This window comes from Burkholderia arboris (genome assembly GCF_038723655.1).
Taxonomy (GTDB): domain Bacteria; phylum Pseudomonadota; class Gammaproteobacteria; order Burkholderiales; family Burkholderiaceae; genus Burkholderia; species Burkholderia arboris.
In genome coordinates this window covers 2,450,351-2,506,366 of record NZ_CP109822.1, presented here as the reverse complement: position 1 = coordinate 2,506,366, position 56,016 = coordinate 2,450,351, and the positions used below count along the sequence as shown (strand labels likewise).

Sequence of the window (56,016 nt, the reverse complement as noted above, 5' to 3'; positions counted from 1 at the left end):
TCGCGCGGCGGCGCGGATGACGCCCGGTGACACGGAGAGCTGGTATCGCGAATGGCAACTCCTCGCGAGGGCCAGCGAGCAGCGCGCGCTCGACGCATTCGAGCGCGGCTTCCTGCGCACCGCGAGCAGCAACTGGCTGCGCGCGGCCAACTACTACCGGTCGTCGGAGTTCTACCTCGCGCATGACGACGCGCGGCGGCGCGACACGTTCGACAGCGTCGAACGCTGTTCGCATCGCTATCTCGAAGGGCTGACGCCGGCCGGCGAGATCGTGCGGATCCCGTACGAGGGTGGCGCGCATCTCGACGCGTATTTCATCCCGTGCGCGGGCGACGGCGTGCGTTCGCCGGCCGTGATTGCGTTCGGCGGGCTCGACGAGTACAAGGACGAACTGCTCCACGAGATGCCCAAGCACGCGCTCACGCGCGGCATGTCGCTGCTGCTGGTCGATCTGCCGGGGCAGGGCGGCACGCTGCGCCGGCAGGGCATCGTCAACCGGCCCGATACCGAAGTGCCGGTCGGCGCGTGCGTCGATTACCTGCTGACGCGCCGCGACGTCGATGCCGGCCGGATCGCACTGTATGGCGCAAGCGTCGGCGGCGTCTATGCGGCGCGCGCGGCGTCGTTCGAGAAGCGCATCGTCGCGGCGGTTTCGGATTCGGTGATGTTCGACATGGGGGCACTGTTCGCGAGCTGGCTCGAGACGCCGGAGCGGCTCATCTGGCGGCACCTGAAATGGGTGTTCGGCTGCGCGACGCCGCAGGGTGTGGTCGACAAGGCGCGGGATTTCCGTCTCGCCGGCGTGATCGATCGAATCTCGGTGCCGTACCTGGTGCTGCAGGGCACCGAGGACTGGCTCGGCCTGAAGACGGCAACCGATACCTACGACTATGCGAAGGCGCAGGGTGTCGACGCGACGCTGCGGCTGTTCGATCCGGATGAAACGGGCGCCGCGCACTGCCAGGTCGACAATCCGACGCTCGGGCAGGAGTTCATCTGCGACTGGCTTGCCGCGCGGCTGGGCATCGACCAGCGCGAAGTCCGGAAGCGTACGCAGTCGCTGGCCTGAGCGGCGCAGCGAGTCGAGCGCCGGGAGGCATCGCGCCAGGTTCCTGGCGACATCTTCCGGCGCGGGCCCCAGCGCCGGTTTATCCGCGACCGACGAACGGCATGGCGGTCGCCATGATCGTCATGGTGAGGATGTTCGTGTCCAGCGGCAGGTTCGCCATCTGGACGATCGCGTTCGCGACATGCGCGACGTCCATGCGTGCCTCGGGTGCCAGGCTGCCATCCGCTTGCGGGACGCCTTGCGTCATCCGGTCCGTCAGCGCCGTGGCCGCGTTGCCGATGTCGATCTGGCCGCACGCGATGTTGTAGCGGCGGCCGTCGAGCGCCAGCGATTTGGTGATCCCGGTCACCGCGTGCTTGGTGGCCGTGTACGCGATCGTATCGGGGCGCGGCGCGTGTGCCGAGATCGAGCCGTTGTTGATGATGCGGCCGCCCTGCGGCGTTTGCGCTTTCATCAGGCGCCACGCGGCCCGCGCGCACAGAAAGACGCCGGTCAGGTTCGTCGCGACGACGCTGTTCCACACGTCGAAGTCGTATTCGTCGAGCGAAACGGCGGGGGCGTTGCGCCCGGCATTGTTGAACAGGACGTCCAGCCGGCCGAACTGCTGCGCGATCTGCGCGAACGCGTGGTCGACCGATGCTTCGTCGGTCACGTCGGCGGGAAACACCTGCGCATCGCCACCGGCGGCGTGGATCGCATCCTGCGTTTCGCGCAGCGATGCCGCGTTGCGCCCGAGCAGCGCGACGGTGAAGCCCGCGGCAGCGAGCGCGATGGCCGCTGCACGACCGATGCCGGAGCCGGCGCCCGTGACGGCTGCGAATTGCTTCGAGACAGACATGGCTTGATTTCCTGCTGGTTGAGTGACGGGTGATGCGGGCGACGACCGGTGTCATCGCCACTTCGGCAATGTAGACGAAATGCGCGGCATACGGATTCAAGCGACATCGCAAGCGCCCCCGGCCGCGCGATAACCGCAGCTATTTCTTCCGGCCAGGCGAACGCTTCTTCGCGTGCGCGCCCGTTTCCGCAAACAGATCGACCACCACGTCGCGCAGCCACCGGTTCCCTTCGTCCTGATTGACCCGCGTGTGCCACAGCATATGGATCGGCGCACCGGGCAGCGTGACGGGCAACGCGCGCCAGCCGAGCGAGAACGGCGCGGCGAGTTGCAGCGCGAGGTGCTCGGGCACCGTCGCGATCAGGTCGGTGCGCTGCAGGATGTAGCCCACGCTCATGAAATGCGGCACCGTCAGCCGTACCCGGCGCTTCACGCGGCGCCGCTTCAGCCATTCGTCCACCTGCCCGTGACCGGTGCCGGCCGACACCACCACCAGATGCTCGGCGTCGCACCACGCGTCGACCGTCAGCGGCGCGTCCTCGAGCGGGTGCCCGCGCCGGAACAGGCACACATAGCGCTGATCGAACAGCCGGCGCTGATAGAACCCGCCCTTGAGCTGCGGCAGCAGGCCGATCGCGAGATCGACGCGGCCGTCGGCCATTTCGTCGCTGAGGTTGACGCTCGTGTCGCGCACGGTATTGAGCGCGATGCCCGGTGCCGCGTGCGACAGGTGTTCGAGCAGCGCGGGCAGGAACACGACTTCGCCGATGTCGGTCATGCCGATGGTCAGCGTCCGCGTGGCGCGCAACGGATCGAAACCGGTCTCGGGATTCAGCGCGGCATGCAGCGTCGCGAGCGCATGCGACACGGGTTCCGCGAGACGCAGCGCGAACGGCGTCGGCACGACACCACCCGGCCCGCGCACGAACAGTGGATCGCCGAGCCGGCGGCGCAGCTTCGCGAGCGCGTTGCTGACGCCCGGCTGGCTCATGTTCATCTGTTCGGCGACGCTCGACACGCGCCGCTCCTGCATCAGCCGCTGGAAAAGCAGCAGCAGGTTGAGGTCGATCTCGCTCAGTTCCATCGGTTTCGCATGGCCCGGTTCATTGCATTTGGTGATGAAGCAGATTCATTTCATTTTATTGCGGGATGAAAGTCCACTCCTGAAAATACCGATACGGCGCATGCATTCGACATGACCGCTGCGCAAGTCGCAGACCCCACATAGGAATATCGGAGACATCTTCATCATGCAGACGAACCTGAAGATTGCGATCGTCGGCGCCGGCATCGGCGGCCTGACCCTCGCGCTCGCATTGCGCGAGCACGGCATCGACGCCCAACTCTACGAGCAGACCCATGAATTGCGCGAAGTCGGCGCGGCCGTCGCGCTGTCGGCCAATGCGACGCGCTTCTACGAACGCATGGGGCTGCGCGCAGCCTTCGATGCGGTATGCGCGGACATCCCGGGTCTCGTCTATCGCGACGGGCGCAGCGGTGCGGTGATCGGCCATCATCGCGGCACCCCCGATTACCGCCGGCAATTCGGCGGCGCGTACTGGGGCGTGCATCGCGCGGATCTGCAGGCCGTTCTGTCGAAGGCGGTCGGTCTCGAACGCATCCATCTCGGCCATCGGCTGGTCGATCTCGCGCAGCATCCCGAGCGCGTCACGCTGTCGTTCGACAACGGCGCACGCATCGAAGCCGATCTCGTGATCGGCGCGGACGGCGCGCGTTCGATCACGCGACGCTGGATGCTCGGCTACGACGACGCGCTGTATTCGGGCTGTTCGGGTTTTCGCGGCGTGGTGCCGGCCGCGCGCATGGATTTGCTGCCCGATCCCGAGACGATCCAGTTCTGGGTCGGGCCGCACGGGCATCTGCTGCACTATCCGATCGGCGACAACGGCGACCAGAATTTCCTGCTGGTCGAGCGGCATCCGTCACCGTGGCCGTCGCGCGACTGGGTCATGCCGGCCGAGGAGGGCGAGCAACTGCGCGCGTTCGGTGGCTGGCATCCGGCCGTGGTGCAGATGATCACCGCGGTGCCGGTCAGCCAGCGCTGGGGGCTGTTCCACCGTCCGCCGCTCGGCCGCTGGAGCCGCGGGCGTGTGACGCTGATCGGCGATGCCGCGCACGCGCTGGTGCCGCACCACGGGCAGGGGGCGAACCAGTCGATCGAGGATGCGGTGGTGCTGGCGGCGCAACTCGCGAAGGCAGGGCCGGGGAATTGGCGTGAAGCGCAGGAAGCGTACGAGCAGCTGCGTCGCGGCCGCACGCGCAAGGTGCAGTACGCGTCGATTTCAGCGGCCGACGTGCTGCACCTGCCCGACGGGCCGGCTGCGCAGGCGCGCAACGCGCGTCTGGCCGAACGCGACAGCGTGCTGCATCACCTGGACTGGATTCACGACTTCGACGCGCTCAACGAGGCGCCGAGCGAGCGGCAGGGCGGGACGTGGCTTTGATGGCGGCCTGCCTGCCTGCGTGACGCGGGCAGCGTATCGGCGCGCATGCCGCTCGACGGCTACCGGCCGGTGAGCGGCCCACCAGACGAAAACGGGCGGCGCAACGCCCGCCTGCCGTCACTTCACGCACTCGAGCGCGTACTTCAACCCCTGCCCGAGCAGCCCGCGCCACACGTCCCACGTATGCCCGCCGTCGACGATGCGCAGCTCGGCCGGGTTCTGCGCGCGGCGCAGGTGCGTGTACAGCACGCTCGATTCGGCCTGGATCGTCAGGTCGTCGTCGCCGGCCGCGATGAACATCGGCACGCGCCAGCTGCGCGCGAAATAACCGCGCAGCAGCGCCGGGTAGTTGAGTTCGTGCCACACGCGCGAGTCGAACTGCCGGTCGCCGAACACGCCGACGTAGCGCGCGGCCGAATTGAGCGGCGGCTCGTTCGCATAGATCGCGGGGCTCAGCAGCATCGCGCCGCAGAACAGCCCCGGTTCGAGCAGCGAGAAGCGCAGCGCGCCGAAGCCACCCATCGACACGCCGCCGATCGCACGGCCCGCTCGCTGGTTCGACACCGCGAAGTGCGCCTCGACCTCGGGCAGCAGGTCGTTGAGGAACGCGCTCTGCATCTTCTCCTTGCGGTCGACGTACCAGTCGGTGCCACCCTGCGGCATCACGATCACGACGGGCGGAATCTCGCGGCGCTCGATCAGCGTATCGGCGGTCGCCTGCAGCCGGCCCTGCGTGACCCAGTCGTTCGCATTGCCGGCATTGCCGTGCAGCAGGTACATCACCGGGTAGCGCGCGCCTTCCGGGTTGTAGCCGGGTGGCAGGTAGACGGTATACGACCAGTCGCGCTTCAGCGAGGCCGACCGGAACGTGCGCAGCACGACGCTGCTGCCCGGATTGACCGGCGGTTCCTGGATCGACGACGGCGTCGTCGCGGTCTGCACGGCCGGCGGCGGCACGGGCGGGACCGGCGCCGCGGCCGGCGTGGCGCGGGCCGCGGCGATGGAGCCGGCGATCAGGGCGATGGCGAACGGAAGGGTGAGTCGGCGCATGGCGAAGCGTTTCAGGAGAGGCGCCGGCTATCGTAGCAGCGGCGCGTGACGGTGCGGCGCATCATCGCCGCGAACGGAACGGCAGCCGCGCGACGAGCGGCCCGTAGAGTTTGGCCACGAGGTACAGCAGGCCCATCGCGACGACGTCGGCGGTGAGGCCGAGCGGCACGTTGAGATAGCCTTCGGTCGCCTGGTAGAGCAGCGAATCGACCGCGAGCGAGATGCCGGTGCCCGCGACGAAGCACAGCAGCCCCTGCCGGCCGATCGTGCCGATCCACGGCATCGCGTGCGCGACCTTCTTCATCCAGCCGAGGTGCACGAGCTTGGCGGCGAGCCACGCGATCGCGAGGAAGTTCACGAGCCGCAGCGCGCCGAGGTTCTGCTTGATCGACGGATCGGTCGGGAACGGCTCGATGCGCAGCCGGTAGTACGCGCCGGCCGCGACGATCGCGAGCGACACGGCCGTCAGCAGCCAGCCTTGCGGCTTGGGTGCGAGTGTCTGGTAGACGGGCTGGCAGCGCGCGATCACGCCGAGCACGAACAGGAACTGCCACGCGAACGGATTGAAGTCCCACGGCGCGCCTTCGACGGTCGGCAGGAAGCGCGCGACGTGCGGCGCCGCGTACCACAGCGACCCGCTGAACGCGAGCATCAGCCACGGCTGCGTGCGTGCGAGCGGCAAGGCGAGCGGGACGAGCAGCGCGAAGAACGCGTACATCGGCAGCACCGACGCGAGATACGGCTGGCGGCGGAACAACAGGATGTCGCGCAGCGCGGCGAGCGGCTTGTGGAGCAGGCCGTCGAGATCGTTGGTCGGCATGTTCGGGCCGTCGATCGCGAACGCGTTCAGCGCGGCCGTGATCAGCAGCATCAGGCCGGCCGTCACGAGGAATGCGCGATAGATCTCGAACGCGCGCCGGATGAAGCGCTGGCGCGCGGCGGCCTCGTCGTGCCGCTCGGCGAGCGAGTTGTACGCGATGGCGGTCGCGAAGCCGCCGAGGAACACGAACACCTCGGCCGCATCGCACAGCGCATACGCGTGCAGCGTCACGCGCGACAGGATGCTGCCGCCGATGTGGTCGACGACGATGACGAGCAGCACGAGGCCGCGGAAGAAATCGAGTTCGGCGTAGCGGCCGGCCCGGGCAGGCGCGGTCATCGGATCGCGTCCCGGCGCGGGCCGCGAGCGCGGCCGGCCCATGCCGCGCATGAATCGGGGTGAAGCATGACTTCGTGAAGAAATGGCGAACGGATGCGCATTGTGCCACCGATGCGACACCGGCCGGGTTTACGCGGATGGCGGGCCGGCCCGCCGCTGCCGATAAGCCCGGTCAGGCTGTCGGCGCAACGGGGCAGTTGGACGAGCGCAACGCTTTGCGCGCGGTGATCAACCCCCGATGGACGGACGGTTTCCGACGTGACACCATTTTGTCCTCACGCGGCCGCACACCGCGTCGTCCGCCCTGCGGGCCACACATAGAACAGACCAAACATTCGCCGGGCGCTCGGCCTGCCCGGCCCTCGGCTCCGGAGATCCGTCATGAAGAAGCACGTCATTTTTGCCGCCGCGCTCGCTGCCTTCGCCGCGCCGGCCTTTGCCCAGAACAGCGTGACGCTGTACGGCCTGATCGACGAAGGCTTCAATTACACGAACAACGTCAACGTCAATGGGGTCGGAAAGACGAATTACCAGCTCGCGAGCGGTTATGCGCAGGGCAGCCGCTGGGGCCTGAAGGGCAGCGAGGATCTCGGCGGCGGGCTGAAGGCGATCTTCACGCTGGAAAACGGTTTCGACGTGAACAACGGCCGGCTCGGCCAGGGTGGCCGCATGTTCGGCCGCCAGGCGTTCGTCGGGCTGAGCCAGTCGCGCTTCGGCACGCTGACGTTCGGCCGCCAGTACGACTCCGTCGTCGACTATCTCGCGCCGCTGACCGCGAACGGCAACTGGGGCGGCACGCTGTTCTCGCACCCGTTCGACAACGACAACACGGACAACTCGTTCCGCGTCAACAACACGGTCAAGTACGCGAGCCCCGACTGGAACGGCCTGACGTTCGGCGGCACGTACAGCTTCAGCAACAGCACGGGCTTCTCGAACAACCGCCAGTACAGCATCGGCGCGCAGTATTCGCTGGCCGGGCTGCAGGTCGCCGCTGCATACCTGCAGGCGAACAACCCGGGCGTCGGCAGCGCGGGCGCGATCTCGGCCGACGACGCGAACTTCGTCGCCGATCGCCTGCGCATCTTCGGCGGCGGCGTGAACTATACGTTCGGCCCGGCGACGGTCGGCTTCGTCTACACGAAGACGGACGTGAAGAACCCGGTGTCGACCGTCTACCTGCCGGCGTCGACGTTCGCCGGCCTCGGGCTGACCGCGACCAAGTTCCAGAACTTCGAGATCAACGGCAAGTACCAGCTCACGCCCGATTTCTATCTCGGCGCGCAGTACGTGTACACGGACGGCAAGTTCGATGCCGCGGCCGGCTCGTTCAAACCGAAGTACCACACGGTCGGCCTGATGGCCGACTACAGCCTGTCGAAGCGCACCGACGTCTACCTGCAGGGCGCGTGGCAGAAGGTGGCCGGCGACAAGACGGGCACGGCGGCCGACGGCGGCTACGTCGTCGGGACGGACGGCCCGTCGGCGTCGTCGAACCAGTTCGCGGTGCGCGCCGCGATCCGCCACAAGTTCTGATCGTTTCGACCGGCCGGTGGCCGGTGGCCGGGGCCGGGGCCGGGCGCCCCGGCACCGGTCCGCGTCAGTCCGCCCGGTGCATGCCGCCGAGCGTTTCCGCGAGCCAGTCCACGAAGATCCGCACGCGCGGCGCCAGGTGCCGGCCGGTCGGGAACACCACCGATACGGGCAGCGGCCCCGCATTCCATTCCGGCAGCACCTCGACCAGCGCGCCGTCGGCGAGCAGCGGCGCGAGCCCGTCGCGCGGCGCCTGGATCAGCCCGAGGCCCGCGACGCAGCACGCGAGATACGCCTGCGAGCTGTTGACCGACACGACGCTGTGCATCTTCACCGTGTGCACGTCGCCCGAATCCATGTCCGCATATTCCCAGTCCAGCTCGCGGCCCGTGCGGCTCGAGAAATAGCCGACCGCGACGTGGTCCGGCAACTCGTCCGGCGAGCGCGGCGTGCCGTGGCGCGCCAGGTACGCGGGCGACGCGCAGTTGATCTGGGCCATCTCGCCGACGCGCCGCGCGACGAGCGACGTATCGGACAGCACGCCGACCCGCACCGCGCAGTCGATGCCGTCGGCGACGAGATCGACGAAGCGGTCGGTCGTGCTGATCACGACGCGCAGGTCGGGGTAGCGCGCATGGAAATCCGGTAGCGCCGGGATCACCTGGTTCAGCGCGAAACGCTCGGGCAGGTCGACGCGGATCACGCCGCGCGGCGACGTGCCGGCGTCCTCGAACAGCGTTTCCACATCGTCGAGATCGGCGAGCAGTCGCACGCAGCGCTCGTAGTAGGTCGCGCCTTCGGCGGTCAGCGCGACGCGCCGCGTCGTGCGTTGCAGCAGGCGGATCTTCAGGTGCCTTTCCAGATACTGGACCGCGTTGCTGACGGTCGGACGGGGGAGTTGCAGTTGCTCGGCCGCCTTCGTGAAGCTGCCGAGATGGGCGACGCGCGCGAAGATGCGCATTGCTTGCAGATGATCCATGCGGGCGAGAACCTTGGCGGTGATGGAAGACAGTCTCCATTGTTAATCAGCGTCGAATGGTTTGGTGGAACGTTTCGCGTTTATCGCGCGCGGCAAAGCGACCAGAATCCGCTCCATCCACTCACCACTCGAAGGAAACGGACATGGACACGCGTCAACTGGGCCGCACCGGCCCGCAGGTTTCGGCCATCGCACTCGGCTGCATGGGAATGTCGGACTTCTACGGGCCGGCCGACCGCGACGAAAGCATCGCGACGCTGCATGCGGCGCTCGACCACGGCATCACGATGCTCGACACCGGCGATTTCTACGGGATGGGCGACAACGAGATGCTGATCCGCGACGCGCTGCGCGGCCGGGCACGCGACCAGGTGCTGATCAGCGTGAAATTCGGCGCGCTGCGCGATCCGGCCGGCGGGTTTGCCGGCTATGACGCGCGGCCCGACGCGATCCGGAACTTCGTCGCGTATTCGCTGAAGCGGCTCGGCACCGACTACATCGACATCTACCGGCCGTCGCGCGTCGATCCGGCCGTGCCGATCGAGGACACGGTCGGCGCGATCGCCGATCTCGTGAAGGCCGGGTACGTGCGCCATGTCGGGCTGTCCGAAGCCAGCGCCGACACGATCCGCCGCGCGGCGGCCGTCGCACCGATCGCCGACTTGCAGATCGAGTATTCGCTGCTGTCGCGCGGGATCGAAGCCGACATCCTGCCGACCTGCCGCGCGCTCGGCATCGGCGTCACGGCCTACGGCGTGCTGTCGCGCGGGCTGCTCGGCGGGCGCTGGAGCGCGGCACGGCAGGGCGAGCGCGATTTCCGCGCGGCGAGCCCGCGCTTCCAGGGCGAGAACCTCGAGCACAACCTCGCGCTCGTCGATGCGCTGCGCACGATCGCCGACGAGAAGGGCAGCAATCCGGCGCAGGTCGCGATCGCGTGGGCGCTGTCGCGCGGCGCCGACATCGTGCCGCTGGTCGGCGCGCGCAAGCGCACGCAACTGCAGGATGGTTTGCTGGCGACTAAGTTGCAACTAACGGTCAATGATCTCGCCCGCATCGAAGCGGCGGTGCCCGCCGGGGCGGCTGCCGGCGAGCGCTATCCGGCCGCTCAAATGGCGCACCTCGACAGCGAGCAGGGACGGGGGTGATTCACGGGGCCGGATCGACGGGCCTGACAGGCCCGTCCGGCGGGCCCTAGCCAGCCTCAGGCAAAGCCAGATGGCGGGCAGCATGGCGGGGCGGCACCATCGGCGCCGTACTCAACCGGATGGAACCGCCTCCATGCAAATTCATACGCTGACGATCATCGTGCTGGTTTTCCTGCTGGCCGGCGCGGTCAAGGGCATGATCGGGCTCGGGCTGCCGACGATCGCGATGGGGCTGCTGACGCTCGCGATGCCGCCGTCGGCCGCGGCGAGCCTGCTGCTCGTACCGTCGTTCATCACCAACGTGTGGCAGTTGTGGCTCGGCCCGTCGTTCGGCCCGCTGCTGCGCCGGCTGTGGCCGCTGCTCGCCGGTCTCACGATCGGGACGCTGACGGGCGGGTTGCCCGCGCTCGCGGCCGGCAGTTCCTGGACGCACGCGGCGCTCGGCGTGGTGCTGATCCTGTACGGGCTGTGGGGGCTCGCTGCCGCGCGGCTGCCCGCGCCGGGGCGCCATGAAAAATGGCTGTCGGCCGTGGTCGGCTACCTGACGGGTGTCGTGACGGCCGCGACCGGCGTGTTCGTCGTGCCGGCCGTGCCGTACCTGCAGGCGCTGCGGCTGTCGAAGGACGACCTGATCCAGGCGCTCGGGCTGTCGTTCACCGCGTCGACGATCGTGCTCGGTTTGCAACTGCGCGTGACGGGCGCGCTGCAGACGGTCGATCTCGGCGTGTCGGCGCTCGCGCTCGTGCCGGCGCTGGCCGGGATGGTGGGCGGCCAGTATGCGCGGCGCGTGATGAGCGAGCAGGCGTTCAAGCGCTGCTTCTTCGTCGGGCTGATGGCGCTCGGCGCGTATATGGCGGTTTCGGGGTGGCTGTGAACGGGTATTCCGGGCGAGTGTGACGCCTGCCGGGTTGTGAAGCGCCCGAAGCCGGTTTCGGCAACCGGCTTCGGGCGCGTTCACGCGGCGTGGATCACACGGCTCAGGCCGGATCGGCGTACTTCAGCGTCCACCCGACCGTACGCGTCGCGCCCGCGCCGAGTGCGAACGGCTTCGTCGTGCACGCGAAGTTCGAATGCAGCTGGCCGATCGGCGTCGTCGACAGCGGGTTCGTCGTACCGTTCGCCGTGTCGAAGGCGGACAGTGCGCAGGTGTCGAACCCGGACGCCGCATAGCCGGTCGCGGGGCTGTTCGCATAGGTGACCGACACGCCGTCGCCGTTGGCCTGCGTCGACGCGAAATCCGCGAACGAAGTGAAGTCCGTCTCGACCGCGAGGTTGCCCGTGAGCGTGCCCGAACTCAGCGTATCGCTGCGTGTGACCGCGCCGTGCGCGAAGGTCAGCACCGTGTGTACCTGCAGGTCGAGATCCGTCGTGTAGGCCGCATTCTTCGAGGCGAGGCGGAACTTCGTCGTATCGAACGACACGACCACCTGGCCGTTGCTTTGCTGCACGCTCAGGTTCTTGTAGTACGTGACGGGAATGTAGCTCTTCGCGTTGTACGTGACCTGCGGCACCAGCAGCGCGTAGCCGAGGTCGGTCGTGCCGTAGATCAGCTTGTCGGAGAACGGCACCGGGTAGTACGGCGTGAACGAGTTGTAGTCGGGCGCCTGGCTCAGGTTCAGGTTGATCACGCGCCGGCCGTCGCGCACGGTGAGCAGCGCCGCGCTGTACGGGTGCGCGGCATCGGTCGGCTGGTTGTACCAGGTGAGCGTGTAGCGCGGCAGCGCGTCGAGCCATGCGCCGTAGTCCGCATCGGCCATCGGCGCCTTGCCGCCGAAGCCGAGCTTGTTCCACCACGCATTCACGTACAGGTACTGGTGCAGCAGGCTGAAGTTCTCGCCCATCACGCGCGGCTTGCCGCGATACGCGTCGGTGCCGCGGCCCTTGACCCACATGTTCACCGACGGCGTCGGCAGCGACGGGTCGTACCAGTACGTGTCGAAACGATGCGCGGCCTGGTAGATGAACGCATACGCAACCTGCTTCTCCTGGTCGGTCAGCACCCCCGCGTTGGCGGCGGCCGTCAGCACTTCCATGAACGCGGAATCGCCGTACGGGCCGATCGAGCGGCCGTAGTTGAAGCCCTGGCCGTTGGCGTTCAGCTGCGGCAGGATCAGGTCCACCGACTTGCGCAGATAGCCTTTCAGTTCGGGCGTGAGGTTCGCCACGTTGTCCATCTCGAACGTGCGCTCGACCACCTCGCCGATCAGCAGCGTGCTGTAGCGGTCGAAGCGCGCCTGGTCGTAGTAGGTCGTGTGCGTGTTCGACGCTTCGTCGGAGAAGCCGCCCGACGAATCGTTGCGGATGTGGTTCGTCAGCGTGTACAGCAGCGCGTCGCGCGCGCCCATCGTCGCCACGGACGGATCGGTCTTCGAGGCGAACGACGGGCTGCTCCAGCCGAGCTTCTGGCGCAGCCCGGCAATTCCGTAGGACACCGCATAGTAATTCTGCGCAGTGTTGAGCGATGCGATATCGATCGGCGTGCCGGCGGCCGGGCACGTACTGGTCTTGCCGCTCGCATCGGGGCCGAACATGTCGCAGAAGGTCAGGCGCTGCTGCAGCGTCGCGAGCATCGCGTCGCTGAAGACTTCGTTGAGCATCCCGTGCGCCTTCAGGTTGTTCAGCGCGACGAGATAGTAGTACTCGCCCCACGACGTGTTCGCATACGTGTAGTTGCTGCCCGACTGCGCCATCATCGCGGTCGTGATCGTCTGGTACGTCGCGAGGTAGCTTGCGTATTGCGGGTCGTTCTTCGACTTCATGTCGATCAGGATGTACGACAGGCCGAGCGCGAGCTTGCCGGGCAGGAATTTGTCGCCGGTATTCGTATCGAGCACGTGGACGGGCGTGCCGTCGCCGAGATCCATCACGACCTGCGTGAAGTCGGGCGATTTCCGGATCAGGTCGAACAGCGCGCGCATCTGGCCCATCATCGTGACCGGAATGCCGGTGCCGGCCGCCACGCTGGTGTCGGGCGCACCGTAGACGAGCGCCTGCAGCGAATTCGACGCGAGCGTGGGCGTCGCCGGTGCGGACGACGAAGGCGATGCCGCCGGCGTGTCGGTCACGTCGTTGCCGCCGCATGCGCTGACGAACAGGACGGAAAGGGCGCTGAACGCGGCGCCGAGCGCGAATCTGCTGCGCGGATGCATTGTGTCTCCAGTTTCGAATAGTGATGAAGGACGGGCGGGTGTGGCCGTTGCCGCGCTCGATGCCCGTACCTGACCTCCGCCTTGCAACCCTGATCCCTGAAGGCGGACGGCCTGAATCACAACTCGAGCGGGCAAGCGTTCCCCCCTGCACGGGCCGTGACCGGCGTCGCGCTGAAGCATTGGAAAACGTTTTCCAAATTTAGGCATCGAGCGACGCGATGTCAACGAACTTTCACGCCGGATGCGCCGGTGAAAACCCGGATAGTGGGAATGGTGAAACGGGTATGCGGATCAAGATTGCACGGAAATCGCGCGGAATTCTCTCAATGAATGAGATGGCATCGCGCGGGATGCGGGTGCAGCTGCGGCAGGCAGCAAGACTGATTGGCGGCGCGCTTTCGAAGGATGACGAGAGAAAACGTTATCCATAAGGATCAGGCCGTATCAGGCCGGATATCGGTGCACCGGTCCGGGCCGGCAAGCGGTCGCTGCGACGGGGCTAAAGCTGTGCCTCGATCGCCGCCTTGTCGATCACCGACCAGACCTGACGGATCTTGCCTTCGTGAAACGCGTAGAACACGTTCTCGGCGAACCCGACCTTCCGGCCATCGACGGCGAGCCCCATGAATGTTCCCTTCGGCGAACCGGCGAAGCGCAGCCGGCATGCGACGCGCGGCGCCTCGCACACGAGCAGCCGGATCTCGACGCGGAGATCGGGAATGTCGCGGTAGTCCTGTTCCAGCATCGCGCGATAACCGGCGAGGCCGAGCGGCCGGTCGTTGTGGATCACGTCGTCGGAGACATACTCGCCGAGCGCCGCCCAGTCCTGCCGGTTCAGGCAATCGATATACGCGCGATAGCGGGTGGCGAGATCGGTTTCGGTCATGGTCAGGTCTCCGTGTATCGACGATGCGGCGCGCGTTACGGCGACGTTGTCTCGCCGGACAAGAACGCGACGAATTCCCGCGTGTACTTCGGCAGCGTATCGAACGACCGCGCACAGAGCGTCAGTTTCCGGTGGCTCCACGCATCGGACAGCTCGACGAGCCGCACGTCCATCGTCTGCATCGCGCGCTCGGCCGCATGCCGCGACACGATGCCGATGCCCACGCCGCTCGCGATCACGCGGCAAATCGCGTCGAAGCTCTTCAACTGCACGCGGTATCGGATCCGCTTGCCGAGCGCGCGGGCCTGGTCGGCGAGATGCACCTGCAATGCGCTGCCGTCGGTGAGGCCGATGAAGTCTTCGCCGGCGATGTCGTCGAACGCGACGGTGTCGTGCGCCGCGAGCGGATGCGTGGCCGGGACGACGACGATCAGCCAGTCCTCGCGGAACGGCTTCTGTTCGAGCCCGCCGAGCCCGACCGAATCGGCGACGATGCCGATCTCGGCCGTCTTGTTGCGGAGCGCATGCACGATCTCCTGGCTCGAGCGCTCCTCGACGCTGATCGACAGCTTCGGATGGTGCGGCAGGTAGTCGGCCAGTGCGTCGGGCAGGTATTCGCTCAGCGACGCCGTGTTGCACAGCAGCCGGATATGGCCGCGCAGCCCCTGGCCGTATTGCTGCAGTTCACCGCGCATGTGGTCGATCTGCTGCAGCACGGTGCGCGCGTGGTGTTCGAGCGCGCGGCCCGCGTCGGTTGCCTGCGCGCCGGACTTGGTCCGGTGCAGCAGCGGCACGCCGAGCTCGTCTTCCATGCCGCGAATGCGTTCGCTCGCGGCCTGCAGCGTGATGTGCGTGCGCTCGGCGCCGCTCGTGATCGTGCCGGCTTCGCAGATGTTCAGGAAGAGCCGCAGGTCGGTCAGGTCGAAGCGCATGATGGGCAGGGGGCGATGGCGGTGGAATGGCCGATAAGTTAGCAGGAACCGCCGCCCGGGTCTCAGGCGCAGCCTGAGACCCGATTCGCCGGTTCCGCATTTCAGGGGCGCGATCGATGGCCGATCATGGACGCACATCAACCGGGGAGCCCGTCATGCAGATCGATTCGTCGTGGGGCGTGTCGTTCAAGATCGCGCTGCATCTGCTGTTCCTGTGCATCGGCGTCGCGTGGGCCTGTTCCGAATTCGTCGGATGGTTGCGTTGAGTGCGGCCTCGCGCCTATTGAAACAAATCTGTCATAGTTTTCAGCGACGAAAATTCTTCCGCCTTCCTGCAAAAAGACCATCAAGTTTTTCTGAATCGGACCGTATTACCGGTATCGAATGCCGGCCGGCATCCGGTTCGTGATCGTTTGTCATCATTGTTTGCATCCGGTTACACGTCGGCCGATCCGTTTTTGAGATGCTTGAAAGATTGTCAAACCGGAGTCGGATCGTCCATGAAAACGCGCGAGATTTACCGCAATGCGGCGCGGCTGTCGGGCCTGGCCGCCGTGCTCGTCATGGCCGGTTGTGCAAGCACGCAGTCCGTTCCGCCGAGCGATACGCTGGCGGGACAGCCGTCCGATTCGAGCCAGCCTGCTGCGCCGTCGGCAAACACCATGCCGCCGGCGCCGATTCTCGTCGCGCAGAAGTACGTCGTGAAGCGCGGCGATTCGCTGACGGGCATCGCGTCAGCGAACAACTGCAGCGTGGCCGACCTGCGCACCTGGAACAAGCTGGCCCCGAACGGCAGGCTGCGGATGGGGCAGGTGCTGCGCATCGTCAAGCAGCAGCCGCTGCCGCCGGCCGGCGCGGCAGGCACGCAAACTGCCGCGGGCAATGGGGCCGCAGGTAGCCAGGCCGCTTCACAGACCACCGCATCGAGCACGAACGATCGCCAGGTCGTCAAGGAAACGAAGCGTCATGCGGGCGGCGTCGCGCTCAAGTGGCCGGCCAACGGCAAGATCGTCGACGGCTTCCGGCCGGGGCAGAACCGCGGCATCCAGATCGCCGGCCGGCCGGGCGACCCGGTCCGCGCCGCGGCCGACGGCCGCGTGATGTACGCGGGCACCGGCCTGAACGATTACGGCAGCCTGATCATCGTCCAGCACAACGCGGATTTCCTGACTGCCTATGCGCACAACCGCAAGCTGCTCGTGAAGACGGGCGACATCGTGCGCCAGGGCGACGAGATCGCCGAGATGGGCGACCTCGACAACTCGCGCGTCGCGCTGCTGTTCGAGGTGCGGCGCGACGGCAAGCCGGTGAATCCGATGCCGTACCTGCCGTCGTCGCAAGGGTGACGCAGGGCCGTTTTGCTGGAACGTGGCGGCGGTCGCTGCTACGCTAGGGTCTGTTCATGCGCGTCCCGCGCTTCATGCGGGGCCGACGGGCGTCTTTCGGGGATGCGCGGCGAAGGCCGTCGCGGGCCGGCCGTCGGCGTGAACGGGGGCGCTTCGCCGATGCGCGCCCGCGTTGCTTCGTGCCACCGTTTCCGACCGAACACATCTTATCCATGGAACACTCTCCGACACGCCGCTCGCTGTTGCTTGCCGCCGTTGCCGCGCCGTTCGTCGCCGCCTGCACGTCCGCACCGGTCGCCGACCAGGGGCGCGCCCATGCCGCCCAGGCCGAACTGGCCGCGCTCGAAAAGGCGTCGAACGGGCGGCTCGGCGTCGCCGCGCTCGATACGTCGAACGGCGTGCGCATCGCTCATCACGCGCGCGAACGCTTCCCGCTGTGCGGCACGTATGCGGTCATGGCGGCCGCCGCGATGCTCGCGCGCGGTTCGCTCGACGCGTCGCTGCTGCCGCGCCGCATCCTCTACCGCCGTTATGAAATCGTGGCGGGCTCACCGGTCACGGAAAGCCACGTCGACACGGGCCTGACGATCGCGCAGCTGTGCGAGGCGATGCTGCAAGCGGGCGACAAGGGCGCGGGCAACCTGCTGATGGGCGTGCTCGGCGGCCCGCAGGCCGTCACGGCGTTCGCGCGCGAGAGCGGCGATACGACGTTCCGCCTCGATCGCTGGGAACCCGAACTGAACCAGGCCGCGCCCGGCGACGAACGCGACACGTCGACGCCGGTCGCGATGGTCGACACGCTGCAGCGGCTGCTGCTCGGCAAGACACTGCAAGAGCCGCAGCGCACGCAGCTGACGGAATGGATGGCCGGCGGCGCGCGCGGCGCGACCGGCATCGCGGCGGGGGTGCCGCCGGGCTGGCGCGTCGCTGACAAGGCCGGCACGGGCGGCTACGGCACGACGACCGATATCGCGGTGCTGTGGCCGCCGTCGCGTGCGCCGATCGTGATGGCCGTGTCGTTCACGCAGCAGCAGGCCGATGCGGCGGTTCGCGCGGACGTCGTCGCATCGGCAGCGCGCATCGCGGCGGGTGCACTGGCCGCGACGGCCTGAGCGCCCGGCGTCTCGCGCAAAGCCGGCGTTTGGCTTATCGTGTCGGTCAGCGCGCGCCGGCGTCGGCGCGCGGTCCTTCCGCGCCGTTTCCCTGTATCCCGTTCGCCATGCGCCGACTTCCGCCCCTGCACGCGCTGCAGATCTTCTCGACGGTGGCTCGCCACCGCAGCTTCACGCGTGCGGCCGAGCAGCTGTGCATCACGCAGGGCGCGGTGAGCCGGCAGATCCAGACGCTCGAGGCGCATTACGGATTTCCGCTGTTCAAGCGGCATGCGAAGGGGCTCACGCTGACGGCGGAGGGCGAGCAACTGCTGCCGGTCGTGAACGAGAGCTTCGCGCGGATCGAGGACATCTCGATGCGGCTGACGCGACAGCGTACCGATCTCGCGCTGAAGGTGCCGACCTGCGTGATGCGCTGGATGCTGCCGCGCATCATGCGCTTCCAGGGCGAGCATCCCGATCTGCATGTGCAGATCACGACCACGTGGCAGCACGTCGTCGATTTCTCGACCGAGCCGTTCGATGCGGCGATCGTCTACGGGACGTCGCCGGGCCCGGGCGTCGTCGCGCTGCCGCTGTTCGACGAGCGGCTGACAGCCGTCTGCGCGCCCGAGCTACGTCAGGCGGCGCCGCTCGACGCGCTCGGCGATCTCGCGCGTCATACGCTGCTGCATCCGACGCGCGACCATCGCGACTGGCGTGCATGGCTCGATCACGCGGGCGAGCGCAGCGTCGATCCCGCGCGCGGGCCGACGTTCGACACGCTCGATCTCGCGACGAATGCGGCGATGCAGGGCTTCGGCATTGCGATCGGCGACGTGACGCTCGTCGACGACGACGTCAGCGCACGCCGGCTCGAACGGCCGTTCGACATCGTGCTCGAGACGGGCGCACGCTACTTCTTCGTCTACCCCGAAAACCTCGCCAGCCAGCAGAAGATCCGCGCGTTCAGCGACTGGATCGCGCGCCATCGCGACTGACGCGCGGCCTCGGCGACGGGCGTGCGGCAGCGGGCTCTACTGGTAGGTCACGACGGCGATCATCGGGGCATGATCGCTGCCCGGACGGTCAGGTAAAACGATTGCGCGCGAGGCCTGAGTAAAGGTCGTGGTCTTGATCGTGCGCAGGCTGGCCGCGTCGACGAACGCGACTTGTCCGCTCGCAGGACGCGGGCAGTCGGGGCGCACGTGCGGACGGGCGATATCGGCCGTGTCGAGTGCGAACGAGCAGGGCGGCTCGACGATCATGCCGGAGAAATGAATGATGCCGGACGTGCCGCCGGCAAAGGACGAGGACGAGGCCAGAAGCGTGGCAGCCAGGGCGAACGAGGCGGCGAACAGGCGATGCTTCATGACAGGCTCCAGAGAGGAAGCGCGTCGCAGCGGGGCCGCTCGGGTGGCAGTCCGTCTAACGCTGCGATGCTATATGCGTAAACGGCAAAACCATCGGACCTCTTGAATCAAAAAATGGAAATAAAGGTAATAAGCAAATGACTGCGGATTGCTTCAACCAATGTAGGCCGGATCTGCGCAACCGCAAGTCGGGAAAATGCGGGGCGGGATAGGATCGCAGGACGAACGGTTGCCGAGTCCGTTGCGCAGGCAACGGCTCTGGCGCCGCCCGGAAAGCAAAACGGCCGCTCGTGACGAGCGGCCGTTTTGCATTGGAACGATGCGTGCGGTGTTCAGCCCGCGCGCTTGCGAATCGCACCAACGACAACGAGCAGCACGATCGCGCCGATGATCGATGCGATCCAGCCTGCGCCCTGGCCCGGCGCATACCAGCCGGCGGCCCGGCCGACGTAGCCGGCGACCAGCGAGCCGACGATGCCGAGCACGGTGGTCATCAGGATGCCCATCTTGTCGTCGCCGGGCTTGAGCGCGCGGGCGAGGAGGCCGACGATGAGCCCGACGACCAGGGTTTCGATGAATTGCAGCATGAACGCCTCCCTATTGCTGTGCTGTTGACGAAAGGAAGTTGACCCGTGCGGCGCACAAGGGTTCCATGCGGCGGCAAGCCGGCGCGTGGCGTGCCGAGTATCGCACGCCGGCGCGTCGCGCAGATGTCACGCCGCCGGCGCGCCGGCCACCGGGTCGAGGCGGCGGTAGCCTTCGGTCGCATTCAGCAGCGTGCGCGTGTAGTCGCGTGCGACTTGCCCCGCGCGCACGTCCTCGATCCGGAGCTGCTCGACGATCTCGCCGTGCTGCATCACCGCGACGCGCTGGCACAGGAAACCGATCACTGCGAGGTTGTGGCTGACGAGGATCATCGTCAGGCTGCGTTCGCGATGCAGGCGGCGCAGCAGGTTCAGGATCTCGGCCTGCACCGACACGTCGAGCGCGGACGTCGGCTCGTCGAGCAGCAGCACCCGCGGTTCGACGATCAGTGCGCGGGCGATCGCGACGCGCTGCCGCTGGCCGCCCGACAACTGGTGCGGATAGCGGAAGCGGAACGCGGGCCCGAGGCCGACCTCGGCCAGCGCGCGGGCGATGCGTGCATCGGCGTCGCCGATCGCATGGATCGACAGCGGCTCGCGCAGCGTCTGGTCGACCGTGAAGCGCGGATGCAGCGACGCGTACGGATCCTGGAACACCATCTGCACGTGGCGTCGGAACGCGCGATCGGGCGTGCCGCCGACCGGCCTTCCATCGATCGACAGGCTGCCGGATGCGAGCGGCACGAGGCCCGTCAGCGCGCGCAGCAGCGTCGACTTGCCGGAGCCCGATTCGCCGACGAGCCCGAACACTTCGCCGTCGCGCACGGCAAAGCTCGCGTCGCGCACGGCGTCGACGTGACCCGTGCGGGTCGGGAAACGGATCGATGCGTGATCGACGTCGATCATCGTGCGGCCTCCTGTCGGTTGGCGGGCGTGACGGCAGGCTGCAGGGGCTCGAGCCACGCGGGGTCGCGCCGCAGCACCGGCAGTTCGTCCGGCGGGTTCGCGAGCGGCGGGTTCGCCGCGAGCAGCCCGCGCGTATAAGGATGCGACGCGTCGCGCAGGTCGCGCGCGGCGCAGGTCTCGACCACGCGGCCCGCATACATCACCGCGACGCGGTCGCAGAACGACATCACGAGCGGCAGGTCGTGGCTGATGAACATCAGGCCGGTGTTGTGCCGCGCGATCATCGCGTCGAGCACCGCGAGCACCTGCATCGACACCGCGACGTCGAGCGCGGACGTCGGCTCGTCGGCGATCAGCAGGCGCGGGCCGGTCGACACCATCATCGCGATCATCACGCGCTGGCCCATGCCGCCCGACAGCTCGTGCGGATACGCGTCTGCGACGCGCGCCGGGTCGCGGATCTGCACGGCCGACAGCGCATCGACGATCCGTTCGCGCAGCGCGCGGCCGCGCAGCCCGGGCTCGTGCAGCCGGAACGCCTCACCCATCTGCTTCGCGACCGTCATCACCGGGTTCAGCGAATATTTCGGGTCCTGCAGGATCATGCCCATCTGGCTGCCGCACAGCCGCCGGCGGTCGCGCGGCGACATCGCGAGCAGGTCGTGGCCCGCGAAGCGCATCGTGCGCGCCGACCAGCGCGCGGCGTCAGGCAGCAGGCCGAGCAGCGCACGGCCCGTCAGCGATTTGCCGGAGCCCGATTCGCCGACGATGCCGAGCCGCTCGCCCGGCGCGAGCGTCAGCGACAGGTCGCGCACGGCGTCGGTGACGACGCCGTCATGGCCGCGAAAGCCGATCTTCAGCCCGTCGATCTCGCAGAGCGGCGTGGGCGCGGTGGTGGAATGCATCGGCATGTCACGCTCCATGACGGGGATCGAAGACGTCGCGCAACCCGTCGCCGAGCAGGTTGAACGCGAGGCTCACGAGCAGGATCGCGATGCCGGGCAGCGTCGCGACCCACCATGCGTCGAGCAGCACGTTGCGGCCCGACGCGACCATGAAGCCCCACTCGGGGCTCGGCGGCTGCGCGCCGAGGCCGAGAAAGCCGAGGCCCGCGACGGTCAGGATGATGCCGGCCATGTCGAGCGTCGCGCGCACGATCACCGACGACATGCACAGCGGCATGATGTAGCGCAGCAGGATGCGCGGGCCCGACGCACCCTGCAGCCGCGCGGCGTGGATGTAATCGGCCTGGGCGATGCGGATCGTCTCCGCGCGTGCGAGCCGCGCATACGCGGGCCACGCGGTGATCGAGATCGCGACGACCGCGTTGATGACGCCCGGCCCGAGCGCGGCCGCGAATGCGAGCGCGAGCACGATCTTCGGGAACGCGAGCGCGATGTCGGTGATGCGCATCAGCACGCTGTCGACGAAGCCGCCGCAATAGCCGGCCGTGGTGCCGATCAAGAGGCCGATCGGCACCACGATCACGACGACGAGCAGCGCGATGCCGAGCGTCAGGCGCGAACCGGCGATCAGCCGCGAGAGGATGTCGCGGCCGAGCTGGTCGGTGCCGAACCAGTGCGACGGCGAGCCGGGCGGCAGCAGCCGGTCGGACAGGACCTGGCGCAGCGGGTCGTGCGGCATGATCAGCGGGCCGACGATCGCAACGGCGATCAGCGCGACGAGGATCGCGAGCCCGAACAGGTTGAGCGGATTCGTGGCGAATCGGCGCCAGCGTCGGTAGGCAAGGCCGAGTGCGGCCTGCGAGCGCGACGCGGGCGCATCGGACAGCAGCCACGCGCGCAGTGTGAGGCGCTCGGCGTTCATGATTGGACGACCTTCGGCATCGGCGATGAAAGAAGCGGGGTGGAAGCGGTCATGTCGGGGCGGCCCTCAGCGCGCACGCGGATCGAACACGCGGTACAGCGCGTCGGTCAGCAGGTTGACGGTGATGAACATCGCGCCGATCACGAGCGTCGCACCGAGCACCGCGCTCATGTCGGCGTTCAGCAGCGCGCCCGTGAGGTACGAGCCGAGCCCCGGCCACGCGAACACGATCTCGGTCAGCACCGAGCCTTCGAGCAGGTTGCTGTACGTGAGCGCGATCACGGTGAGCAGCGGCACCATGATGTTGCCGAACGCATGCCGCCAGATCACGCGCCGCTCGGACAAGCCCTTCGCGCGCGCGGTGACGATGTATTCCTGGCTCAACTGGTCGAGCATGAACGAGCGCGTCATCCGGCTCAGGTACGCGACCGAGTAGTAGCCGAGGATCGCGGCCGGCAGCGCGATGTGCGATACCGCGTTGCGGAACACGTCCCACTCGCCCGCGAGCGCCGAGTCGATCAGCAGGCTGCCGGTGCGCGGGTCGACCATCCCGTCGTACACGGGGTCGAGCCGGCCCGGCCCGCCGACCCAGTGCAACCGCGCGTAGAACAGCAGCAGGCCCATCAGCCCGAGCCAGAACACCGGCACCGAATTGCCGATCAGCCCGACGAAGCGCGCGATGTGATCGATCGGCCGGTTGTGCTTCACGGCGGCCGCGACGCCGAGCGGCACGCCGATCGCAATGCCGATCAGGGTTGCGATCGTCGCGAGTTCGAGCGTGGCCGGAAACACGCGCTTGATGTCGTCGAGCACCGGGTTCGCGGTCAGCAGCGACACGCCGAGATTGCCGTGCAGCACGTCGCGCACGTAGATCAGGAATTGCGTGACGAGCGGCTTGTCGAGCCCGAGCGCGATGCGTTCGGCCGCATACGCCTCGGCCGACGCGCGATCGCCGAGGATCGCGAGCACGGGATCGATCGGCACCTTGCGGCCGATCACGAACGTCAGCGCGAGCAGCCCCGCGAACGTGACGGCGAGCGTGAGCGCCCAGCGCAGCACGCGCAGTGCCCAGCGCACGGCCGGGCGCCGCGCGGGCAGCGTGCGCAGTGCTTCGAGGGAGGAGGCGGGAGTCGACATGCGGCGAATCTTATTGCTTCTTCAGGTTGCGGTACGACACGAGATCGTTGATCGGCCCGACTTCGAGCCCGCTCACGCCGGGCCGCGTGGCGACCTGCGCGACTTTCTCGAACATGATCACGAACGGCGAGCGCGCGAGCATTTCCTTCTGCATCGTCTGATACAGCTGCGCGCGTTTCGCGGCGGTCGGTTCGGCGAGCGCGGTGTCGGTTTCCTTCGTCAGTTGCGGGATGTCCCAGCTGTTGCGCCAGGCCAGCATTTTATAGCTCGACTTGTCGGCGTTGTCCGGATTCCATGCGAAACCCTGCGCGTTGCTGTGCGGATCGATGTAGTCGGCCGACCATTCGCCGATGTAGATGTCGTGCTGGCGCGCGCGGTACTTCGCGAGCGTCTGCTTGTTGTCGCCGGGGATCAATTGCACCTTGATGCCGGCTTGCGCGAAGTTCGCCTGCACGGCCTGCGCGATTTCCGTGTACGGATAGTCGTTGCGCACGTCCATCGTCACCGAAAAGCCGTTCGGCACGCCGGCTTTCGCGAGCAGCGCCTTCGCCTTCGCGACGTCGAGCTTGTACGGGTTCGCGTTCAGCGTGCCGAGGAAGCCTTCGGGCAGGAAGGTCTGGTGCACCTTGTAGGTCGTCTTCACGACGTTGCCCTGGATGCCCGCATAGTCGACGAGCCATTTCAGCGCCTCCTGCACGTCGGGTTTCGCGAGCGTCGGGTTCTTCGTGTTCAGGCCGAGATACAGCAGCGTGGCCTGCGGCGAGGCCGACACCTTCGCCTTGCCGGATTTCACGACCGACGCCAGATCGTCGGGGCTCAGGTCGCGCGCCGCGTCGACGTCGCCGTTTTCCAGCAGCAAGCGCTGGCTCGCGGCTTCGGGCACGTGGCGCAGCACGATGCGCTTCATCGCGAGCGGCAGCCGGTAGCCGTCGAAGCGCTGCAGCACGATGCTGTCGCCGGCCGTCCACTTGACCAGCTTGTACGCGCCGGAACCGGCTTCGTTGGTCTTCAGCCACGCATTGCCGAAGTCGGTGCCTTGCTGATGCGACAGCAGCAGCTTCCTGTCCAGCACCGACGCGGGCCACGAGCCGAGCACGTTCAGCACGAAGGTCGGCGCGTACTTGCGGTCGGTCGTGACCGACACCGTCTGGTCGTCGAGCTTCTTCACGCTCGCCGCGACGTTGGCCTTCGTGAGGCCGATGCCGGTCAGCACGGCGGCCGGCCCTTTGTCGAGCAGCACCGCGCGCTGGATCGACCAGGCGACGTCGTCGGCCGTCAGCGGGTTGCCCGAGTGGAACTTGAGGCCGGGGCGCAGCTTGAACGTATAGGTCAGGCCGTCGGGGCTCACCGTCCACGACTGCGCGACATCGCCGTTGAATTTCGACGGATCGCGCAGGTCGACGCGCACGAGCCGGTCGTAGGTATTCGCGACGTATTCCTCCGGCACCAGTTCGTAGATCTCGCCCGGATCGAGCGTCGTGAATTCGTCGAGCAGCGTGGCCATCACGAACAGGTCCTTCGGCGTTTCCGCGCGCGCGGCGGAAAGCGGGACGGCGGCGAGAACGGATGCGGCGGCCAGCGCCGCGACGAGCCGGGATGTCAGGGGTTTCATCTGCGCTCCATGTGTCGTTGAAGTCGTCGAACGTGAACGGTGAGGGGAATGCGTATGGCCATCACATCAGGCGCCACGGGCCGCTTGCCGCGTTGTCGATCTGCGGCAACGCGTGTGAGCCGGGCAGTTCGTAGTGCCACCACTCGTCGTCGACGTGTGCGAAGCCGGCCGCGTGCATCACGCCGAGCAGCAGCAGGCGGTTGCGCTGCACGGCTTCGGGCAGCCCCGCGTGGAAGTGGCCGGATGCGGCGACCATCTCGTCGAAGCCGGTGCCCATGTCGAGCGGTTCGCCATTCGCATCGACGAGCGTCAGGTCGAGCGCGGTGCCGCGGCTGTGATTCGAGCCGCCGCCGGGATCGGCGATGAAGTCTGGGTCGGGCAGGAAATCCCACAGCACCAGCTGCGCTTGCGGCGGCCGGTACGCGTCGTAGATGCACAGCGTGAAGCCGGCTTGCGCGGCGACGCTCACCGCGCGGCGCAGTGCGGCTTCGGCCGGCGCCAGCAGCAGGCAGTGCGCGCGACGATAGATCTGCTTGCCGGTCAGGTTGCGATCGGTCGCGTAGACGAGATCGATGTCGACGTGATGCGTGGCGGGCGTGATTTCGACGAGGTGGTGGTCGTTCATCGGCGGTTCGGGTTCGGTCGGGCTCGCTCAGGATTCGAATTGGTCGAACGTGTGCTGCAGTTCGCGGTTACGCGCGACGCGCCGGTCGATCGCGGGGCCGAGGCGGTCGACCACGGCCGTGATCAGCAGGTTGAACAGGCAGGTGAGCGGCGCGAGCGAATCCCAGAACTGGCCGACGTCGGTCTTTACCTGCAGCAGGTCGGCCGGCCAGTCGCGCGCCCACGGGCACGACAGGTCGGTGACCAGCGCGTACGGCTGCCCGCGCTCGGCGGCCGCCTGGCAATAGCGGCGCGCGCTGCGCGAATATGCGCGCGTATCGGTGACGATGCAGTACGGCCGTTCGAATTCGGAGTTCAGCGAATCGACGTACGAGCCCGACTGGCCGTCGGAATAGAACACGCGCGGGCGCAGGTATTCGAGGTAGCTGCTGAATGCGTTGCTGATGCCGCGCGTCGACTGGATGCCGAGGATGAATACCGCGTCGGCCTGCGCGATCCGGTCGGCGACCTGCGCGAACACCGGGCCTTCGGCGAGCCGGTACACGTGGCGGATCGCGTCGAGTTCACGCTCGAGCGACGATGCGAGCGTGCCGTCGTTGCCGTCGCTATTGCCGTTGCGTTCGGCCGGCGGCGTGCCGGCTACGCGGCGGTACTCGTCGAGCCGGTCGGTGATCATCCACGGACGGTCGCCGCCGCCGCGCAGTTCGCGTTTCAGGTCGTCGAGATTGCGATAGCCGACGCTGCGCAGGAAGCGCCCGACCGAGATGCCGCTGGTGCCGGCCTGCTGCGCGATCTGGTCGGCCGTCTCGAGCCCGAGCCGGTCGAGGTTCGCGAGCATGTAGCTCGCGATGCGCTTGGCGGTCGGCGTCAGCTCGGCATAGCGGGATTCGACGGTATGGGCGAACGCGCAGGTCATCGGCTGTTAGATCGTTGTCGTCGAATGAGCGAATGTCATCCATCTAACAAAACCAAAATCATTCGCGCCAGCGGATAAAAACTATGGTGTGAGGATAGGTGATAGGGGCGGGTGGCCGCCGGGCCGGTGGAGATCGGCAACTTTTGTGTTACGGCGAGCATGGCGCGCCGATTTGATCAGTCATGCGAATCAATGGCGTTGCATCGGCGCGCATGTTTCGATCTTCCGTCGCTATCGCTCATCCTCCCGCTGCAACGCAATAATTACAAAATTAAAGTAAATCAGATTAAATCATTAATTCAGGTTAATAATTCATTTAATTTTTGTGATGATTTGGATTTAACTTGAGTCGCGGGATCCTTGATTTTCGATAATCGAAAAACGGCAGGTATTCCGTAATGGAAGTGTTCAAGGTTGCAGGAATGAAGAGGAAACCATGACGAATCTTTCTCGACGCAAAATGCTGGCAGGTACGGCCGGCGCCATTGCTGCGGCAGGCATCGCGGTGTCGGCCAAGGCCGCCTCGTTCGGTAATCCGGACCGCCCGCCGGAAGGTGCGGTGAATGCACTCAATCGCCAGAGCGTGACCGACCCGGGCCCTAAAAATCCGGCCATCGCCAATCAATTTCCGTCCTTTCAAAATCCGCCGGCCACCGATATCAACGGGATGCCGTTATTCTGGGCGTCGTTCAATAATGCGCATAAACGCATCCAGAATGGCGGCTGGGCGCGCGAAGTCACGCAGGACGATTTTGCGATTTCCGAAACCATCTCCGGCGTCAACATGCGCCTGACGCGCGGCGGCATTCGCGAGATGCACTGGCACCAGCAGGCCGAGTGGGCGATCATGCTCGACGGCCGCTGCCGGATCACGGTGCTCGACGAGTTGGGGCGGCCGTCGGTGCAGGACGTCAAGACCGGCGATCTCTGGTATTTCCCGCCCGGCCTGCCGCATTCGCTGCAGGGCCTCGGCACCGACGGCGCCGAATTCCTGCTCGCGTTCGATAACGGCCGCGCATCGGAATTCAACACGCTGCTGCTGACCGACTGGATCGCGCATACGCCGCCCGACGTGCTCGCACTCAACTTCGGCGTGCCGGCCGATGCGTTCAGGAACGTTCCGCTCGACAACCTGTGGATCTTCCAGGGCGACGAACCGGGCCCGCTCGCGGAAGCGCAGCGCGCGTCGGCTGCGTCGGCCGGGGCGCCGCCGCATCCGTTCATCTTCTCGCTCGGCGACATGAAGCCCGTCAGGAAGACGCGCGGCGGCGAAGTGCGGATCGCGGACAGCACCAACTTCAACGTGTCGACGACCGTCGCGGCGGCGCTCGTCACCGTGCACCCGGGCGGCATGCGCGAGCTGCACTGGCACCCGAACGCGGACGAATGGCAGTACTACCTGCAGGGCGAAGCGCGGATGACCGTGTTCGACACGGGGCCGAAGGCGCAGACGGCCGACTTCCGCGCGGGCGACGTCGGCTACGTGAAGAAGAGTCTCGGGCACTACGTGCAGAACACCGGCCAGACCGATCTCGTGTTCCTCGAGATCTTCAAGACCGACCGCTACGCGGAGGTGTCGCTGTCCGACTGGCTCGCGCATACGCCGCCGAAGCTCGTCGAAGCGCATCTGAACGTCGCGCCCGACGTGATCGCGCAGTTTCCGCGCAATCGTCCCGACGTCGTGCCGCTGTAACGCGGTATGCGCAGTGCAGCGCCGCGGCCGGCAGGCGGCATGCCGGCCGCGGCGCCCGCTCCCGAATCGGTCTTCCTCATTCGAACGGAAACTCCACCATGCTTCCCGTCCCGAGCAAACCTGCCGGCGGCCTCGTGCTGCCGGGCCCGTCTCCCGAGCGTATCGACGGCGCGACGCGTGCCGCGCTGGAAGGGCGCCGCACCGGCGTCGCCGCGCTGCTGCCGTTCGTCGGCCCGGCCGTGATCGCGTCGATCGGCTATATGGATCCCGGCAACTTCGCGACCAACATCCAGGCCGGCGCCGCGTACGGCTACCGGCTGCTGTGGGTCGTGCTGGCCGCGAACACGATCGCGATGCTGTTCCAGGCGATGTCCGCGAAGCTCGGCATCGTGACCGGCCGCAATCTGGCCGAGCTGTGCCGCGACCGTTTCCCCGCGCCCGTCGTGTGGAGCATGTGGATCGCGTCCGAGATCGCCGCGATGGCGACCGATCTTGCCGAATTCCTCGGCGGCGCGCTCGCGTTCGGGCTGTTGTGCCACCTGTCGCTGTTCGCGGGGATGATCGCGACGGCGCTGGCGACCTGCGCGATCCTCGCGCTCGAAAAGCGCGGCTTCCGGCCGCTGGAGGCCGCGATCGCGGCGCTGGTCGGCGTGATCGGCGCGTGCTATCTCGGCGAACTGTTGATCGCGCCGCAGGACTGGCACGCGGCCGCGTTCCATCTGGTCGTCCCGCAGATTCCGGATCACGCGGCGCTGACGATCGCGGTCGGGATCATCGGCGCGACGATCATGCCGCACACGCTGTACCTGCATTCGGGGCTCACGCAGGATCGCACCGCGCCGCGCGACGACGCGGAGCGGCGGCGACTCGTGCGGTTCTCGAACCGCGAGGTCGTCGTGGCGCTCGGGTTGGCCGGATTCGTGAATCTCGCGATGGTGATGATGGCGTCGTCGGCGTTCCATCTGAGTGCGCCGGGCATGACCGATATCGGCGATGCGTATCACACGCTGATCCCGGTGCTCGGTCCGGCGGCCGGCGCGCTGTTTCTCGTCGCGCTGCTGACGTCGGGCGTATCGAGTTCGGTGGTCGGCACGATGGCCGGGCAGGTCGTGATGCAGGGCTTCATCCACCGCCGCATGTCGGTCTGGGTGCGGCGCGCGGTGACGATCGCGCCCGCATTCGCGGTGGTCGCGCTCGGCTGCGACGTCACCCGTGCGATGGTCGAGAGCCAGGTCGTGCTGAGCTTCGTGCTGCCGATGCCGATGATCGCGCTGCTGATGCTGTCGGCGCGCGCGGACGTGATGGGCGCTTACGCGATGCGGATGCCGCTGCGGATCGTCGCCGGCGCGGCGACGGTCGTGATCGTCGGGTTGAATGCCTACCTGGTGTGGGCGGCATTCGGTTGACCGGCAGCGGCCCGGTGCCTACTGCTGCATGTCCGGCGCTTCGCGCAGCCGCCAGATCGCGTTGCACTGCTGGCCGCCGAGGCTCGTCGAGCGCAGCGTGATGACGGCGCCGGCCGCTACCTGATACGAGAAATGCGCCATCAGTTCGGTGCCCTTGCGCTGGGCCTGCCCGTCGACCCGCACTTCGCACCGCAGCGGTGACGGTGAGCCGGACGGGTGCGTGACGTAGACGTTCAGCCGCGCGATGTCGCGGGTCGCGGTGAATACCGCTTCGTGGTTTCCGCTGCCGACGAGCATCGTGCCGCCCGGTTCGTCGATCGCCTGCAGATACGCGCCCGCGCTGGCCTCGATCGCTGCGGACGACACGGCCAGCCCGGCCGATTGCACGTAGTCCGCCGCGGCGATGCGTGCGGCGACGGCGTCGGACGGTGCCGGTGTGCCGTCCGACAGCGCGAACGGCGTGCCGTCGCGCAGCGCGGCGTCGATGTGGTTCGTGTAGTAGCGCCACCGGTCGAGGAAGCGGATATCGCCGGTCATGTGCAGTGCGCGGATCGGTTCGCCCTGATACCGGAGCGTCGTCTTGCCGCTGCCCGCATCGAACGATTCGTGAATGCCGTACTTGCTGACGAAGTTCTGGACCGGGTCGAGCAGCGTCGTTTCGCCTTGCGCGCTCCACAGATGCAGGAAGGTCGTATCGATGCCGAAGCATTCCTGGAAATCGGTACCGATGCGGGCCATGCAGTCGCGCAGGTGATCGGCATAACGCGCCCAGGCATCGGCCGTTCCGGCCACGAGCCCGGCCTGCAGCGCGCCGCCGTGGCGTGCGTTGACTTCATCGACGACGAGACGCCAGTGATGGTCGCGCCGCTCGCCGATCAGCGGCGTGACGACGAACGTGCAGAACAGCGGGTCGGGGCACACATGGATCCGGTCATCGCCGATCTGCGAGAACAGGTCGAATTGTGGCGCGCAGAACCAGATATCGGCGTCGTACAGCGCGAGCTTGCGGATCTGCGGATGGCGCGCGCAATATTCGGCGGCCTCGATGAAGCGGCCGACCGGCAGCGCATACGCGTCCGACGCGTCGATCACGTCGACCGACTGACTGGCGAGGATCTGCCGCTTGCGTTCGGACAGCCCGTAGCCGATCACGGCGATCCGCCCGTCGTAGCCGGTCTGTCGCAGCGACAGCAGGAACGGCACGAGCATTTCATACCACGCGCGGTTGTTGTCGTTGATCGCGACGCAGACTGCGTGCTCGCTCGAATGCATGTTGTTTCCCCGTTACGTGTGCCCGGCGCGGCATCGGCGTGGTGCCGGCCATTGTAGATCGCGGCTGTCGCACGGCGCAGCGCCGGCGTGGCGGCCGGCGGCGATGACCCGTGCTCCGGCAGGGCCGGGTGCGCGGGCCGCCGCGATTACTTCGCGAGCGTCCGGTACGACACGAGGTCGTTGATCGGCCCGATCTCCGGCCCGGTCGCGCCGGGGCGCGTCGCAACCTGCACGACCTTCTCGAACATGATGATGAACGGCGAGTTCGCGAGCACGGCCTTCTGCAGTGCCTCGTAACGCTGCGCGCGCTTCGCGGGCGACGGCTCGACGAGCGCGGCCTCGGTGTCCTTCGTCAGTTGCGGAATGTCCCAGCTGTTGCGCCACGCGAGCATCTTCGTCGGCGACTGATCCGAGTTGTCCGGATTCCACGCGAAGCCGCGCGCGTTACTGTTCGGGTCCATGTAATCGGGCGACCATTCGCCGATGAAGATGTCGTGCTGGCGCGCGCGGTACTTGCCGATCGCCTGCTTCGCATCGCCGGGGATCAGCTTCACGCGGATGCCGCCCTGCGCGAAGTTCGCCTGCAGCGCCTGCGCGATCTCGAGGTACGGATAGTCGTTCGGCATGTCCATCGTCACGTCGAAGCCGTTCGGCAAGCCGGCCTTCGCGAGCAGCGCCTTCGCCTTCGCGACGTCCTGCTTGTACGGCCGCGCGTTCGACGCGCCGAGGAAGCCTTCGGGCAGGAAGGTCTGGTGCACCTTGTAGGTCGTGCTGACGATGTTGCGCTGGATGCCGTCGTAGTCGACCAGCCATTTCATCGCCTGCTGCACCTCCGGTTTCGCGAGGTTCGGGTTCTTCGTGTTCAGGCTCAGGTACAGCAGCGCGGATACCGGCCACGACGCGACCTTGATCTTGCCGGCCTTCGTCAGCGCGGCGAGGCTGTCGGGGCTCAGGTTGCGCGCGGCGTCGGCGTCGCCGTTCTCCAGCAGCAGCCGTTGCGCGGACGCTTCGGGCACGTGGCGCAGCACGACCCGCTTCATCGGGTACGGCGTGCGGTACTTCTCGAAACGCTGCAGCACGATGGTCTCGTTCGGCGTCCACTTGACGAGCTGGTACGGGCCCGAGCCCGCATCGTTGGTCCGCAGCCAGCCGCTGCCGAAATCGTTGGCCTGCTGGTGCGACAGCAGGAGCTTCTTGTCGAACACCGAGGCCGGGCACGCGCTCAGCACGTTGAGCACGAAGCTCGGCGCGTACTTGCGGTCGGTTTCGAGCACGACGGTCTGCGGATCGACCACGCGCACCTTCTGCATCACGTTCGCCTTCGTGAGGCCGAGATCGGCGAGCACGCCGGCCGGCCCCTTGTCGAGCAGGATGGTGCGCTGCAGCGACCATGCGACGTCGTCGGCGGTCACCGGGTTGCCGGAATGGAACGTGAGGCCGGGGCGGAGCTTGAACGTGTAGGTCGTGCCGTCGGCGCCGACGGTCCACGATTGCGCGATCTGTCCGTCGAAGCGTGTCGGGTCCTTCAGGTCGACGCGCACCAGGCGTTCGTAGGTGTTCGCGACATATTCGGACGGCACCAGCTCGTAGATCCCGCTCGGGTCGAGGGTCGTGAATTCGCCGAGCTGCGTGGCGACGACGAAGATGCCGGGCGGCGTGGCAGCCTGCGCCGGCAGCGCCGGAACAAGCGCGACGAGCGCGGCGCTGACGAACAACCGGGACAGCAGGTGCTTCATGCGGGCTCCATCGAAAAGGAATCGTGGTGCGATTCTCTCATCGACGGGCGCCCGGATGAAAATATTCGGCGTACGCGCAGGCTCGCGCGCAGCGGCGGGCCGGGCGGGCGCCCGGCACCGGCGGGCGTCAGATCGCGCAGCGTGCGATCGCGAAGCGCATCGCTTCCTCGGCCGGCTCGCTACCCGAGCCGCGGACGACCTTGATGACCGAGCCGTTGCCCGACGGCGTCAGCGTGACGAAGTACGAATTCGAGCCGACGGAGATGTCGGTCACGCCGTTGTGCTGCGATTGTTCGGTGCCGGACAGGCGGCTGTCGAGGCAGTTCGCGATCGCGTAGGCCGGACGTTGCGACGACACGTAGATCATCGGCGCGGCACCCGAGGAAGCCGAATCGGACGAGGGCGCGGAACCGCAGGCGGCGAGCAGGGCGGCGGGAAGGAGCAGCAGGAATCGTTTCATGGTCGGTCGTCGTGTGTCTCGTATCGAGGCTGGGGCGCGGGGTAGGCGAAACGCGAAGCTTCGCGACGAAACCGCCCGGAATCGGGCCGTTTTTTGACGGACGACGATGCGACAGGCGGCTGACGACGGAGTATACCCGCAGCATTTGAAGCCGTTGGCGCGTTGAAACGATTCGATACACAACAAGCACAAGCACCCGCTACCGCATCGCGGCAGCGGGCGTTTCAGGTGATGGCGAATGGGCGCTTGCCGGTGTTGTCGCTGTTATTGGCCGATCTTGTTGCTGACCGCATTTTCCTGCTGGTTCAGCACGTGCTTTTCGCTCTTCGTGATGTGGCTGCGATCCTGCGCAGCCATGTCCCGCTCTTCCTGGCGGATCTTGCGGTCGTCACGATGCAGGCGTGCTGCCTGGGCGTGCGACATCTCGCCTTCCTTCACTTCGTGATGGATGCGGCGATTCTGGTTCGCGAGGCGCTGGTTGACCTCTTCGCGGCGCGGATGCGCCTGTTGCCACGGCGTGTCGGCGAACGCGGTGCCGGTCAGCACCGACATCAGGGTGGCGGCAATCGCGATTTGGCGGGTAAGGGCTCGCATGGTGTTTTCTCCTGTCGTTGCGCGTCCGGATCGTGGGCGCATGAGGAAAAAACGCGGGGCGGGCACCGGCTGTTGACGTTTCCGCCTGTATCGATTGCAAGTCTTTATTACGTCGGCGGGGGGGCGGCGCGGGCCCGGGCGTGCAGGACACCGGGCCCGGCCAAAGCGGGTACGGATCAATGCGCGCCGGCCGCCGCCGCATCGGCATCGCCGCCGCCCGAGCGCGACGGTTTCGTGATCCAGATGAGCGGGATGATCGCGATGAAGATGATCGCCGACACGAAGAAGATGTCGTTCAATCCCATCACGGCCGCCTGCGAATCGACCGAGGCGTTGAAGAACGCGAGCGCCGAATCGGGGCCGATGTGCAGCAGCGAGCGCGTCGCGTCGACCTGCTGCGTGAAAACCGGGTTGGTGACGCTCGCCTGTTCGGTGAGCCGCACGTGATGCAGGATCGTGCGGTCGTTCCACGCATTGCTGATCAGCGACGTGCCTACCGCGCCGCAGAACGTGCGGCCGAAATTCGACAGGCCGGCCGCGGCCGGGATCTTTTCGGGCGGCAGCCCGGACAGGATGATCGACGTCAGCGGCACGAAGAACATCGCCATCGGAATGCCCTGCAGCAGCGTCGGCAGCACGAGATCCCAGCGCGACACGTCGGTGTAGAAGGTCGTGCGCATCATGAATACGACCGCGAAGCCGACGAACGCGAGCGTCGCGATGTAGCGCGGATCGGTGCGCGGCAGCAGGCGCCCCATCACCGGGGTGAGCAGGACCGCGAACAGCCCGAGCGGCGCGGTGGCGAGCCCCGAATCGACCGCCCGGTAGCCGAGGTAGCCCTGCATCCATTGCGGCAGCAGCACGAGCGTGCCGAAGAACATCCCGTACGCGACCGAGATCGCGATCGTGCCGCCCGCGAAGTTGCGCTGCGTGAAGAGCCGCAAATCGACGATCGGGTTGGCCTCGTGCAGCTCCCACACGAGGAAGAACGCGAAGCCGATCAGCGCGACGATGCCCAGCGCGACGACGACGGGCGAGTTGAACCAGTCGAGGTCCTTGCCCTTGTCGAGCATGATCTGCAGCGACGCGACCCACAGCACGAGCAGCAGCAGGCCGACGGTATCGATCGGCAGGCGGCGCGTGGCCGATTCGCGGTCGCGGAACACGAACCACGTGACGGCCGCCGCGAAGAAGCCGACCGGGATGTTGATGTAGAAGATCCACGACCAGTTGTAGTCGTAGGTGATCCAGCCGCCAAGCGACGGCCCCGCGATCGGGCCGACGAGCGCCGTCATCGACCACAGCGCGAGCGCGCTCGACGATTTCTGCCGCGGCCACGCGCCGAGCAGCAGCGCCTGCGACAGCGGCGCGAGCGGCCCCGCGACTGCGCCCTGCAGGATCCGCGCGGCGAGCAGCGTCGGCAGGTTCGGCGCGATCCCGCACAGCCACGACGCGAACACGAACAGCAGGATCGACGTGACGAACAGGCGCACCTGGCCGAAGCGCTGGGTCAGCCAGCCCGTCAGCGGAATCGACACCGCGTTCGCGGCCGCGAAGATCGTGATCACCCACGTGCCTTCGTCGACCGACACGCCGAGGTCGCCCGAGATCGTCGGGATCGCGACGTTCGCGATCGACGAGTCGAGCACGTTCATGAACATGGCGAGCGAGACCGCGATCGTGCCGATCGCGAGCTTGGCGCCCGACAGCGGCGCCTGGGGTGACGGAGATGGCATGGTGTTCCTGCGTGATGAAAGGGGGCCGGGCGGCGCGCACCGGCGGGCGCGCACGCGCGTGCGGCGCCTGCGCGGGCGGGCCGCGCAGCGGACGGACACGCACCGCGCGCGGGCGGCCCGGCAAACAGGGGCCGTCCGCGCGCAGCGTGCGGTTCAGGCGTTCAATCGGATCGGCGAAGCCGTGACGGGCTCCGGGGCGCGGGCAGGCCGGTCAGGAAGGCGCGACGCGCGTGACGCGCCGGCGGGCAGCGGGCACGTGGCTGCCGTCGCGTGTGCGGTGGTTTTTCATGGGCACAGGCTAACGACGCGGCGAACGGCGATCAACGCTCGCGCGGTCATTAATTCCTTTCGTGCGGCGCAATAATGCGGTCGACGTGCATCGATGGCTGGTCGTACGGTGCCGGTTACGGTGCAGCTCGCCACGCGGTGAAGACTTCCGTCAGGAACTCGACGAATGCGCGCACCTTGCTGTCGAGCGTTGCGCGCTTCGGGTACAGCGCGTGCAGCTCGACGTCGTCGGTACGGTGCCAGTCGGGCAGCACGATTTCGAGTTCGTTGTTCTCGAGCCGCCGCGTGGTGAAGTGCGTCGAAATCAGCGCGATGCCGCCGCCGCTCGCGGCCTGGCGCAGTACCGTGACCGATTCGTTCGAGATCAGCACGGGCCGCACCGGTACTTCTGCGACGTCGCCGGCTGCGTTGGTGAGCCGCAGCGTCAGGCCGGGCGTGTCGCGGCCGACGAACAGGATGTCGTGCTCCGCGAGATCCTGCGGCGTGCGCGGCCGGCCGGTGCGGTCGAGATAGTGCGGGCTGGCCGCGAGCTTCGCGTGCGACCAGCCGAGCGAGCGCGCGACATAGCCGGAATCGGTCAGCACGCCCGTGCGCAGCGCGACGTCAAAGCCGTGTTCGACGAGATCGAGTGCGCTGTTGTCGTAGATCAGCACGAGCTGGACCAGCGGATAGCGCCGGCGAAACTCGGCCAGCGCCGGCTCCAGTTCCAGCAGGCCGATCGCGTAGGGCACCAGCACGCGCAACGTGCCTTCGGGCTCGGTGCGCAGCGCACGGGCCTGGCGGTCGGCGTCGAGCAGGATTTCCTCGGCACGCAGGCAGCGCTCGTAATAGTCGCGGCCGGCTTCGGTGACGGAGACGCGGCGTGTCGTGCGGTAGAGCAGCTGCACACCGAGATCGTCCTCGAGCTGCCTGACCTTGCGGCTCACGCGGCTGAGCGGCATGTCGAGTTGCGTGGCGGCGGCCGTGAAGCTGCCGCGTTCCACCACGCGCAAGAATATCCGGATGCTTTCGAGGTCCATACAGGGCATATCAGGGTTCGGCCTGCGCGCATCTTACCGTCGCGCGCCGGATCGCTGCGGGTCGCGCCGATTATCCTGCCCGGTGCAATAACGCATCCTGCCGCTGCCCCGTAGTGGCGGCCGGCGCGCAACCGTATGCTCGCGGGATGAAATTCGCCTTTCCCAGCATGCCGCCGCTCGCGGCTGTCCGGGCCGCGCTGCGCGACGCGCGCCCGGCGTTGCCGCCCGGTGCGCTTGCATTCGCACTGCGCAATACGGCCGCGTCGCTGCTCGCGCTCTATATCGCGTTCCGGATGAATCTCGACGATCCGAAATGGGCGGCGTCGACGGTGTGGATCGTCGCGCAGGGCAGCCGCGGGATGGGGCTGTCGAAGAGCCAGTACCGGATTCTCGGCACCGCGATCGGCGCGGCCGTCGCGCTCGTGCTGACCGGCGCGTTCGCGCAGACGCCCGAGCTGTTCCTGCCGGCGCTCGCCGCGTGGATCGGCCTCTGTGCGGGCGTGGCGACGTTCCAGCGGAATTTCCGCGCGTATGCGGCGGTGCTCGCCGGCTATACGGCCGCGATCATCGCGATGGACGCGGTGTCCGCGCCGCTGCATGCGTTCGATATCGCGGTCGCGCGGTTCCTGTACGTGGTGGTCGGCATCCTGTGCGGCGCGCTGTTCGAAACGGTGTTTGCGCCGGGCGCACCGCTGAAGGACGTCCGGACGCGGCTCGCCCGCTATCTGGATCGCGCGGTGGCGGTCGGCGCGGGCGCGCTGCGCCGCGAGCCGAACGGCGCGGCCGTGCACCGGTTGTTCGTGGACGCGCTCGAACTCGACACGGCAGCCGAATATGCGGCGGCCGGCGCACCACCGGTGCGCAACGCGATCGGCCATCTGCGCGCAGCGGCGCTGGGCGTGTTGACTGCGCAGGCCGCCGGGCAGGCGATCCGCGAGCACGCGGCGCGTGCCGGCGATGCGCCGGATCCGCTGGTCGACGAGGTCGCGCGCGCGCTCGACGGCATTGCCGCATCGGGCGACGCGGGACACGGGATGGCGGCGCTGCGCGCACGCGTGGACGACGCGCTGCACGCCGAGGCCGCCGCGCCGGTCGGCCCGGATACGTCGCGCCTGCTGACGCTCGACCGGCTGGCGGCGCTGCTCGCCGGATTCGAGCGCGCGTTCGCGAGCCAGGCGCTGCTCGACCGGCCCGAGCCGCCGCCTGCGCGCGTGCGCTATGCGTTCCACCACGATCCGGTGCTCGCATGGCACAACGGGATCCGCGCATTCATCGCGGTGCTGGCCGCGTCGGCGATCTGGATCGTCACCGCATGGCCGTCGGGCGCCGGTTTCGTCGCGATCACGGCCGTGGTCGGCGCGCTGTTCTCGACGCGGCCGAATTCGGTGCGCGCGGCCGTCGGCTTCCTGAAAGGCACGGCCTGCGCGGCGGTCGCGGGCGCGGTCTGCAATTTCATCCTGCTGCCGGCGGTGTCGGGCTTCGAGATGCTGGCCTATATCCTCGGCGTGTTCCTGATCGGCACCGGTATCGCGATGCGTCATCCGCGCACGGCCGCGATGGGCAGCGCATTTGCGATCTTCTTCTGGAATTTCACGTCGCCGGACAACACCGCGCGCATCGGCGACGCCGCGTTCCTGAACAGCGCGCTCGCCACGCTGCTCGGCATCGCGTTCGGTGCGCTGATCTTCGCGCTGGTGTTTCCCGGCGATCCCGCCACCAGCCGGCGGCGGTTGCATCGCGCGGTGCGCCGCGATCTGGCCGGCATCGCGCGCGACCCGCGTGCGTGGTCGGAGAGCGCGTGGCTGAGCCGGACGGCCGACCGTCTCGCGCGTGAACTCGGCTTCGCGGGCAGCCTGCCGCAGACGCTGATCGAGCGCGACATGCGCGACCTGCTCGCGATCTGGGGAATCGGCGACAGCCTGCTGTCGCTTGCCGAACTGGCATCGCGCGAGCCGGCCGCGCGCCGTGCGGTGTCCGTGGTGCGCGGGCGCGTCGCGCGGGCGGAATTCGCCCAGCTCGACCGGACTTGCGATGCGGCGGCGCGTGTGCTCCGACGGCGCGTGGCCGTTCGCGAGGGCGATGCCGCGCCCGCGTTGCTGCGTGGCGTCGTGCTGTTGCGGCGGATCGCGGACGCCGCCGCCGAGCATGGCCGCTTCCTGCGCGGCCGCGGCGACTGAGCGGGGCGGCGGCTCAGGTGAGGCGATACGCGCGGCCGGGCGTCACTTCGGCCGGCAGCGGCTCGCGGTTCAGTTCGAGCAGCGTGCGCTCGATCTGGCGCGTCATCGCATCGAGTGCGAGATGGTTCGGCCCGTCGCCGAACGGCTCGGCGATCGCATGCGCGATCGCGTCGAGCGCGATCAGCGTATAGGCGACGAACACGGTGACGAACGGCGTCGCCGCGCCGATCGAGTCGACGAGGCCGAACGGCAGCAGCACGCAGTACGCATAGATGGTCCGGTGCAGCAGCACATCGTATGAAAACGGGATCGGCGTCGACGCGATCCGCTCGCAGCCGCTCACCATCGACACGAGATCGTCGAGGCGCGCGTCGAGCATCCACAGGCGCGTGTCGGCGAGGCGGCCCGCATCGGCGCGCGCGGCGAACGCTTCGCGCAGTGCATGCACGATGACGACCGGGCGGAACCGCGAGCCGGCGATGCGCGCATGGGCGGCATCGTCGAGCATCCCGCGCAGGTCCGCGGCCGGATCGGTGCCGCGCAGTTGATGCTTGAGCGCATAGACGAACGCGACGACCTGGCGCACGAACGCGCGCCGCGATGCGTCGTCACGATCGACGGCGCCGTAGCAGAGCGCCTGCGACACCAGCGTGCGCGTGGCGGTCAGGACGCCGCCCCACAGTTGCCGGCCCTCGCGGTAGCGTTCGTAGCTCGCGTTGTTGCGAAACCCCGCGAAGATCGCGAGCGTGAGCCCGATCAGCGTGAACGGCGTCGGGTTCAGCGGCACTTTCTCGCCGAGCACGCGGCCGCCGCCCCACACCGCGACGAGGCTGATCGCGAGCGTCAGCACGAGCTGCGGCAGGATGGTCGGCAGCACCGAGCCGTTCCAGACGAGCAGCATCCGCAGCCAGTGCTCGCGCGGCCGAACGATCATCGTCGTGCTCCGTCAGGCGGCGATCGACGCCGGCGCGGCCGCGCGATGCAGCAGCACGGGCACCGACTTCGACGTCGGCGTGTTGCACACGTCGCCGACGCTGTCGAGCGGCACGAGCGGGTTGGTTTCCGGGTAGTACGCGCCGATGCAGCCGCGCGGGATGTCGTACTCGACGAGCAGGAAGCCGTCCGCGCGCCGCTCGATGCCGTCGTGCCACACGGTCTCCATGTCGACCCATTCACCGGCCTTCAGGCCGAGCATCGCGAGATCGTCGCGGTTGGCGAACACCACGCGGCGCTGGCCGAACACGCCGCGATAGCGGTCGTCGAGCCCGTAGACGGTCGTGTTGTACTGGTCGTGCGAACGCGTCGTCATCAGCGTCATCAGCCGTTCGCCGTGCAGTGCGCGGGCGCGCTGGATCGGCGTGTCGGTCGGCAATGCGTGCGCGATGAAGTTCGCCTTGCCGGTCGGCGTGAGCCATTCGCGGTCGCGCGACGCGACGCGCAGGTGGAAGCCGCCCGGCCGTGCGATGCGCGTGTTGTAGTCGTAGAAGCCGTCGAGCGTCGCTTCGATCGCGTCGCGGATCTTCGCGTAGTCGTCCTTGTAGGCGAGCCAGTCGATCTTGCCGCTGCCGAACAGCGCATGGGCCATATGCGCGACGATCGCGGGCTCCGACATCAGGTTCGGCGACGCCGGCTTGTTCATCCCGTACGACACGTGGACCATGCTCATCGAATCCTCGACCGTCACGCCTTGCGCGACGTTGTCCTGCAGGTCGATCTCGGTGCGGCCGAGCGTCGGCAGGATCAGCGCATCGCGGCCGTGGATCAGGTGGCTGCGGTTCAGCTTGGTCGTGATGTGCACCGACAGGTCGCAGCGGCGCATGCCTTCCCACGTGCGCGGCGTGTCGGGCGTCGCCATCGCGAAGTTGCCGCCGAGGCCGATCAGCACCTTCACGTGGCCTTCGAGCATCCCTTCGATCGTCTCGACGACGTCGTAGCCATGATGGCGCGGCGGTTCGAAGTCGAATACGTGGCCGAGCCGGTCGAGGAACGCCTGCGACGGCTTTTCCTCGATGCCGACCGTGCGGTTGCCCTGCACGTTCGAGTGGCCGCGCACCGGGCACAGGCCGGCGCCGGGGCGGCCGATGTTGCCGCGCATCAGCATCAGGTTGGTCAGCATCTGCACGGTCGCGACCGAATGCTTGTGCTGCGTGATGCCCATGCCCCATGTCGCGATCACGCGTTCGCTGCGCGCATAGAGCTGCGCGAGGGCGTCGATCTGCTCGTACGGCACGCCGCTTTCGGCCGTCAGCGCGGACCAGCTTTCGGCGCGCAGGTCGTCGGCGAATGCATCGAAACCGGCGGTGTGTTCGCCGATGAACGCGGTGTCGAGCACGCGCGGCGCACCGGCGGCGCGCGCGGCGTCGTCGAGTTCGAGCACGCGCTTCGCCATCCCCTTGATCAGCGCGAAATCGCCGCCGATCGTCGGCTGGATGAACGTCGACGCGATCTTGGTGCCCGACATCGTCAGCATCTCGAGGGGGCTTTGCGGATCGGCGAAGCGTTCGAGGCCGCGTTCCTTCAGCGGGTTGATCGACACGATCGTCGCGCCGCGCTTCGCGCATTCGCGCAGCTCGCCCATCATCCGCGGATGGTTGGTCGCGGGGTTCTGGCCGAAGATCAGCAGCGTGTCCGCATGTTCGAAATCGTCGAGCGTGACGGTGCCCTTGCCGACGCCGACCGAGGCCGGCAGCCCGCGGCTCGTCGCTTCGTGGCACATGTTCGAGCAGTCGGGGAAGTTGTTCGTGCCGTACAGCCGCACCAGCAGCTGGTACAGGAACGCCGCCTCGTTGCTCGCGCGGCCGGACGTGTAGAACGCCGCCTGGTTCGGGTCGGGCAGCGCGCGCAGGTGGCGCGCGATCAGCTCGAACGCATCGTCCCACGCGATCGGCACGTAGCGGTCGGTCTGCGCGTCGTACACCATCGGGTCGGTGAGCCGGCCGTGCTGTTCGAGTTCGAAGTCCGACTGTTCGAGCAGCTCGGTGACCGTATGCGCGGCGAAGAAGTCGGGTGTCACGCGCTTGCTCGTCGCTTCGGCGGCCACGGCCTTCACGCCGTTCTCGCAGAATTCGAACGTCGACGCGTGCTGGCGGTCGGGCCACGCGCAGCCCGGGCAGTCGAAGCCGTCCGGCTGGTTCTGGCGCAGCAGCGTACGGTAATTGCCGCCGGCGACCTTTTCCTTGATCAGGTTGATCGTGACGGCTTTCAGCGCGCCCCAGCCGGCGGCCGGGTGGGTGTACGGTTCGATGCGCGCGGTGGCGGATTTCTTTTTCATGATGCGGGTGTCGGGGTCGATGGCTGCAGAGTACGCGCGGCACCCGTCCGGCTGTGTGTACACCTGTTCACTTCAAAAAAGAGTACAGTTGCGGCCATTCATACAGTGCGGATCGCAACTGTGTTGTTGAAGGGAAGTTGAAAGGGAGGCGCGTGAAGCGTTACGAACAACTGGCCGACGATCTCCAGGCGCAGATCGAGCGTGGCGTGTACCGGCCGGGCGAGCGGATTCCGTCGGTGCGGCAGGCGAGCCGCCAGCAGCAGCTGAGCGTGACGACCGTGCTGCGCGCGTACCTCGTGCTGGAAAGCCGCGGGCTGATCGAAAGCCGGCCGCAGTCGGGCTATTTCGTGCGGGCGCGCGCGTCGGCGCCGGCCGAGGCCGAGCTGCACACGTCCGCGCCGACGGCCGAGCCGTCGGCCGTGGACGTCAGCCGGCTCGTGCTGTCGACGCTGCGCTCGATCGCGCGCGACGACGCGGTCCCGCTCGGCTCGCCTTATCCCGACGCGTCGCAGTTTCCGGTGCAGCGCCTCGCGCGCTATGCGCAGGCGATCGGCCGGCGCCGCACGCGCTGGGGCGTGATCGACGATCTGCCGCCCGGCAACCGGGAGCTGATCCGCCAGATCGCGCGGCGCTATGCGGAACGCGGGATCCCGGTCGAGCCGGGCGAGATCGTGATGACGATCGGCGCGACCGAGGCGATCAACCTGTGCCTGCAGGCCGTTGCGAAGCCGGGCGACACGATTGCCGTCGAATCGCCGACGTTCTACGCGATGCTGCACGCGATCGAGCGGATGGGCATGCGTGCGCTGGAAGTCGCGACGCACCCGGGCGACGGCATCGATCTCGACGCGCTCGAGCGGGTGCTCGAACGCGAGCGCATCGCCGCGTGCATGGTGATGCCGAATTTCCAGAATCCGCTCGGCTTCCAGATGCCCGATGCGCGCAAGCGCGCGCTCGTCGAACTGCTGGCGAAGCATGGCGTGCCGGCGATCGAGAGCGACGTCTATCACGAGCTGCATTTCGGCGACACGACGCCGAGCGCGCTGAAATCGTTCGACCGCGACGGGCTCGTGCTGCATTGCGCGTCGTTCACGAAGAGCCTGTCGCCGCGCTACCGGATCGGCTGGGCGATGCCGGGCCGCTACCGCGACCAGGTCGAGAAACTGAAATTCCTGAATACGCTCGCGACGCCCGCGATCGAGCAACTGGCGATCGCCGAGTACCTGAAATACGACGGCTACGATTTCCACCTGCGGCGCATGCGCAAGCAGTACGCACAGCAGGCGAGCCTGATGAGCGCGATGGTGCGGCGCTTCTTCCCGGAAGGCACGCGCTTGTCGCAGCCGCAGGGCGGGTACGTGCTGTGGGTCGAGCTGCCGCCGCAGGTCGATGCGATGAAGCTGTACACGCTCGCGCTCGCGCAGCGGATCACGGTTGGGCCCGGCCACATGTTCTCGGCGGGCACCGATTACCGGCATTTCATCCGGCTCAACTACAGCTATCCGTGGTCGCGCCAGATCGAGGACGCATTGAAGGTGCTCGGGCGGCTCGCGTCGGAGTGCGCGGCGCGGTGAGCGTTGTCGCGAAGGGCAGCGGCCGGTGACCGGCCGCCGCGTCGCGCATCAACCCGCTTGCGGCGCCTGCAACCCGGCCTTCGCGGCGACGGCCATCTGCCGCATGTCGAAGCCCGACGGGTGCTGGTACACGCGCAGCCCGAACTCCGGCAGCACCGCGATCAGGTGATCGAACAGGTCGGACTGGATGGTTTCGTAGTCGACCCACGACGTCGTGTCGGTGAAGCAGTACAGTTCGAGCGGAATGCCTTCGGCCGTGAGCGGCAACTGCCGCGCCATGCAGGTCATGTCGCGGCGGATGCGCGGATGGCCCTTCAGGTAGTTCGCGACATACGCGCGGAACGTGCCGAGGTTGGTCAGCTGGCGGCGGTTCGCCGCGCAGTCGCCGGCCGCGCCGAGCGTGCCGTTCCATTGCTCGATCGCGTCGACCTTGTCCTCGAGATAGTCCTTCAGCAGCGTCAGGCGTTCGAGCCGCTCGATCTCGTCATTCGACAGAAAGCGCACGCTCGTCGCGTCGACGAACAGCGCACGCTTGATGCGGCGGCCGCCCGCTTCGGTCATCCCGCGCCAGTTCTGGTAGCTCTCGGTGATCAGCTTCCACGTCGGCACCGTGATGATCGTGTGATCGAAGTTCGCGACCTTGACGGTGTTCAGCGTGATGTCGATGACGGTGCCGTCCGCGCCGGCCGACGGCATCGTGATCCAGTCGCCGATCCGCAGCATGTCGTTCGACGACAGTTGCACGCCGGCGACGAGGCCGAGCAGCGTGTCCTTGAAGATCAGCATCAGCACCGCGGACATCGCGCCGATGCCGGACAGCAGGAGGCCGATCTGCTTGCCGGTTGCGTCGCCGATCACGACGAGCGCCGCCGTGATGAACATCACGAGCTTGACGAGCTGCATCGCGCCTTTCAGCGACAGGCGCGGCTGGTCGCGCTGATAGGTGCGGTGCGCGTGTTCGAGCGCCGACAACGTCGCGCTGATGGTCATCGTCACGAGGAACACGATCAGCGCGAACAGCACCTTGTCGGCGGCCTGAGCGGCCGTGTCGGGAATGCCGGGCACCGCACCGAGCCCGAGCTTGACCACGACGAACGGGACGATGCGGTTCAGCCATTTGAATGCGCCGAACTCGAACAGCGCGTCGTCGACGCACGTGGCGGACAGCCGCGCGAGGCGCGCAACCACGCGAAACAGCAGGAAGTGGACGGCGACGGTGATCGCACCGGCGGCGGCGAGCAGGACGAGGATGCCGACGAGCGGCGTCAACCAGGATTCGTTCAGGGTCATGGCGGCAGACAGGGGCCTTCTGGTGCGTTGAATCGGCGCCGCGACGCGGCGCGCGCCCGGTGAAGGGCACATGAAAGGGACCGTGATTGTGCCATCGGGTTCCGGGCGCATGCCGTGAATGCCGCGTCGACCGGCTCCCGAATAGGCTCACCCTTGTGCAGGTGTCCTCTGCATTCAGGTGAGGGCGCGCAGTGAATCTGCGTCACCTCAGGCCGGTGTCGAGTCGCTTGCCGGATACATCGCGCGCCTGCCTGCGATCGGCGCGCAGCCTTTGCAGCGGGCCTTCGCGCTTCGATGCGCTCGATCGGCGATCCGTGCCATCATGCGGACGTCGCATGCGTTGCCGGGGCGTCGCTCGCGCCTGCGTGCGGCCTGTCAGCCAGCGGTGAGCGACACGCGGCGCTTTCGCGCACTTGCCATGCCGGGGCCGCCCGGGGCACGATGCGCGAACGACTTCGCGAACCCGTCACATCGACCTCACGCATTTCACGCATGCAAGATTCCAACGAAAGCCGCTCGTCAGGCGTGCGGCTGCTGAAGGGCATTCTCCCGATCCGCCGCGCCGGGGCCATCCGCGACGTATTCGCGGGCGTCTCGCTCGCGTCGATGGACATCCCGCAGGTGCTCGGCTACGCGCGCATCGCCGGGATGCCGGCCGTCACGGGCCTGTACACGGTGTTCCTGCCGCTCGTTGCGTTCGCGTGCTTCGGCGCGTCGCGCCATCTGGTGGTCGCCGCCGACTCCGCGACCGCGACGATCTTCGCGAGCCGGCTGTCGTCGATGGCGCCGGCCGGCAGCGCGGACTATGCGGCGCTGGCCGGCATGGTCGCGCTGCTGACGGCCGCGATGCTGCTGCTCGCGCGCATCTTCAAGCTCGGCTTTCTCGCCGATTTCCTGTCGCGCACGGTGCTGGTCGGCTTTCTGGCCGGCGTCGGCGTGCAGGTGTCGATCGCGATGCTCGGCGACATGCTCGGCCTGTCGGTGCCGTACCCGGCGTCGCGTAGCCTCGCGCAACTCGACTACGTCGTCACGCATCTCGGCCATACGAACCGGCCGACGCTCGCGCTCGCGGCGCTCGTCGTCGTCGCGATTCTCGCGTGCAAGCGGTTCCTGCCGCGCGTGCCGATGCCGATGATCGCGGTCGCGGGCAGCATCGCCGCGAGCGATGCGTTCGGCTTCGCCGCGCACGGCATCGCGGTGCTCGGGCCCGTCGCGGGCGGATTGCCGCCGCTGCGCTGGCCCTCCGTCACGTGGCAGCAGTTCCTCGATCTCGTGCCGGTCGCCGCATCGTGCTTCGTGATGATCATCGCGCAGAGCGCGGCGGCCGCGCGCGTGTTCGCGCAGCAGTACGACGAGGACGTCGACACCAATGCCGACATCCTCGGTCTCGCGGCCGCGAACGCGGCCGCCGCGGTCGGCGGCGCGTTCGTCGTGAACGGCAGCCCGACGCAGACGGCGATGGCCGACGGCGCGGGTGTGCGCAGCCAGATCGGGCATCTCGCGTTCGCCGCGGTGGTGGCCGTCGTGCTGCTGTTCTTCAGCACCTACCTCCAGTATCTGCCGCATGCGGTGCTGGCCGGCATCGTGTTCACGATCGCGCTCGGGCTGATCAACGTGCGCAGTCTCGCGGCGATCCGCAAGGAAAGCCCCGGTGAATTCACGCTCGCGTTGATCACGGCCGCGGCCGTCGTGACGGTCGGCGTCGAGCAGGGCATCCTGCTGGCCGTCGCGCTGTCGCTGATGCGGCACGTGCGTCACAGCTACCAGCCGCATACGATGGTGCTCGAACCCGTCGCAGGCAACGGGCGCTGGCAGCCGGTGCCCGCGCGACGCGGCGCGATGACGGCGCCGGGGCTGATCGTCTACCGGTTCGGCTCCGACCTGTTCTTCGCGAACGATCACCTGTTTGCCGCCGAAGTGACCGAACTCGTCGAGGCGGCGCCGGTGCCGCCGCGCTGGTTCGTCGTCGATGCGGGCGCGATCACCGACGTCGACTATTCGGCCGCGCGGACCCTCACCGATCTCGTCAGGGCGCTGCATGCGCGCGGGATCGGCGTGCTGTTCGGGCGCGTGAACCGCTACCTGCGCGCGGACATGGATCGCCACGGGATCACCGAGGTGGTCGGCGCGGCATGCATCTTTGCGACGCTGCATCAGGCGCTGGAAGCGGCGGGCACCACGCCTGCGCCGCAGGAGCCGGGCACGGTGTAGCGCGAACCGGCGCTACGCGGCCGTGCGCAAGCGCGCAAAACCGTTGCGCAAGTAGCGGGCCAGTTCCGCCGCGGCCGGCGTGTGCTGGCCGCGCGGCACATGCAGGTTGATCGAGAAGTTCGGCAGCGCGGGCAGGCCGTTGCCGGCCGGCAGGATGTCGAGATCGGCCGGTACGGTGGACGCGAGCCAGACGGTTACGGCGAGATCGGCGCGCACGGTCGCGGCCGTTGCGTCGAAGCTGCCGTTCTCGAACAGGGTGCGCCACGCACGATCGCAGCCGCGCAGTGCGTCGAGCACCGTCGGGCGGAACGCGCAGGTCTGCGCGACCATCGACACCGGCAGCGGCGTGTTCCGGTGCGCGGTGCCGCCTTTCGCGCCGACCCAGACCAGCCGGTCGACGGCGATGCACTCGCCGCGCGCCGATCCGGCCGGCGCCTCGATCAGCGCGACGTCGAGGTCGCCCTGCGCGAGCCCCCGGCGCAATTCCGGCGACGCCGCGCACACGAGCGTGAGCGCAACCTGCGGATGCGCCTGCGCATAGCGTTTCAGGATCGGTGCGAGACAGGTGCCGACCAGATCCTGCGGCGCACCGAGACGCACCGCGCCTTCCATCGCACCGGCCGTCAGGTCGGTGAGCAGCGCATCGTGGACCGCGAGCAGCCGGCGCGCCTGTTCGAGCAGCCGCTCGCCGGCCGCCGTGAGCAGCAGGTTGCGATGCTCGCGGACGAACAGCGGGCCGGACAGCGTTTCGAGCCGTGCGACCTGCTGACTGATCGCGCCCTGCGTCAGGTGCAGCGCGTGGCCGGCCGCCGTCATGCTGCGATGATCGGCGACCGAGACGAATGCGCGCAGCAGCGCGATGTCGAGATTGCGTGCCATGCGTCGCATTATGGATGCTAATGGCAGGCATAAAAAGCTTTCGCTTTCGTCATGCGTGCATCGCAGGTAAAACGAGGCTTCGACGACGACAACCGGAGCTGCCGTGCCGCTTCACGACTACCTGCCGCTGATGCTGTTCGTGATCGTGTCCACCGTGACGCCCGGCGGCGCGACGACGCTCGCGACCGCCTCGGGCGCCCATTTCGGCTACCGGCGTTCGCTGCCGCTGATGGCCGGGATCGCGGCCGGCCTGGCGTCGATGGCGGCGGCCGCGGCGGCCGGGCTCGGCAGTGTGCTGCTCGCGCTGCCGACGTTGCAGCTTGCGATGAAGGCGGTCGGGTCGCTGTACCTCGTGTGGCTGGCCGTGCGTATCGGGCGCGGCGGCAAGCCGCGGCTCGATGCCGCCGTGCAGCGGCCGCAAGGATTCGTCAGCGGTGTGTGGATGCTCTGGCACAACCCGAAGGGCTGGGCGATGACGCTCGGTGCGGCCGCGTCGTTCGCTGCGCTCGCGTCCGGGCCGGCGCGGCTCGGCGTGCTGCTCGGGCTCGCGTTCGGCGTGGCGGCGATGGCGTCGCTGTCGCTGTGGTGTTTCGCCGGGCTGCTGTTCGCACGCGTGTTGCGCACCGAGCGGCAGTGGCGCTGCCTGAATGCCGGGCTGGGCTTGCTGCTCGTGGTGTCGATCGTGCCGATGTGGCTGCCGTAGCAGGAGGCCGCGCACGCGGCGCTCCCGCTGTTCAGTGCGAGCCGGCCCGCGCGGTACCGTCGGGCCGACCACCGGCGCCGGCCGACCACACCGGTAACCGCAGCGTCGTCGCGCAGCTTGCCGCATGCAGCGCGCACAGCAGGCCGAACGCCCATGCATACGCGACGGCCGGCGTGCCGCCGGGCGATACCGATTCGGCCTGCAGCCGCCACGCGAGAAACAGCGTGCACACCGTCGTGAACGTCGGGCCGCCGAGGCGCTGCACGATATTGAGCGACGTGGTCGCCATCGGCAGGTTGCGGCGTTCGACCGACGCATACGCGGCGGCGATCGACGGTGCGCCGATCGCGCTCTGGCCCATGCCGCGCAGAAACAACGCGGGCACGAGCACCAGCGGGTCGTAGCCGGTCAGCGCGACGAACACGAACGGCAAGGTCGCGAACAGCGCCAGCAATGCACCGGCAGCGGCCAGCCGGCGCACGCCGAAGCGGCTCGTCAGTGCGCCCATCGACGGATAGGTGACGAGCATCCCGAGCCCGAGCGGCGCGAGCAGCCAGCCCATCTCGCCCGGTGAGCGCCCGCACGCCTGGATCAGGAACACGGGGATCAGCATCTGGCCCGCGTACATCGCGCCGTTCGACAGGAACTGGGTGCCGGCCGCCGCGCCGAACACGCGCGAGCGAAACAGCGCGAGATCGATCAGCGCATGTTCGCCCTTGCGTCGCTCGAAGCGCAGGAACACGACCAGCAGCAGCGCCGAGCACGCGACCGCGGCGATGCCGAGGGCCGAGCCGATTCGTTCGACGCCGTACAGGAACAGCACGAGGCCGGGCGACAGCAGCGCGAGACCGACCCAGTCGAGTTCGCGCGGTTGCGCGTCGTCGCGGTCGCCGGGCAGGAAGCGCGCGGCCAGTGCGAGCGCAAGCGCGCCGACGGGCAGGTTCACGAGAAACAGCCAGCGCCACGACCCATGCTGCAGGATCGCGCCGGCGACCACGGGCCCGAGGATCGGCGCAAGCAGCACGGGCACCGCCGCGTAGCCGATCACGCGCGCCATCTGCTGGCCGGCGACACGCGCGATCATCATCTGCGCCATCGGCGCGAGCAGCCCGCCGCTGACGCCTTGCAGCACGCGAAACGCGATCAGCGACGGCGCGGACCACGCGAGCCCGCACAGCGCAGACGTGAGCGTGAACGCCGAGAAACACCACAGGTACAGCGCCTTCGCGCCGATGCGGTCGACCAGCCAGCCGTTCAGCGGCAGCACCAGCGTCAGCGCGAGCAGGTAGCCGCTCGTCACCCACTGGATCGTCGACAGGCTCGCATGCAGGTCGGTCGCGAGGCTCGACAGCGACACGTTGACGACCGTCGCGTCGAGCTGCGACAGCAGCGAGCCGAGCGTCGCGACCGCGCTGACCTTCCAGATCGACGGATCGAGCCGGCCGGCCGCGTGGCCTGGCGCCGGCCGCGTTCGCGTGTCGCTCACGCGCCGCGCCGGTCGAGCAGCGCGACGATGTCCTGCGTCGTGCCGGTCTCGCCGAGGCGCGGGAACAGGCGCTCGATGCTGTTCGCGTGTGCATCTGCGTTGAGGTCGGTCATCGCGTCGACGGCGAGCGTCACGTTGTAGCCGAGTTCGTGCGCGTGACGTGCGGTCGATTCGACGCCGATGCTCGTCGCGACGCCGGTCAGCACGATCTGCGTGACGCCGGCCGCCTTCAGGTGCGCGTCGAGACCGGTGCCGGTAAAGGCGCCCCAGGTCTTTTTCGTCACGACGTGGTCGGTGGGTTGCTGGTTCAGTTCGGGCACGAGTTCGGCCCAGTCGGCGGGCAGCGCGTCAAGGCGCGCCTGCTGCTGCGTGCGGCCCGGCGCACCGCCGGCGACGTTGACGAGCACGACCGGCAGGCCGCGGCTGCGGAAGGCGTCGAGCAGCGTGCGGGCGTGTGCGATCACCGGTGCGACCGGGTGGGCCGTGGGGAGGGCGACGATGCCTTTCTGCAGGTCGATGACGACCAGGTGAAGAGAGGTGAGATATTTCCAAGGGAGAACGCGCGATATTTCCGGTATGACGCGGGACGGACCGGGATGTCACGGAACGGCGCTTGCAAACCACTTGCGTAGGTTGAAACAGAAATATATCTCTCTGCGGCAAGGCCCGCGAGGGCCGCGTCAGGCCGAAGGCAAGGCTCGCGAGGAGACAGTGGTCAACGGTGGAACCGCGTAGCGGTTGTCCCCGCCCTTGTGGTGGGGGCAACACCGTTGTCCACTGGCGGACGCGGGATACACGATGGACTACGATGACCGCTGGTGTAGCGCCTACCCACAATCTGGTGTCGAGTTCGGCGCAATTTCCTAACTACTTTAAGAGAAAGAAGGTATCCCCCGCAGATATTATGCGTGTGCAGCCCCAGCTGCATACTATTAACCTTTGAGGAATACCTTCATGGAAGACAAGTCGTTAGAAATGCTCCTGGTCGCTCAAGTCGTCACTTTAGCCCATCAAATCAAAGAGGCCAAGGAACGACGCGGGTCGAGTACGACCGATACATGTGTTGGCGACGCAATCAGGTTGATTCAGAACCAGCGCGCTGAAGTTCTTCGTAAGCTCGCTGAAACTCGCTAGCGTCGCGATCGACGAACGTAGTCGCGTCGATCCAAAATTCGGCGCGACGAAGCACTCGCCGGGCTTGCCCGACAGGCAAGCCCGTCAAGTGCAACCTGATGATTTCAAGTGCGCGTTGTTCTGCTTCGAACTCGTCAAGGTGGATTGTCGTATAGCTGTCATCCGGCATATTTGGCCTCGTCAGTGTCAGGAAACGTCGTTGGGAAACAGGTCGCTTTGGCGAGTCGCGAGTTCTTCGCGCCTTACAGCCTTGATAATCTTGTAAATCCACTGGAGTGACACCCCGAACTTCCGCGCCAGCTCGGCATGGTTGTCGCCGCGAAATTCGTCGAAAATCTGCCGATCACGCTGAGACAGGCGGTACGAGACGCCCATCGGAAAGTAGATGTTCTGGCCACCCCAGTGGCCGGCCATGCGGTCGGCGATCTCGCGCCCGAGCTGGTTCGCCTGGTCGGCGCCGATGTCGGCCAACTCGATCAGTGCCTGGGCGACCTGCAGAGACAAGTCGACCAGCAGCTCCGGCCCTTTGCTTTTGAACGTTTCGTCCTTCATACGGCCTCCGTCGCTCTGTCACGCCATTTTTTGAGGTGCTCAATCACACGGGATGCCTGGGCGGAACTAAGCCAATCAAGCGCGTCGACATGCGTCATACGCTTTACGAAAGCCCCAAGCGCTTCCTCGGACCGGTTTTGCACGACGCCCCGATCCCCCAGCTCAAGCCAGAGGCCGCGGATCATCTTCGACTGCTCGTCGTCGGCTTGACCCCGCGCTCCTTTTTTGGAACGCACTTTAAAGCCGCAGCGTTTCAGATGTTCCAAGACCTTCTCCAGTTCTGGAATGGTCAAGTCGGCGGCCGATTCTTTCCTTCCAACTTGCCTGATGACAGCACGGTAGCTGTCATCGGCCATCGCCAGGTCACGCTTTGCGACGTGAATCAAACGGATGAGCTGCAGCCTGTCAGCCATTTTTCACCCACTCCGAACAACCTTCGCGCACTCGCGGGAGATCACCGCCACACACGCAACCGCCGGCACGTTCGCAATAGCCGCCCGATGCTCTTGCAGTCTGTTGGACTGGAGACGCTGCGAGAAGCTTCCGGAGCGCTGCTGCTGCTGCGGAATGCCTTGTATACAGGAAGCAAGCTGCGTGTTCGAGGACTTCACGCTCGGCAGCCGTCAGGGCATCAGCGCGGCTCATATCAGTGGTCATGGTGTATTCCTTGTGCAAAGTGCGTCGTCCCGGCCAATCGTGGACGCCCGGTACGTCGGGCGTCCATCGCAGTGCGACGATTACTTGACGGCGTCCTTCAGCCCTTTGCCGGCCTTGAACTTGGGCGCCTTCGATGCCGGGATCTTGATTTCCTCGCCGGTCGCCGGGTTGCGGCCGGTGCGGGCCGCACGTGCTCCAACACTGAACACGCCGAAGCCCGTGAGCGTCACAGTGCCGCCTTTCCGCAGGGACTTCGTGATGCCCTCCAGGACTGCCTCCAGCGCAAAGCCGGAATCGGTTTTCGTCAGGCCCGTTTCGGCCGCTACGTGGTTGATCAGGTCCGCTTTGTTCATAAATGCTCCGTATGGTGGATGCCACGAAACGCTCGCGGCCAGCGAAATAGCTCGGTGTCGCGGTTACGCGTTCGCGATGTCGAGCGGAATCTGTACGTATTGATCGGTGTCGCCGAAGCGCTCATAGACGCGGACATACGACTTGCTGCCGATCACCTGCAGGGCTTCGCCGATTGCCCGCATCGCCTCCAGCCAGCGCGGATCGGTGATGTCCAGGCGACGCAGCGCGAGCACGCGGCCGGTGTTGATCTGGCCTTCCTTGTCGGTCGCAAACGCCTGTGTCACGATCGCCTGAATCTCGGGGCGGGCATCCAGGGTCCAGTCACGAAGGCACTCGTCGATCATGGATTTGGCCGCCTGCAGGCGTTCATCGAACGCGATGCGGTCTTGTATGGCGCGCTGGATTCGATAGCGGCCGTCGAACGAGTACAGCGTGACGTTGCCTTTCTTGCCGCCAATCTTCGAGCCGTATTCCTCCGCGGAAAGGTCGATGAAGGCGGAGATATCGCCGAAGATTCGAGCCTTCAGGTCGACGAGCCCCTTCGATCTCGCTTTGGCTTCGTCGGCCAGCTCGCGCACCAGACGATCACGTTCGCGATCGATAGGTTTGATCATGGTTTCCGGGATCAGGCAGCCTTTCGCGTCCTGCCAGTAACCGTTCGGAATCTGTTTCTGTTCCATGTGATGCTCCTGATCGGTAGATGGTTGAAGGTTGGTTAGCTCGTCCACCAGCGACGTATTTCCTTGCGGCAAAGACAGACGAGAAAGACGATTCCCACGGCGATAGCGATGGCGTCGGTCACGGTTTCCTCCGAGAGCAAGAGGCTTTCGTGAGGCGGGTCGACTCGGCCGCGAACTCGCGGTCGAACGCGCGGAGTTTCTTCAGTCGCGCGAGCACTGCACGACGGACCGTTTTTTGAAGGTTCGGCACCTCCAAAGCAGCTTCGCATTTCACGCGATCGAATTCGCGCACCATCCGCATGCGGTCGTCGGCCGTGCAGTACTCCGTTTGCACATTGCCGTAGCGCGGGCCAAGGAACGGGTTCATGCTGCGATCTCCCAGGTCACGCGAACGCTCATGAAGATGACGGAGGCAAACTGCCGGTTGCCTTTCCGCGTGATCGAAATGCCGCCAGCACGCTCTCGCAACAGGTCGGACGATTTCACGAGGTACGGGCCGATCTGGATCGTCGGCCGGCCGCCGTCGCGCGGCGTGATCTCTTCGGCCAGCACCCGGTAGCCCAACCCGCGCAGCGCCCGCGCGCAAGCGTTCAGCAGCGTCAGGCGCGAGACGCACTCCGCGTCGAAGACCCGCGTGCCGTCAGGCAGAAGATTGCGCAGGGGCGGCAGTTTGATTTGCACGATGGCGCCCATGTCAGACTCCCTTGATCACGTCTGCATTGACGACCGGCACGCCCAGGCCGGCGGCCAAATTCATCGCGGCTGTCAGGAGGTTGCCAACCGCGAGCGGGTACAGCAGGGACACGGTTTCGGCGCGGTCGCGTCGGGTGCTGGTCATCGTGAGCCGCGCACGCAAGGCGTCGACGCCACCGGCGTCGATCACGTCGGCGACCGGCTTATCGAGACGGCCGAACTTGAACTTCAGGTATTCGTCCAGGCGCGGTCCATCCAGCGGGGCCAGCTCGACCATTTCGCAGCGCTGCACAACTTCCCGAACATCCTGGTTACGCTCCGACAGCTTGACCTTCAGCTCGGGTTGACCGATCAGGATGATGGACATCAGTTTTTTAAAGCCCATCTCCAGCTCGAAGAACCGCTTCAGGTGCTTCAGCGTCGCGATCGGCAGCGCATGTGCCTCATCGATCACGAGGCAATGCTGGTAGCCCGCCGCGTGGCTTTCCTTCAGGGCCTTGTGCAGTTGGGCGAAGCGCGCTTCCGGGCTGCTCTTGACCTTCTCCAGCGGGGCCACGGCGGCCATGATCGCTTCAGCGATGTGCGTCGCCTTCAGCGTCTTGCCTTTCTGGTCGTTGTCCTCCATCGCCAGCACGTACGGCTTGATGACGATGATCGGCTGGTTCTCGCGCATCACGCGGTCTTCGAGGTCGCGCATCAGCGTTGTCTTGCCGCCGCCCGATTCCGCCACGACCGCGATCATCCCGCCATGCTTTGCGGTCTGGAACATCCCTTCGCGAACGTAGCGAATGTCGGGGCTAACGAACATATCCTCGTGCGACTGGATGTCATCGGCGAACGGGTCGCGGAACAGACCGAAGTGCTTACGGGTGGCTGGTGCGAGAACCTGTTTGCGCAGTAACATGGATTCCTCCTGGTTGAGATCGGTATTGCTGTTCGGCTGGGAGACCGGGTGGCCCGTCGTATCCGCCAAGACATCGGTCGGGCCACCCACCTTTTTCACTTCATCGAAAACACCTTCTCCGGCGTCCGACACCCCTTTGCTTTCCAGGTAGTCGAGAATTCGTTCCCGCAGGTCGAGGTCGTCGAGGCTGCGCGGCCATACGCCGTGATTCACGATCTGGGCGACCGCCGCTTGCGACAGATTCAGGTGCTCCGCAAGTTCGGCCTGCTTGATAGAGGCGCGTTGCAGAACGCTTTTCAGGACCAACATCATTGACCTCCTGCCGCTGCGCGAATGAGCTGCAGCGGTTGCTGTTGACCCGCACGCGGGCCGGTAAGCTCGGCAACGATCGTGTCGAGCTGCTCTTGCGGTACGCCGTCCGGATAGCGCTGTTGCAGCCAGCGGAATCGGTCGGCGCTCCAGTCGACGCCCGCGGCTTCGACAGCCGCCTTAATCTGCTTCGCGGCCTCGATCAGCGTGAGCGGCGCCAGTTCGACGCGCGGCGCAACGAGGTCGTGTTCGGTGCCACGGCGCGGCAGGTACGTCGGAAGATCGGCTTCGTCGAGGTGCTTGTAAGGGTCCAGGCG

Annotated in this window: 53 protein-coding genes (2 of these 53 only partly in view); 15 read left to right on the top strand and 38 right to left on the bottom strand. The window is 67.3% G+C overall.

Annotated features, from left to right (window positions below):
- Positions 1-1,069: the 3' portion of an alpha/beta hydrolase family protein gene (locus OHZ10_RS28535; protein ID WP_342705088.1), read on the top strand. 143 nt of this gene lie to the left of the window's left edge; only the last 1,069 of its 1,212 coding nucleotides appear in the window; its start codon lies off the left edge, out of view; the stop codon is at positions 1,067-1,069.
- Between the two features lie 79 nt (positions 1,070-1,148).
- Here the strand turns inward: OHZ10_RS28535 and OHZ10_RS28530 are convergent, their stop codons facing one another.
- Entirely contained in the window at positions 1,149-1,907 is a 759-nt protein-coding gene (locus OHZ10_RS28530; RefSeq protein ID WP_059240202.1) for an SDR family oxidoreductase, read from the bottom strand.
- 139 nt (positions 1,908-2,046) lie between these two features.
- On the bottom strand, positions 2,047-2,991 hold the full coding sequence (locus OHZ10_RS28525; RefSeq protein WP_342705087.1) for a LysR family transcriptional regulator: 945 nt from the start codon (positions 2,989-2,991) through the stop codon (positions 2,047-2,049).
- 166 nt (positions 2,992-3,157) lie between these two features.
- On the opposite strand from OHZ10_RS28525, the gene OHZ10_RS28520 reads away from it, so the two are divergent.
- Positions 3,158-4,372 carry an FAD-dependent monooxygenase gene (locus OHZ10_RS28520; RefSeq protein ID WP_059240207.1) on the top strand — a complete coding sequence of 405 codons (1,215 nt, stop codon included), beginning with the start codon at positions 3,158-3,160 and terminating at the stop codon, positions 4,370-4,372.
- 117 nt (positions 4,373-4,489) lie between these two features.
- On the opposite strand, the gene OHZ10_RS28515 is transcribed toward OHZ10_RS28520, so the two are convergent.
- Both OHZ10_RS28515 and OHZ10_RS28510 read right to left on the bottom strand, forming a co-directional pair.
- Entirely contained in the window at positions 4,490-5,422 is a 933-nt protein-coding gene (locus OHZ10_RS28515; RefSeq protein ID WP_059240209.1) for an alpha/beta hydrolase, read from the bottom strand.
- A gap of 61 nt (positions 5,423-5,483) precedes the next feature.
- Positions 5,484-6,581: an OpgC domain-containing protein gene (locus OHZ10_RS28510; protein WP_059240968.1), complete on the bottom strand. Its 1,098-nt coding sequence runs from the start codon at positions 6,579-6,581 to the stop codon at positions 5,484-5,486.
- Between the two features lie 381 nt (positions 6,582-6,962).
- On the opposite strand from OHZ10_RS28510, the gene OHZ10_RS28505 reads away from it, so the two are divergent.
- Positions 6,963-8,117, top strand: a complete 1,155-nt coding sequence (locus OHZ10_RS28505; protein ID WP_059240211.1) for a porin — start codon at positions 6,963-6,965, stop codon at positions 8,115-8,117.
- 64 nt (positions 8,118-8,181) lie between these two features.
- On the opposite strand, the gene OHZ10_RS28500 is transcribed toward OHZ10_RS28505, so the two are convergent.
- Entirely contained in the window at positions 8,182-9,093 is a 912-nt protein-coding gene (locus OHZ10_RS28500) for a LysR family transcriptional regulator (RefSeq protein ID WP_342705086.1), read from the bottom strand.
- Between the two features lie 143 nt (positions 9,094-9,236).
- On the opposite strand from OHZ10_RS28500, the gene OHZ10_RS28495 reads away from it, so the two are divergent.
- Both OHZ10_RS28495 and OHZ10_RS28490 read left to right on the top strand, forming a co-directional pair.
- Positions 9,237-10,238, top strand: coding sequence for an aldo/keto reductase (locus tag OHZ10_RS28495; protein ID WP_174991255.1), 1,002 nt, complete (start codon positions 9,237-9,239; stop codon positions 10,236-10,238).
- Positions 10,239-10,371: 133 nt separating this feature from the next.
- On the top strand, positions 10,372-11,112 hold the full coding sequence (locus tag OHZ10_RS28490) for a sulfite exporter TauE/SafE family protein (RefSeq protein ID WP_059240217.1): 741 nt from the start codon (positions 10,372-10,374) through the stop codon (positions 11,110-11,112).
- Between the two features lie 103 nt (positions 11,113-11,215).
- Here OHZ10_RS28490 and OHZ10_RS28485 read toward each other — a convergent pair whose 3' ends face one another.
- Positions 11,216-13,387 carry a hypothetical protein gene (locus OHZ10_RS28485; RefSeq protein ID WP_342705085.1) on the bottom strand — a complete coding sequence of 724 codons (2,172 nt, stop codon included), beginning with the start codon at positions 13,385-13,387 and terminating at the stop codon, positions 11,216-11,218.
- Positions 13,388-13,605: 218 nt separating this feature from the next.
- On the opposite strand from OHZ10_RS28485, the gene OHZ10_RS28480 reads away from it, so the two are divergent.
- Entirely contained in the window at positions 13,606-13,818 is a 213-nt protein-coding gene (locus OHZ10_RS28480) for a hypothetical protein (RefSeq protein WP_174991252.1), read from the top strand.
- Positions 13,819-13,886: 68 nt separating this feature from the next.
- Here OHZ10_RS28480 and OHZ10_RS28475 read toward each other — a convergent pair whose 3' ends face one another.
- A complete protein-coding gene (locus OHZ10_RS28475; protein ID WP_059240222.1) occupies positions 13,887-14,273 on the bottom strand; it encodes an ester cyclase in 387 nt (128 codons plus the stop codon).
- 35 nt (positions 14,274-14,308) lie between these two features.
- On the bottom strand, positions 14,309-15,205 hold the full coding sequence (locus OHZ10_RS28470) for a LysR substrate-binding domain-containing protein (protein WP_342705084.1): 897 nt from the start codon (positions 15,203-15,205) through the stop codon (positions 14,309-14,311).
- A gap of 500 nt (positions 15,206-15,705) precedes the next feature.
- Between OHZ10_RS28470 and OHZ10_RS28465 the strand changes: the two genes are divergently transcribed.
- The 3 genes from OHZ10_RS28465 (at position 15,706) to OHZ10_RS28455 (ending at position 18,643) form a co-directional block, all read left to right on the top strand.
- Positions 15,706-16,551 carry a peptidoglycan DD-metalloendopeptidase family protein gene (locus OHZ10_RS28465; protein WP_256086251.1) on the top strand — a complete coding sequence of 282 codons (846 nt, stop codon included), beginning with the start codon at positions 15,706-15,708 and terminating at the stop codon, positions 16,549-16,551.
- 212 nt (positions 16,552-16,763) lie between these two features.
- Positions 16,764-17,663: a class A beta-lactamase gene (gene bla, locus OHZ10_RS28460; protein ID WP_256086252.1), complete on the top strand. Its 900-nt coding sequence runs from the start codon at positions 16,764-16,766 to the stop codon at positions 17,661-17,663.
- 107 nt (positions 17,664-17,770) lie between these two features.
- Positions 17,771-18,643 (top strand): LysR substrate-binding domain-containing protein, encoded by an 873-nt coding sequence (locus OHZ10_RS28455; protein WP_340624844.1) that lies wholly within the window; start codon positions 17,771-17,773, stop codon positions 18,641-18,643.
- A gap of 36 nt (positions 18,644-18,679) precedes the next feature.
- Here OHZ10_RS28455 and OHZ10_RS28450 read toward each other — a convergent pair whose 3' ends face one another.
- From OHZ10_RS28450 to sapR, 9 genes are all read right to left on the bottom strand, one after another.
- Entirely contained in the window at positions 18,680-19,015 is a 336-nt protein-coding gene (locus OHZ10_RS28450; protein WP_059240235.1) for a type 1 fimbrial protein, read from the bottom strand.
- A gap of 332 nt (positions 19,016-19,347) precedes the next feature.
- Entirely contained in the window at positions 19,348-19,602 is a 255-nt protein-coding gene (locus OHZ10_RS28445) for a GlsB/YeaQ/YmgE family stress response membrane protein (RefSeq protein WP_059240237.1), read from the bottom strand.
- A gap of 126 nt (positions 19,603-19,728) precedes the next feature.
- Positions 19,729-20,505, bottom strand: coding sequence for an ABC transporter ATP-binding protein (locus OHZ10_RS28440; protein ID WP_059240239.1), 777 nt, complete (start codon positions 20,503-20,505; stop codon positions 19,729-19,731).
- A complete protein-coding gene (locus tag OHZ10_RS28435) occupies positions 20,502-21,416 on the bottom strand; it encodes an ABC transporter ATP-binding protein (RefSeq protein ID WP_342705083.1) in 915 nt (304 codons plus the stop codon). The genes OHZ10_RS28440 and OHZ10_RS28435 overlap by 4 nt, the downstream gene beginning before the upstream one ends.
- 1 nt (position 21,417) lies before the next feature.
- Positions 21,418-22,332: a nickel transporter permease gene (gene nikC, locus OHZ10_RS28430; protein ID WP_059240243.1), complete on the bottom strand. Its 915-nt coding sequence runs from the start codon at positions 22,330-22,332 to the stop codon at positions 21,418-21,420.
- 66 nt (positions 22,333-22,398) lie between these two features.
- Positions 22,399-23,469, bottom strand: a complete 1,071-nt coding sequence (locus tag OHZ10_RS28425; protein ID WP_256086253.1) for an ABC transporter permease — start codon at positions 23,467-23,469, stop codon at positions 22,399-22,401.
- A 10-nt stretch (positions 23,470-23,479) separates the two neighbouring features.
- Positions 23,480-25,081 (bottom strand): ABC transporter substrate-binding protein, encoded by a 1,602-nt coding sequence (locus OHZ10_RS28420; protein ID WP_342705082.1) that lies wholly within the window; start codon positions 25,079-25,081, stop codon positions 23,480-23,482.
- Positions 25,082-25,142: 61 nt separating this feature from the next.
- Positions 25,143-25,706, bottom strand: a complete 564-nt coding sequence (gene ddpX, locus OHZ10_RS28415) for a D-alanyl-D-alanine dipeptidase (RefSeq protein ID WP_342705081.1) — start codon at positions 25,704-25,706, stop codon at positions 25,143-25,145.
- A 27-nt stretch (positions 25,707-25,733) separates the two neighbouring features.
- On the bottom strand, positions 25,734-26,621 hold the full coding sequence (gene sapR, locus OHZ10_RS28410; RefSeq protein WP_342705080.1) for a sap1 transcriptional regulator SapR: 888 nt from the start codon (positions 26,619-26,621) through the stop codon (positions 25,734-25,736).
- 436 nt (positions 26,622-27,057) lie between these two features.
- On the opposite strand from sapR, the gene OHZ10_RS28405 reads away from it, so the two are divergent.
- On the top strand, positions 27,058-28,314 hold the full coding sequence (locus tag OHZ10_RS28405; protein ID WP_174991243.1) for an oxalate decarboxylase family bicupin: 1,257 nt from the start codon (positions 27,058-27,060) through the stop codon (positions 28,312-28,314).
- A gap of 98 nt (positions 28,315-28,412) precedes the next feature.
- Positions 28,413-29,720 (top strand): Nramp family divalent metal transporter, encoded by a 1,308-nt coding sequence (locus OHZ10_RS28400; RefSeq protein WP_342705079.1) that lies wholly within the window; start codon positions 28,413-28,415, stop codon positions 29,718-29,720.
- A gap of 18 nt (positions 29,721-29,738) precedes the next feature.
- On the opposite strand, the gene OHZ10_RS28395 is transcribed toward OHZ10_RS28400, so the two are convergent.
- The 6 genes from OHZ10_RS28395 to OHZ10_RS28370 all read right to left on the bottom strand — a co-directional run bounded on the left by OHZ10_RS28395 (position 29,739) and on the right by OHZ10_RS28370 (position 36,825).
- Positions 29,739-30,992 (bottom strand): hypothetical protein, encoded by a 1,254-nt coding sequence (locus OHZ10_RS28395; protein WP_342705078.1) that lies wholly within the window; start codon positions 30,990-30,992, stop codon positions 29,739-29,741.
- A gap of 146 nt (positions 30,993-31,138) precedes the next feature.
- On the bottom strand, positions 31,139-32,728 hold the full coding sequence (locus tag OHZ10_RS28390; protein ID WP_342705077.1) for an ABC transporter substrate-binding protein: 1,590 nt from the start codon (positions 32,726-32,728) through the stop codon (positions 31,139-31,141).
- Positions 32,729-32,855: 127 nt separating this feature from the next.
- Positions 32,856-33,188, bottom strand: a complete 333-nt coding sequence (locus tag OHZ10_RS28385) for a hypothetical protein (protein WP_059240260.1) — start codon at positions 33,186-33,188, stop codon at positions 32,856-32,858.
- 264 nt (positions 33,189-33,452) lie between these two features.
- Complete coding sequence (locus OHZ10_RS28380) at positions 33,453-33,782, bottom strand: hypothetical protein (protein ID WP_059240262.1); 330 nt, start codon at positions 33,780-33,782, stop codon at positions 33,453-33,455.
- Between the two features lie 176 nt (positions 33,783-33,958).
- Positions 33,959-35,518 carry a DHA2 family efflux MFS transporter permease subunit gene (locus OHZ10_RS28375; RefSeq protein WP_342705076.1) on the bottom strand — a complete coding sequence of 520 codons (1,560 nt, stop codon included), beginning with the start codon at positions 35,516-35,518 and terminating at the stop codon, positions 33,959-33,961.
- A 404-nt stretch (positions 35,519-35,922) separates the two neighbouring features.
- Complete coding sequence (locus tag OHZ10_RS28370) at positions 35,923-36,825, bottom strand: LysR family transcriptional regulator (protein ID WP_059240266.1); 903 nt, start codon at positions 36,823-36,825, stop codon at positions 35,923-35,925.
- Positions 36,826-36,971: 146 nt separating this feature from the next.
- Here OHZ10_RS28370 and OHZ10_RS28365 point away from each other — a divergent pair, with 146 nt between their 5' ends.
- Entirely contained in the window at positions 36,972-39,002 is a 2,031-nt protein-coding gene (locus tag OHZ10_RS28365) for an FUSC family protein (protein ID WP_174991241.1), read from the top strand.
- A 13-nt stretch (positions 39,003-39,015) separates the two neighbouring features.
- Here OHZ10_RS28365 and OHZ10_RS28360 read toward each other — a convergent pair whose 3' ends face one another.
- Together OHZ10_RS28360 and OHZ10_RS28355 are read right to left on the bottom strand one after the other, a co-directional pair.
- The gene (locus OHZ10_RS28360) at positions 39,016-39,936 is read right to left on the bottom strand and encodes a bestrophin family protein (RefSeq protein WP_342705075.1); all 921 of its coding nucleotides are present in this window, start codon (positions 39,934-39,936) and stop codon (positions 39,016-39,018) included.
- A gap of 12 nt (positions 39,937-39,948) precedes the next feature.
- Positions 39,949-42,273, bottom strand: a complete 2,325-nt coding sequence (locus OHZ10_RS28355) for an FdhF/YdeP family oxidoreductase (RefSeq protein ID WP_256086262.1) — start codon at positions 42,271-42,273, stop codon at positions 39,949-39,951.
- Between the two features lie 152 nt (positions 42,274-42,425).
- On the opposite strand from OHZ10_RS28355, the gene OHZ10_RS28350 reads away from it, so the two are divergent.
- Positions 42,426-43,847, top strand: coding sequence for a PLP-dependent aminotransferase family protein (locus OHZ10_RS28350; protein ID WP_342705074.1), 1,422 nt, complete (start codon positions 42,426-42,428; stop codon positions 43,845-43,847).
- A 48-nt stretch (positions 43,848-43,895) separates the two neighbouring features.
- Here the strand turns inward: OHZ10_RS28350 and OHZ10_RS28345 are convergent, their stop codons facing one another.
- Positions 43,896-45,137, bottom strand: a complete 1,242-nt coding sequence (locus OHZ10_RS28345; RefSeq protein WP_342705073.1) for a mechanosensitive ion channel family protein — start codon at positions 45,135-45,137, stop codon at positions 43,896-43,898.
- Between the two features lie 492 nt (positions 45,138-45,629).
- Between OHZ10_RS28345 and OHZ10_RS28340 the strand changes: the two genes are divergently transcribed.
- Positions 45,630-47,348, top strand: coding sequence for a SulP family inorganic anion transporter (locus tag OHZ10_RS28340; protein WP_340624851.1), 1,719 nt, complete (start codon positions 45,630-45,632; stop codon positions 47,346-47,348).
- Between the two features lie 12 nt (positions 47,349-47,360).
- Here OHZ10_RS28340 and OHZ10_RS28335 read toward each other — a convergent pair whose 3' ends face one another.
- Complete coding sequence (locus OHZ10_RS28335; RefSeq protein WP_340624852.1) at positions 47,361-48,236, bottom strand: LysR substrate-binding domain-containing protein; 876 nt, start codon at positions 48,234-48,236, stop codon at positions 47,361-47,363.
- Between the two features lie 94 nt (positions 48,237-48,330).
- On the opposite strand from OHZ10_RS28335, the gene OHZ10_RS28330 reads away from it, so the two are divergent.
- Positions 48,331-48,930 carry a LysE family translocator gene (locus OHZ10_RS28330; RefSeq protein WP_081052022.1) on the top strand — a complete coding sequence of 200 codons (600 nt, stop codon included), beginning with the start codon at positions 48,331-48,333 and terminating at the stop codon, positions 48,928-48,930.
- Between the two features lie 31 nt (positions 48,931-48,961).
- Here the strand turns inward: OHZ10_RS28330 and OHZ10_RS28325 are convergent, their stop codons facing one another.
- From OHZ10_RS28325 to OHZ10_RS28275, 11 genes are all read right to left on the bottom strand, one after another.
- Positions 48,962-50,416 (bottom strand): DHA2 family efflux MFS transporter permease subunit, encoded by a 1,455-nt coding sequence (locus OHZ10_RS28325; protein ID WP_342705072.1) that lies wholly within the window; start codon positions 50,414-50,416, stop codon positions 48,962-48,964.
- Positions 50,413-50,985: a cysteine hydrolase gene (locus OHZ10_RS28320; RefSeq protein WP_342705997.1), complete on the bottom strand. Its 573-nt coding sequence runs from the start codon at positions 50,983-50,985 to the stop codon at positions 50,413-50,415. The genes OHZ10_RS28325 and OHZ10_RS28320 overlap by 4 nt, the downstream gene beginning before the upstream one ends.
- A gap of 506 nt (positions 50,986-51,491) precedes the next feature.
- Positions 51,492-51,719, bottom strand: coding sequence for a hypothetical protein (locus OHZ10_RS28315; protein ID WP_342705071.1), 228 nt, complete (start codon positions 51,717-51,719; stop codon positions 51,492-51,494).
- Positions 51,720-51,736: 17 nt separating this feature from the next.
- Complete coding sequence (locus OHZ10_RS28310; RefSeq protein WP_077176700.1) at positions 51,737-52,102, bottom strand: Mor transcription activator family protein; 366 nt, start codon at positions 52,100-52,102, stop codon at positions 51,737-51,739.
- Positions 52,099-52,515 (bottom strand): regulatory protein GemA, encoded by a 417-nt coding sequence (locus tag OHZ10_RS28305; RefSeq protein ID WP_342705070.1) that lies wholly within the window; start codon positions 52,513-52,515, stop codon positions 52,099-52,101. Before OHZ10_RS28305 ends, OHZ10_RS28310 begins: the two co-directional genes overlap by 4 nt.
- Positions 52,516-52,839: 324 nt before the next feature.
- Entirely contained in the window at positions 52,840-53,112 is a 273-nt protein-coding gene (locus OHZ10_RS28300; protein WP_342705069.1) for an HU family DNA-binding protein, read from the bottom strand.
- Positions 53,113-53,175: 63 nt separating this feature from the next.
- Complete coding sequence (locus tag OHZ10_RS28295; protein WP_342705068.1) at positions 53,176-53,793, bottom strand: DUF3164 family protein; 618 nt, start codon at positions 53,791-53,793, stop codon at positions 53,176-53,178.
- A gap of 118 nt (positions 53,794-53,911) precedes the next feature.
- Positions 53,912-54,160, bottom strand: a complete 249-nt coding sequence (locus tag OHZ10_RS28290; RefSeq protein WP_342705067.1) for a hypothetical protein — start codon at positions 54,158-54,160, stop codon at positions 53,912-53,914.
- Positions 54,157-54,486: a hypothetical protein gene (locus tag OHZ10_RS28285; RefSeq protein ID WP_342705066.1), complete on the bottom strand. Its 330-nt coding sequence runs from the start codon at positions 54,484-54,486 to the stop codon at positions 54,157-54,159. The genes OHZ10_RS28290 and OHZ10_RS28285 overlap by 4 nt, the downstream gene beginning before the upstream one ends.
- A gap of 1 nt (position 54,487) precedes the next feature.
- Complete coding sequence (locus tag OHZ10_RS28280) at positions 54,488-55,702, bottom strand: AAA family ATPase (RefSeq protein ID WP_342705065.1); 1,215 nt, start codon at positions 55,700-55,702, stop codon at positions 54,488-54,490.
- Positions 55,699-56,016, bottom strand: partial view of an integrase gene (locus OHZ10_RS28275; protein ID WP_342705064.1) — the end only. The gene runs 1,482 nt beyond the window's last position; only the last 318 of its 1,800 coding nucleotides appear in the window; its start codon lies off the right edge, out of view; it ends in the stop codon at positions 55,699-55,701. Before OHZ10_RS28275 ends, OHZ10_RS28280 begins: the two co-directional genes overlap by 4 nt.

Bases quoted from the DNA above. Each gene is read 5' to 3' on its own strand.
- OHZ10_RS28525 (WP_342705087.1), bottom strand. From the start codon at position 2,991: ATGGAACTGAGCGAGATCGACCTCAACCTGCTGCTGCTTTTCCAGCGG.
- OHZ10_RS28470 (WP_342705084.1), bottom strand. From the start codon at position 15,205: ATGCGCTTCGACCTGACCGACCTGCGGCTCTTCCTGAACATCTGCGAA.
- OHZ10_RS28360 (WP_342705075.1), bottom strand. From the start codon at position 39,936: ATGATCGTTCGGCCGCGCGAGCACTGGCTGCGGATGCTGCTCGTCTGG.
- OHZ10_RS28495 (WP_174991255.1), top strand. From the start codon at position 9,237: ATGGACACGCGTCAACTGGGCCGCACCGGCCCGCAGGTTTCGGCCATC.
- OHZ10_RS28295 (WP_342705068.1), bottom strand. From the start codon at position 53,793: ATGGAACAGAAACAGATTCCGAACGGTTACTGGCAGGACGCGAAAGGC.
- OHZ10_RS28300 (WP_342705069.1), bottom strand. From the start codon at position 53,112: ATGAACAAAGCGGACCTGATCAACCACGTAGCGGCCGAAACGGGCCTG.
- OHZ10_RS28315 (WP_342705071.1), bottom strand. From the start codon at position 51,719: ATGCCGGATGACAGCTATACGACAATCCACCTTGACGAGTTCGAAGCA.
- nikC (WP_059240243.1), bottom strand. From the start codon at position 22,332: ATGAACGCCGAGCGCCTCACACTGCGCGCGTGGCTGCTGTCCGATGCG.
- OHZ10_RS28425 (WP_256086253.1), bottom strand. From the start codon at position 23,469: ATGTCGACTCCCGCCTCCTCCCTCGAAGCACTGCGCACGCTGCCCGCG.
- OHZ10_RS28385 (WP_059240260.1), bottom strand. From the start codon at position 33,188: ATGAAACGATTCCTGCTGCTCCTTCCCGCCGCCCTGCTCGCCGCCTGC.
- OHZ10_RS28355 (WP_256086262.1), bottom strand. From the start codon at position 42,273: ATGAAAAAGAAATCCGCCACCGCGCGCATCGAACCGTACACCCACCCG.
- OHZ10_RS28450 (WP_059240235.1), bottom strand. From the start codon at position 19,015: ATGAAGCATCGCCTGTTCGCCGCCTCGTTCGCCCTGGCTGCCACGCTT.
- OHZ10_RS28440 (WP_059240239.1), bottom strand. From the start codon at position 20,505: ATGATCGACGTCGATCACGCATCGATCCGTTTCCCGACCCGCACGGGT.
- OHZ10_RS28290 (WP_342705067.1), bottom strand. From the start codon at position 54,160: ATGAACCCGTTCCTTGGCCCGCGCTACGGCAATGTGCAAACGGAGTAC.
- OHZ10_RS28370 (WP_059240266.1), bottom strand. From the start codon at position 36,825: ATGGACCTCGAAAGCATCCGGATATTCTTGCGCGTGGTGGAACGCGGC.
- sapR (WP_342705080.1), bottom strand. From the start codon at position 26,621: ATGACCTGCGCGTTCGCCCATACCGTCGAATCCCGCTATGCCGAGCTG.
- OHZ10_RS28365 (WP_174991241.1), top strand. From the start codon at position 36,972: ATGAAATTCGCCTTTCCCAGCATGCCGCCGCTCGCGGCTGTCCGGGCC.
- OHZ10_RS28400 (WP_342705079.1), top strand. From the start codon at position 28,413: ATGCTTCCCGTCCCGAGCAAACCTGCCGGCGGCCTCGTGCTGCCGGGC.
- OHZ10_RS28285 (WP_342705066.1), bottom strand. From the start codon at position 54,486: ATGGGCGCCATCGTGCAAATCAAACTGCCGCCCCTGCGCAATCTTCTG.
- OHZ10_RS28490 (WP_059240217.1), top strand. From the start codon at position 10,372: ATGCAAATTCATACGCTGACGATCATCGTGCTGGTTTTCCTGCTGGCC.
- ddpX (WP_342705081.1), bottom strand. From the start codon at position 25,706: ATGAACGACCACCACCTCGTCGAAATCACGCCCGCCACGCATCACGTC.
- OHZ10_RS28485 (WP_342705085.1), bottom strand. From the start codon at position 13,387: ATGCATCCGCGCAGCAGATTCGCGCTCGGCGCCGCGTTCAGCGCCCTT.
- OHZ10_RS28520 (WP_059240207.1), top strand. From the start codon at position 3,158: ATGCAGACGAACCTGAAGATTGCGATCGTCGGCGCCGGCATCGGCGGC.
- OHZ10_RS28435 (WP_342705083.1), bottom strand. From the start codon at position 21,416: ATGCCGATGCATTCCACCACCGCGCCCACGCCGCTCTGCGAGATCGAC.
- OHZ10_RS28475 (WP_059240222.1), bottom strand. From the start codon at position 14,273: ATGACCGAAACCGATCTCGCCACCCGCTATCGCGCGTATATCGATTGC.
- OHZ10_RS28395 (WP_342705078.1), bottom strand. From the start codon at position 30,992: ATGCATTCGAGCGAGCACGCAGTCTGCGTCGCGATCAACGACAACAAC.
- OHZ10_RS28455 (WP_340624844.1), top strand. From the start codon at position 17,771: ATGCGCCGACTTCCGCCCCTGCACGCGCTGCAGATCTTCTCGACGGTG.
- OHZ10_RS28445 (WP_059240237.1), bottom strand. From the start codon at position 19,602: ATGCTGCAATTCATCGAAACCCTGGTCGTCGGGCTCATCGTCGGCCTC.
- OHZ10_RS28500 (WP_342705086.1), bottom strand. From the start codon at position 9,093: ATGGATCATCTGCAAGCAATGCGCATCTTCGCGCGCGTCGCCCATCTC.
- OHZ10_RS28380 (WP_059240262.1), bottom strand. From the start codon at position 33,782: ATGCGAGCCCTTACCCGCCAAATCGCGATTGCCGCCACCCTGATGTCG.
- OHZ10_RS28510 (WP_059240968.1), bottom strand. From the start codon at position 6,581: ATGACCGCGCCTGCCCGGGCCGGCCGCTACGCCGAACTCGATTTCTTC.
- OHZ10_RS28280 (WP_342705065.1), bottom strand. From the start codon at position 55,702: ATGATGTTGGTCCTGAAAAGCGTTCTGCAACGCGCCTCTATCAAGCAG.
- OHZ10_RS28340 (WP_340624851.1), top strand. From the start codon at position 45,630: ATGCAAGATTCCAACGAAAGCCGCTCGTCAGGCGTGCGGCTGCTGAAG.
- OHZ10_RS28420 (WP_342705082.1), bottom strand. From the start codon at position 25,081: ATGAAACCCCTGACATCCCGGCTCGTCGCGGCGCTGGCCGCCGCATCC.
- OHZ10_RS28480 (WP_174991252.1), top strand. From the start codon at position 13,606: ATGTCAACGAACTTTCACGCCGGATGCGCCGGTGAAAACCCGGATAGT.
- OHZ10_RS28405 (WP_174991243.1), top strand. From the start codon at position 27,058: ATGACGAATCTTTCTCGACGCAAAATGCTGGCAGGTACGGCCGGCGCC.
- OHZ10_RS28305 (WP_342705070.1), bottom strand. From the start codon at position 52,515: ATGGCTGACAGGCTGCAGCTCATCCGTTTGATTCACGTCGCAAAGCGT.
- OHZ10_RS28345 (WP_342705073.1), bottom strand. From the start codon at position 45,137: ATGACCCTGAACGAATCCTGGTTGACGCCGCTCGTCGGCATCCTCGTC.
- OHZ10_RS28505 (WP_059240211.1), top strand. From the start codon at position 6,963: ATGAAGAAGCACGTCATTTTTGCCGCCGCGCTCGCTGCCTTCGCCGCG.
- OHZ10_RS28515 (WP_059240209.1), bottom strand. From the start codon at position 5,422: ATGCGCCGACTCACCCTTCCGTTCGCCATCGCCCTGATCGCCGGCTCC.
- OHZ10_RS28530 (WP_059240202.1), bottom strand. From the start codon at position 1,907: ATGTCTGTCTCGAAGCAATTCGCAGCCGTCACGGGCGCCGGCTCCGGC.
- OHZ10_RS28375 (WP_342705076.1), bottom strand. From the start codon at position 35,518: ATGCCATCTCCGTCACCCCAGGCGCCGCTGTCGGGCGCCAAGCTCGCG.
- OHZ10_RS28465 (WP_256086251.1), top strand. From the start codon at position 15,706: ATGAAAACGCGCGAGATTTACCGCAATGCGGCGCGGCTGTCGGGCCTG.
- bla (WP_256086252.1), top strand. From the start codon at position 16,764: ATGGAACACTCTCCGACACGCCGCTCGCTGTTGCTTGCCGCCGTTGCC.
- OHZ10_RS28310 (WP_077176700.1), bottom strand. From the start codon at position 52,102: ATGAAGGACGAAACGTTCAAAAGCAAAGGGCCGGAGCTGCTGGTCGAC.
- OHZ10_RS28390 (WP_342705077.1), bottom strand. From the start codon at position 32,728: ATGAAGCACCTGCTGTCCCGGTTGTTCGTCAGCGCCGCGCTCGTCGCG.
- OHZ10_RS28335 (WP_340624852.1), bottom strand. From the start codon at position 48,236: ATGCGACGCATGGCACGCAATCTCGACATCGCGCTGCTGCGCGCATTC.